We start from the raw sequence: 57,671 nt of genomic DNA, 5'->3' as shown, positions 1-57,671 counted from the left end.
CGCGCGCCACGGGCCTCAAGGGCGAGCTGTTCTTCTCCGGCAGCACGGACAGGACGCTCACGGGGGACAACGAGAACGTGGTCATCGTGCTGGCGCCGGTGAGCGACGGCGAGACCATCACCCTGCCGCGCATCAAGAAGATCACCATCCCGGCCGAGTTCCCTCCGGGCAAGCGCGGCAACATCGACTTCCTGGTGGAGGCCAGCACGGGGGAGTCGCTCCGCTACGTCATCACCGCCGGGAGCGGTGGTGGCTCCTTCTCCCCGGTGCAGGGCAACCTCCAGCTCCTGGGCACCACCGGCACCTTCGTCAGCCAGTACGTGCCGCCCCCGGTGAAGACAGTGACCGAGTTCACCCATGACGTGCTCGTCACCAACGCGGCCGGCCACTCCGTCAAGACGACCTTCAAGACGAAGGTGCTGCCGGTGGACCCGTCGTCCGACGCCATCGACACGCGCGTGCATGTGCTCTTCAACCCGGTCATCCAAGCCCTCAAGGCCACGCGGCGCGCGGGCACCGGGGACGTCCTCTGGGAGGCGGCCGTCGCGGATGACAGCGCGGCCTCGACGCTGACCTACGTGTGGAGCTTCAACCCCCAGGGCTCGTTCGACCCCGCGCCCGCCTTCGCCAGCCAGTCCAATCCCACCACGATGAGCGGCTACTCCCCGGCGGTGCAGGGCGAGCTGGTGCTCCAGGTGACGGACGTGGACGGCGGGCAGACGACGCTGAAGTACGTGCTGGCGCCCGGGCAGTTCCCGGACAACCCCTATGACGTGGGCAACCTCAACGGGCTCATCTCCATCCAGGCCGGAGAGCGCCACACGTGCGTGCTCTTCGACAACGCCAACGTCCGGTGCTGGGGCCTCAATGCCTCCGGGCAGCTTGGCTATGAGCACACGCTGGACATCGGCGACAACGAGCACCCCTACACCGCCGGCAACGTCAACCTCGTGGGCAACGCGACCCAGGTGGTGACGGGGCGCGGCCACACCTGTGCCCTGCTCGAGGGCGGCTTCGTGCGCTGCTGGGGCGGCAACACCCATGGCCAGCTCGGCTATGGCCACACCGCCAACATCGGCGACGGGGAGCCGGTCGCCAGCGAGGGCTACGTGGGCCTGGGGGGCCGCGCGGTGAAGCTCGCCGCCGGCGCGGAGCACACCTGCGCGGTCCTCAACACGGGCAAGGTGCGCTGCTGGGGCGCCAACAGCCAGGGCCAGCTCGGCTACGGCCACACCCAGGACGTGGGGGACAACGAGTGGGTCTGGAGCGCGGGGGACGTGGACGTAGGGGGCCCGGTGCAGGACCTCACCGCGGGGGCGTCCCACACCTGCGCGTTGCTCACCACGGGCAAGGTGCGCTGCTGGGGCCAGGGCGAGTTCGGCCAGCTCGGTTACGGGAACGCCGCGACGATTGGCGACAACGAGACGCCGGCCACCGCGGGCGACGTGGACGTGGGCGGGCCGGTCCTCCAGCTCAGCGCGGGCAAGGCCCACACCTGTGCCTTGTTGAGCACCGGCCGGGTGGTCTGCTGGGGCTACAACAACAACGGGCAGCTCGGTTATCCGGGCTACTACTCCGCGCCCTACTCCCCCTACTTCATCAACGTGGGTGACAACGAGACGCCCGCGTCGGTCGGCTCCGTCGAGCTGTATGGCACGGCACTCCAGGTCGCCGCTGGCGCGGACCACACCTGCGCGTTGATGAGCTTCGGCGCCGTCAAGTGCTGGGGGTATGGCGCGTATGGCCAGCTCGGCTACGGCAAGAGCAGCACGCTCCCCACGCCGACCGCCGAGATCGTCAACCTGGGCGGGTCGTCGGCGTACGCCGTGACGGCGGGGGGCGCGCACACCTGTGCCCTGCTGAGCACCGGCAAGGCGCGCTGCTGGGGCCTCAACGACCACGGCCAGCTTGGCTACGCCAACACGTTCAACCTGGGAGACGACGAGCTGCCCTCGGCCGCGGGGGACATCCAGGTGCTCGCGCCGCCCGTGGGGCCGTAGTCCATGCCCGCCGCCACCCAGGGCCGTGGATGGGTTTTCAAGACGTGGGGAGTCATTGACGTGAAACACAGCAATCGAAAGGGAGCGCGTATGAAAGGCATTCTTCGTGGGAAGTCGCTCGTGGGATTGGGGCTGGGCCTCGCGCTGGCGGGGTGCGGCCCGGAGACGGACGCGGAGCTGGCTCGGGAGCCTGGGACCGGCACGGTCGCGCAGCCGCTCACCGAGCTCGTCACCAATGGCGGCTTCGAGTCCTCGCCGCTCGGTTTCAGCAACTGGGTGTCGCTCTTCGCGGGCAACACCCAGCTCACCGGGTGGACCATCCTGGGCTCGGGCATCGACGTGATGGCCAGCAGCTACAGGTCCGCCAACGCCGGCAGCGCGTCCATCGACCTCAATGCATATGACGCGGGCGGTGTCTCCCAGACACTCACCACGGCGTCGGGGACCGGCTACACGGTGCGCTTCGCGCTGGCCGGTTGCGTGGGCACGTATGTCAAGGTCACAGCGGGAAGCGTCGCGTACAACTTCCGGGTGAACTACGCGGGGTGGGTGTCCAACAACTTCGTGTTCAACGCCACCAGCTCCAGCACCGAGCTGAAGTTCGAGAGCCTGTCGACGGGCGTTTCGTGCGGTCCACAGCTCGACAGCGTCTCCGTGACGGGGCCCTGATACGAGAGGCGGGGCGCGCCGACTACAGCTCGGAGTATGGGATGGCTTGACGTGCAAACGTGAAGCCAGAGGGGCTCGCGGAACCCGATTTTTTCGACCGCGCAGCCCCATTCCCCTTCACGGAGCAGGTATTCCCACGAGAAGAGCGAATTTAAAGACTCAGTTGCCTTGTCCGGGGCTCTCTCGAACATGCGTGATTTCTCCGCCTCGAAGCCCCCGATGCTGTCCTTCTCCCGCTCGTCCTGGGTGCTCTTCGTCGCCTGGGGCCTGCTGCTCTGCGCGGCGCCAGGCTGCCGCGACGCGTCCAAGCCCACGTCCGACGCAGGCATCCCCGAGGATTCGGGCACGCCCGACGCGGGGCCGCCCGACTCCGGGACGTTGCCCTGGGATGGCACGTACACCGTGCTGGAGGAGCTGGGAGACGGCACGGGGGACCCCGGCGTGCTCTCTGCCTGCGCGCTCTTGCCGCGCGTAGGCGAGAGCCCCGCCGGAGGCTGTCTCAATCCGGCCATGTTCGACCAGTCCGCCTGTGACTCCTCCACGCTCGCCAACATCCCGAAGGACGGCATCTTCCATGTGCGGCTGCGGGATGAGACGGCGCTGGCGGACGGCGGAGTGGAGGGCTCGTACTACACCGTGACGATGCACCTCATCGGCGACGGCGGCTCCAACTCGTTCTATTACTCGCCGGTCACTCACGAGGAGCGCGACGCGAACAGCTTCCGCCTCGGCATCCAGACCCCGACCCGGGACGGAGGCACCGTCACCACCGTGCTGGCGGGCTGTGAGGCGCCCAGCAACCGCTACTTCACGGGCTGCTTCGCCCGGTGCCTCAACGGCCGGGTGTTGGAGCGGGCCACCGCCGATGCCCACCGCATGCTGTGGCGCGAGGGTGAGGAGGAGTCCGCGGGCGGCCTGAAGCTCGTGTCGGAGACGTACGTCGACCAGGGCACTCCGTTGGACATCTACGTGGCGAAGAACCACGCCTACGTCGTCTCCGGCAAGACCTACCTTCGCCCGGGCAAGCCGGGCGGCATCTCCGTCTTCGACGTGACGGACCGGCGCAACCCCGTGCTGAGGACGGTCATCAGCCTCCCCAATGATCAGCTCTGGAACAGCGTGTGGACCAAGGGGGACGCGCTGTACGTCGCCAGCCAGGACACCGGCATCGTGATCTTTGACATCTCCAACCCGGCGGCCCCGCAGTTCGTGCGCCGCGTGCCCAACAGCGCGCCCCTCGCCGTGCACACCGTGCTGGTGAACGGGGACCGGCTCTACGGCATGGGGCTCTGGCCCTCGAGCAACACGCTCGTGTTCGACGTGTCCCAGCCGCTGGAGCCCGTGCTGCTCCAGCGGCTCGCGTTTCCCCTGGTGGGCCCCTACGACGGGGCCCATGACGCCTTCGCCTACCAGGGCAAGCTCTACATCAGCCACTTCGAGGGCGGCCTCAAGGTCGTCGACGTCGAGAACCCGAACGACATGAAGCTGCTGGGGACCTACACGTACCCGAACACCACCGCCCACCACAACGCGGTGGGCACCTTCGCCGGGCGCACCATCGTCTTCGAGGGCGGCGAGAACCATGGCGCGCACCTGCGCGTGCTGGACGCCAGCGACCCGGCGCACATCGTGAAGATTGGTGAGTTCAAGCTCCGGCCCACGACCTCCATCCACAACATCCTCCTGGTGGGCACGCGCCTGTACGTCGCGTGGTACCAGGAGGGCGTGCGCGTGCTGGACGTGTCCAACCCCACGCAGCCCCGGCAGCTGGCCTACTACAATACGCACCGCGAGACGGACCCCGGGCGCACCGACGACGTCTTCGAGGGCGCCATCGGCATCCGCGTCCCCGGCGACGGCTACGTGTACATCGTCGACACCGCACGCGGCCTGCTCATCATGAACGAGCCCTAGCCCGGCATCCGGGGCGGCACGGCCAGGGGAGGCCGTGCCGTCCTGACCCGCCCCGCGGGGTCACCCGTTCGCGGACACGCGGTCCCCGGCTGACGTGCCTGGGTGAACAGCCGCGGCGCCGCCCACCGTGAAGTCGATGATCCGATCCCACAGCGCCCGGAACCGCGGCTCCTGGTAGTGGGAGCCCGACTTCAACCAGCTGATGTGAGCCGGGGGCTGATCGAAGTGGCCGGTGACGTCCAGGTGGTCCGCGACCGTGACGTGGACCACCTGTCCCCAGACCTGGGAGCGGCTCGGGACGATGCCGTCGCTCCGGGACTCGAAGTTCCGGCCAAGGACCGCCTGGAGGGCCTGGGATTGGGCCCCCGTGAGTTCGGGCGTCTGGAGCTCCGGGGACAGGGGCGCGCTCTTCTCATACAGGAAGGAGAAGAGCCCATGGAGGAGCGAGTCCGCGGTCGGCAGCAGGTGGAGGGTGGGCTTCGGCGGCGGCGCGCCGGTGACGACGCAGCCGTAGCGCACGTCCTCCCGGTCCGCGGTGTTCGCGTTGAAGGCCCGCACGCTGTCCGGCATGAGATCATGGATCAGCGCCTGGCTCTCACCCACCTGGCTGAAGAACCGGAGGAGCTCTTCGCGCTCGTTATCGGAGAGGTCCGCCGTCAGCCGGAAGACCTGGTTGAAGAGGTTGGGCGGAAGCTTCGCCTGTTCGCTCCGCAGGGTGAGCCAGTAGCACGCCTGGAGCACGGCGGTCCGCAAGGGCATGACCTTGCGGTGCAGGGTGAAGAAGGTGAAGAGCCACAGATAGCGCAGCAGCGTCTTCCCCACGTGGCCCTGGTGGAAGTAGGTGGCCAGCGGGGTGCCGTAGTGGGGCGTGGCGAGGCTCACGACGGAGCGTACGCGCCTCACGAAAGCCGGGGCCTCCCGGGCCAGGCGCGGTGAGACGACGCTCCGTGCATCCAGCCCGCCCGTGGAGTGCCCCACGAGGTGGAGCTGCGCGTTGTCCTCGTTCGCGGTCCGTGCCATCTCCCGGAACACGTCGCGGGCCCGCACCGCCAGCCCGGAGGTGGGGGCGGAGGGCACGGTATGCACCTGCGCATCGATGCCACGCTCCTGGAACCGCTGCTGGAGCAACTCCGGGACGTTCTGGAAGTAGGCGATGCGCTCCGTTTCCTGGTCACCCATCTGCGTAAAGCCAAAGAAGCCGGGGATGAGATAGATGCGGTGACTGGCCATGCAGGAAAGCCTAACGTGAGGAGAGCCCCTGGCGGCGGAGCGCGGGCCCAACGTGAAGTCCCGAACCCTTGTCCCGGACGGCGGGGCGCTTCACCCGAAACGGAAGTTCGTCTCGGCGAGGAGCCGGGTCGGGGGCCATCACTGCATCAAGCAGGAAAGACTGCCAACGGGCGACTGCGGAATCACCCATGCCGTCCCAGTTGAGTTGGCCTCCATCGCCACGCCCCGGCGCGTTCCCGGTTGACTCTCGCAGTGACCATCGTGGAGCCCACCGGATTGCTTTTGCCGCCCCCAGGACGCAGTCCGGCATCCGGGGCGGCACGGCCAGGGGAGGCCGTGCCGTCCTGACCCGCCGTGGATCAGGACAGGAGTTCGACGTACCCGTCCGTCCCATGTACGCGGATCCGCTGCCCGTCCCGGATCCGCCGGGTGGCATGCTCCACCCCCACGACGGCTGGCAAACCGTACTCCCGTGCGATCACCGCGCCATGGGTCATCAGGCCTCCCACCTCCGTCACCAGTCCCTTGATCGTGACGAACAGGGGCGTCCAGCTGGGGTCCGTGTAGGGGGTGACCAGGATGTCGTCCGGTTCGAGCTCGGCCCCCGCCATGTCCAGCAGGACGCGGGCCCGTCCCTCGATGGTCCCGGCGGAGACCGGCAAGCCGACCAGCGCGCCGGCCGGGAGGTCGTCGCGCCGGTACGACCCGTTGATGACCTCGCCATCCGATGTGAGCACCCGGGGCGGCGTGAGCGCTTGATACGACCTGAACGCGTCCTTGCGCTGGCGGATCAGCGACTCATCCACCTGTCTCGTGCGCGCGACGTCGTGGAGCTCCTGGAACGTGAGGTAGAAGATGTCTTCCTTCTCACGGAGCACCTGGGCTTGTACGAGGCGCTCGGCTTCCTCCAACAGGGCCTGCTTGTAGACGAAGTAGCGGCTGATGATTCCGTACTTCGGATACTCCCGGTACCCGATGAAGGTCCGGACCCGGTCGATCATCCGCTTGGCCTCTGCGGCCTTCTCTTCTCCTCCCGGCAAGGTCCGCAGGCGCGCCAGCAGCTCCTGCTCCTTCTTCCAGGCCTCCTGTCGCCCCTGCTCGAAGCGCCGCTTGCCGGCGCCCGGCTCGAAGTTCTTGATGTTGCCGAGGAGGATGGGCACGAGCGTGGTGGGGCGCTCGCCCCAACGTGGCTTCGTGATGTCGATCTCACCGACGCAGCGCATGCCGTACTTGTCGAGGTAGGCCTGGATGGCGTCTCGCGCCTCCTGACCGCCCGAGAGGCTGGCCAGTTCATCCAGGAAGTCCTCACCCTCGACGTGCTGCAGATAGGCCACCACGTTCGGATGCGGGCGGATCACGTCCGCGACGTCCAGGAGCGCCAGCCCCATCTCCGACGTGACGTTATGGGGGACGGACTGCGTGAGCGTGTCCGCCGCGCTCTTCTCGCCCAGCCACGCCTGCATGTGCTCGTTGAGCCACCAGGTGGCCTCCATCGCCGACATGATCACCTGAACGCTTCGCGGATCGCTCAAGAGCCGCTTCAGCTCCTGGATGTCCGACACGATGAAGTCGAACAGCGCCGCTCCGGACCGGGTCTGGATGTCGCGCTTCAAGGCCGCGAGGGAGGTTTGAGTGCGCCCGACCAGCTCGTCGACGATGGCCGGATGGGGCTCGAGCGGGGCGGGCGCGCCGCCAGCCGGCGGCCTGCCGGGGCCGGCGTCCGGGAGCGACCGGATGAAGTCGCCGCGTCCAAGGACCGTCTGGAGCGCGTCCCTGAACAGCGGCTCGGATTTCCCCATGAGCTCCAGCAGGGCCGCGCGGCTCGCTGGCGACGCCAGGACCCGGGTGACGTCGACGAACAGTCTCCCGCCGGCTTCGTGCATCGGCCGCAGGGCTGTCAGCTGGAACAGCGAGAGCCCCAGGGGCTTCATGGCGTCGGTCATCATCTGCTGATGACCGACGGAGAGGTAGACGTGGTTCTCCGGGTCGCCGGCCGCGGGGATGGGGAACAGCGTGGTGATGGGCCGGCTCTGGACGAACTGGAAGTCATCGTCGACCAGGCACCATTCGATGTCCTGGGGACGGCCGAAGTGCGCTTCGATCCGCCGGCCCAACCGCGCGAGTCGCACGACCTGCGCGTCCGTCAGCGCCGGCTGTTGCCGCAGCGCGGGCTCGAGCTCCTGGTGCTGGGTCCCGCCTGTCGGCGAGGCGTGGATGGCGAGCTGCTTGGCGCCGACCGTCCTGGCGATGACCTCTCCGTCCCGCACCTTGTAGCTGTCCGCGTTCACCAGGCCGGAGACCAGGGCCTCGCCGAGGCCAAAGCTGGCCTCCGCGGAGGCGACCTTCCGGTTGGAGGTGATGGGGTCGGCCGTGAACAGGATGCCGGCCGCCTGCGGGAAGACCATCCGCTGCACGACCACCGCCATGCGGACCTTCCGGTGGTCGAAGCCGTTCCGCACGCGGTAGGTCACGGCCCGCTCGGTGAAGAGCGAGGCCCAGCACCGGCTGACGTGCTGGAGGATCGCCGCCGTCCCCACGACGTTCAGGTACGTGTCCTGCTGGCCCGCGAAGGAGGCCGTCGGCAAGTCCTCCGCCGTCGCGCTCGAACGGACGGCGCAGGCGACATGCTCGCCGAGCCGAGCGAGCGAGCGGGTGAGCTCCGCCGCGAGGTCATCAGGGATGGCGGTCCCCTCGAGGGTCTCGCGGAGCTCGGCGCTGAGCGCACGGAGCTGTTCCCGGTCGTCCAGCTTCAGGAGCGACAGCCGCTCGAGCCGTTCGTCGACCGACGGCGCTTCCGACAGGATCCGCTGGAAGGCGTCCGTCGTGACGCAAAAGCCAGCCGGCACGCGGATGCCGTCGATCCGCGAAAGCTCTCCCAGATGCGCGCCCTTGCCGCCAACGACCGGGACCTGCGTCAGGTCGAGCTCATGGAAGCCCAACACGTAGTCGCCCATCCGTTCACCTCACTGTCAGGATGGGGCGGCACTTTACTCCTGACCGCGGAGTGAAGTGCACCGACGCTCGTGGGGGCCGCTTGTCAACCCATCAAGCGGCCCGGCGAAGGCGGGCGTCACGCGCTGCTGCTGCGATAGCCCACCCTTCTCAGCCGCGCGTGGCTGTTGACCACGAGCAAGCCCGTGAGCACGAGCGCCGCACCCGCGAGGAACGAGGGGGCGAGGTGTTCGTCCAGCAGGAGGGCCCCCATCGCCACGCCGAAGAGCGGGGTCATGAACGAGAGCGCACCGAGCTGCGCGGCTTGATAGCGCGTCAACATCCAGAACCAGACCAGGTAGCTGATGAAGGACACGATGATGGCTTGGTAGCCCAGGCTCGCCCAGCCGAGCGCCGTGCCGTGAAAGTGGAGCTGGCCGGTCACGGCCGCGAGCGGCAACAGCACGAGGAACGCGCCAAGGAGTTGGTAGAACAAGGTCTGCGCCGCCGGCGCCTCGCTCAAGCGGCTGACGCGGATGGCGACGGTCGTCAGCCCCCACGCGGCTCCGCCGCAGACGCCCATCAGGTCGCCGACGAGCTGACCCCGTGACGCGGACGCGCCGGCGTTCATCGGACCGAAGAACGTGACGACGATCCCCGCGAACGCGAGCCCGATGCCCATCCACTGAGTTCGCGTCAAGCGCTCCTCCGGAATCCGGAGGTGGAGCCCCAGCGCCGCGAACATCGGCGCCGTGTAGAGGAACATGACCATGTGAGACGCCGTGGTCCAGCGCAGCCCCTCGGCGATGAGCAGGAACTCGACGCAGAAGAGGGCTCCGACGACGAGCCCAGGTCCACGCGCGACGCCTGACAGCCACTTGTCCTGAGCGACGAAGCGGCTGAACAGCCACACCAGCACGGCCGCGACACCGGAGCGCAGCGCCGCTTGCAGGATGGGGGAGACGTCGTTGGCGACGGCCTTGATCGCGACCTGCTGCAACCCCCAGAAGAGGCAGATGACAACCATGGCCGCCGAGGCAGGCGCGTCTACCGGCCTTCTCATGGGGAACCGCCAGTGAGCAACATGCGCCTGTCGTAGCCCATGGGTTGATTCGAAGTATATAGCGCGGAACCGCCATTCGATATCGCTGGGCCGCCAACGCCATGAAACACGTTAGAGCAGCAACTCCCCGGCATCTGAGACTTCCGCCCTTCACCGACGCGTTGCCGGCGCCGGTGTTCTTCCGGATGGAGCGGATGCCCTCGAACGCGACGTATCCGTCGATGACGCACCGCTGGGGTGAGTTCGTCTACTCCTTCAGTGGAGTCACGGAAGTCACCGCGGGCGAGCAGCATGTGCTGGCGCCGCCGCACCTGGGCCTGTGGATACCGGCTGGCACCGAGCACATCGGCTTCAACGACGAAGAGGCGGTGCACTGCTCCATCTACATCCGTCGGAACTTGTGCACGCACATGCCCAAGCAGCTCTGCGCGGTCATCGTGTCCCCGCTCGTGCGCGCCATCCTCGAGCACTTGCGCGACCATTCGCCAGGAGCCGAGGAGGCGCCCGTGCGTGCGAGGCTCCTGCGAGCGCTGGTCGACCAGCTCTCCACTTGCGCCACCACGGGGAGCTACGTCCCGCACACCGCGGACGCGGAGCTCGACGCCGTGCTCTCCGCGCTCAAGAGCAACCCCTCCGACAGTCGCTCGCTCGGCGAGCTGGCCAAGGCGTTTCACATGAGCGAACGCACGCTGATGCGCCGGTGCGAGCGCGAGCTGGGCATGTCGCTGACCGAATGGCGTCAGCGACTCCGGCTGGTGAATGCGTTGCCGCTGTTGCGCGCGGGACGGAGCGTCGAATCGATCGCCGTGGAACTCGGCTACGCCACCTCGTCGTCATTCATCGCGATGTTTCGCCGACTGATCGGCACGAGTCCGAGGCGGTTCGTCACGCAGGCTCCGCCGCATCCCAAGGAGAAGGCGCCGGCGCGCGTTCGAAGCAGTCGGCGGTGAGCGTGCCGCCCCCCCGGCGAAGGCGACGGCCTTCAGTCATGGCGGAGCGCGACGAGCGGATCCACGCGGGACGCTCTCCACGCGGGCAGCGCGATGGCGGCCAGGGACACCCCCAGGAGCAGCGCGGGCGCCGCGACGAAGGAGAGCGGATCCAGCGCGCTCACTCCGTGCACCAGGCTGGACACCACCTCGGTGAGGCCCAGGGCCCCGCACAGGCCCACGGTGGCGCCCACGACCACCGGCAGCAGGCCCTGGCGCAGGACGAGCCGCACCACGCGTCCTCGCGTGGCTCCCAGTGCCAGCCGCACCCCCAGCTCGCGCGTCCGCTGGCCCACCAGGTAGGACAGCACGCCGTAGATGCCCACGGCGGCCAACACCAGCGCCAGCGCCGCCATCGCCCCCAACAGCACCATGTTGAAGCGCTCCGAGCCCAGTGAGCGCGCCAGGTGGTCCTCCAGCAGCAGGGTCTCCGTCAGCGGCTGCTGCGCGTCCACCGACCCCAGCTCGCGCCGCGCCGCCGCCACGATGGCCGCGTGCCCACCCGGCGCGCGCACCAGGAGCTGCTGCGGCAACATGCTCACGATCATCCGCGTGAACGTCGCGGACAGCTGGGACGGGGGCACATAGACGATGTTCGGCGCCTCGGCGTCCAGCCCGTTCTCCCGCACGTCGCGCACCACGCCCACCACGCGCCGGGGCACCTGATCCCCGAAGGGGACGGAGTGTCCCACCCGGATGTGTTGCCCGATGGGCTCCTCGCCTGGCCAATACCTGCGCGCCGCCGTTTCGTTGATGACAGCCACGGGCTCGGAGCCCACGCCGTCCGACACCGCCAGGAGCCGGCCCTTCATCAAGCCAACGCCCAGCACACCGAAGTAGTCCGCGGTCACGGGCCGCAGCTGCGCGCCGCCTGTCCCCGGGCCGTCGTCGCGCCCCTCGTACTTGCCTTCGATGATGAAGCCCAGGCTCGGGCCCTGCTCCATGGGCAGGGTGGTGGCGAACGCCGCGGCCCGCACCCCCGGCAACGCCTCCACCCGCTCCACCATCTGCCGGTGGAAGCGCTCCAGCGCGGCGGGGTCCGCGTAGCGCCCCTCCGGGAGGGACATGCGCAGCACGTGCACGTCCCGAGGCTCGAAGCCGGGGCTCGTTCGGCTCAGCGACGCGAAGCCCCGGATGAGCAGCGCGGCCCCCACCAGCAACACCACCGCGAGCGCCACCTGCCCCGCCACCAGCCACGCTCGTGCCCGCCCGCTCGCGGGCCCCCCCGTGGTTCGCCGCGCCCCCTCTCGCAGGGCCCCGGACAGGTTGGGCCGGGAGGCCTGGAGTGCCGGCAGCACGCCGAAGAGCAGGCCCGTGACCAGCGCCGCTCCCGCCGTGAAGGCCAGCACCGCGCCGTTGATGCCCACGCCCTGCGGCGCCGGCAGCCCGGCGGGCGCGAGGGACAGGAGCGCCGGCAGGCCCACCGCCGCCAGCAGCAGCCCCAGCCCCGCGCCCAGCAGGGACACGAGCACGCTCTCCGTCAGCATCTGCTGGATCAGCCGCGAGGGCGCCGCGCCCAGGGCCGCGCGCACCACCAGCTCCCCCTGACGGGCGGCGGCCCGCGCGAGCTGCAGGTTGGCCAGGTTCACGCAGGCGATGAGCAGCACCAGCGCGACCGCGCCCAGCAGCACCCACAACGCACCGCGCAGGTCGCCCACGAGGTAGGTGTGCAGATCCTCCGCGACGAAACTCCGCTTCGCGTCCACCAGCGCGGGCGAGTCCGCGCGCATCCGAAGCGACAGCGCCTCCATGGCCGCGTCCACCTGGGGCCGCGAGAGCCCCGGCTTCGTCCGCGCGGTGATGAACATGGAGTTGGAGTCATCCCGGTTGGTGAGGTCCAACTGGAGCGGCGTCCAGAGCTGGACGCCTTCGGGATAGCGGAAGGTCGCGGGGGCCACGCCCACCACGGTGTAGAGTTCGTCGTTCAGCGTCAGCGTCCGGCCCACCACGTCCGCCGCGCCCTCGAACTGGCGCTGCCACAAGCCGTGGCTGAGGATCGCCACCCGCCCGGCACCCGGCACGTCTTCCTCGGGGAGGAAGTCCCGCCCTCGCTCCATCCGCACGCCGAAGGTGTCGAAGAAGGTCCGCGTCACCCGCATGCCCGACAGCCGCTGGGGCACCCCATCTCCGATGAGGTTGAAGCCACTGGGGAAGCAGTCGTAGGCCGTCACGTGCGACAGCACCGACGCCGCCTGCGCGGACCACCACGCATAGCGCCCGATGGAATGCATCGGGGTGTTGCCCCCCGGCCCCTTGCGCACCAACTGGACGAGCTGCTCCGGCTCCCGGTAGGGCAGGGGGCGCAGCAAGACGCCGTGCACCACGCTGAAGATGGCGGTGTTGGCGCCAATCGCCAGCGCCAGCGTCAGCACGGCCACGAGCGTGAAGCCCCGGCTCTTGAGCAACATCCGGACGGCGTAACGCAGGTCATCAAGCACGGTGGACATGGCGCGGCACCTCTCCCAGGTGCGCTGCCCTACGGCCCGGACTCACCGCGATTGCCACGGCCCGGGCCAGGGCGTGCCGCCACGCGTGTCTCCAATCCCTGACACCCCGTGCTTCAGGTCTTGAGCTTCCGGGGGACGCATTCCAGATTGGCGGCTTTCCTTGACGGGAGCCTGCGATGAAGAAGCGTTTCGGGAACCTCTGCGGTGCCTTGCTCTTCCTTTTGCCCACCCTCGCTGTCGCGGAGACGACGTGGGTGTTGGAGGCGGGCGTGCCCGTGGTGGGGACGGGCGGTGGCTACGTCTTCCGCCAGTTCCAGTTGACCACGGGCGTCTGGCCGGTCGCGCCAGGGCACTCGGTCGGCGTCGTCTACACCTGGGACCACTGGCAGACGACGCAGTGGGGCACGCTCACCTGGCGGAACAACACCCCCAATGCCTCCGGGAGCCAGGACGAGGTGTGGGCGGGCCGCTTCAATGTTCCTCCGACCGTCTCCTTCACGGCCATTGAGTACGCCATCTACGTGGACGACGCGTCCGGCCACCGCACCTGGAACAACAACAACGGCCAGAACTTCGTTGTTCAGTGAGGTCGCCACTCCCCCTTCCCGGTGAGAGGCCCGGCAATCCAGAGCGGATTGCCGGGCATGGACCTTGGCTGGGCGGGGGGCTGATGCCCTCGCTCAGGGCACCCGCACCGAGTTCTGTTCCAGCGAGGGCGCCAACACCGCGCGCCACGCCGGGAACTGGCCTTCGGTGAGCAGGCCGGTGGCGGTGAACACGCCACTCGCCCCCTCATAGCGGTTGCGGTCCATGACCAGGCTGGGGCGGTACTGCGCGCGGCCCAGCCGGACGAACAGCCGCATGTCGCGGAGGATGTTGTCGGTCACCACGAGCCCGGTGACGACGAGCGGTTCGTCCGCGGCGAGCCGCAGCCCGGCGTCCGCCGTCCTCGCCACGGTGTTGCTCAGCACCCGCACCCCGTTGGCCTGCACGACGCGGATCCCCTGACCGTTCCCCCGGTTCGCGTAGTTCACGATGTCGGTGATGGTGTTGCCCCGGAGCAGGATGTCGATGGGGTGCTCCACCGTCGAGGTGCCCCCCACGGAGATGCCGCGGCCGGCCTCGGAGATGGTGTTCCCGACGATCTGTACGTTCGTGGCGCCGTCATGGATGACGACGGCCTCCGCCGCGGAGGAGTTCGCCTGCCAGGGGTAGCGCGCCAGATTGGGGAACCGGGAGATGGTGTTTCCCCGCACGTAGACGTAGTCGCATCCCTTGATGTCGACGCCGTTCTCGCCAGCGTCGTGCAGCTCGTTGTGCTCGATGTACATGCTCGTGGGCCGGTTGCCCTCCGTCTGGCATTGCACGGAGTCACCCGACGTGTCGTGGATGGTGTTTCCTTCGATGAAGATCTCCCGCGCGGCGTTCTTCAACACCACCCCATGGGAGTCCGTCCCCGACTTGGAGAAGTCGTAGATCTCATTGTTGTCGACGAGGGCGTTCTGGGCCTCGTTGATGACGACCCCGCCGCCAGCGGTGCCTCCGTGTAGCTTCGAGTCGCGCAGCTGTGTGCAGTACGTGTTCCGGTCGAACTGGGCGCCGAAGGAGGCCTGTCCATTGACGTTCACCTCCAGCGACTGGAGGATCCAATAGGGCTGGCTCAGCGCCACCAGGCTGCCGACCACGCGCGCCGGCGATGGGACGATGACCGGGGGGGCGGCCGGGTCGCCCCTCAGGACGATGGGCGCGGTGGCCGTGCCCGCCTGGGAGGTCGTGGGGCTGATGATGACGGACTCGGGATAGGTGCCCGAGCTCACCTGGATGATGTTGCCCGGGCGCGCGGCCTTCACGCCGGCGGCGATGGTCGCGTACGGGTTGTCGATGGAGCCCAGCGGCTTCGAGGGGTTTCTCGGCCCCGAGTTCGCGACGTACAGCGTGCCGGCCTGGGCCGCGTCCGCCGTGGGACAACGGCTCAGGAAGACCTGCCGCCCGTCAGGGGGCTCATCCAGCTCGGCCCGGGCGGATGCTGGGAGCAGGGCCTCCGCCTTGGGTGCGTCCTCCGCCGCCCATGCCCCTTGCGTCAGCGCCAGAACGGAGAGGAGTGCCGCGCACGCGGACACGGTGGTGATTCCACTTCGATGTTTGATCATGATCTTTGACCCCGGTCAGGAACGAGAGGCGACCAAATTCGCCACCTGCGTGGGTTTGCTCAACTGCCCTGGGCGCCGGAGGGAAGTGCCCTCCAGGGCAGCGGTCCGCCAGCGCACTCAGTCCTCGGCGCTGGAGCGGGTTCTCGGTCCCCCGCCTCGTTCGCGGAAGGGCGCAGGACGACCGTGCCGCGTCGTGACACACGGGGGACAACGGAATGCCGGAGGTGAAGGACCGGCGGCTGCTTCGACGTCAACGGCGGGATGGCTCGTCGGCGGAGCCGGGACGTGACTTCGCCGCGTTCATCGACCGCCACCCCCAGGTCCTTCGCAGGGAACGCCTGGACGACCGCGACTCACGAGCCGTCCTCTTCGGCGACGAAGCGCGGGCTCGCTTCGTCGAACCCGACCCGGGGCTCATCCTCCACGGGCACCCGCTCCGCCGCGCAGCAGCAGCGCCGCGCGTTTGATCGCGGCGCGGATGCGGACATAGGTGCCGCAACGGCAGACATTCTCGCTCATCGCCGAGTCGATGTCCGCGTCGGAGGGGGCCGGGTTCTTTCGCAGCAACGCCACCGCGGACATGATCTGCCCCGGCTGGCAGAAGCCGCACTGGGCCACGTCCTCGGCGATCCACGCCTGCTGCACGGGATGCAGTCCCTCGCCGCCCAGCCCCTCGATGGTCATCACCTCGCGGCCCGCCACGCCGCCCACGGGTTGGAGACAGGGCCGGAAGGCCTCTCCGTCCAGGTGGCTGGTGCACGCGCCGCACACGCCGACTCCGCAGCCATACTTGGGCCCCGTGACGCCCAGCACATCGCGGAGCACCCAGAGCAGGGGCAGGTCCTCGGGCGCCTCCACCGATACCGTCTGACCATTGAGGATGAAGTGATGGGCCGGCATGGGTCAGGCTCCCTCGTCCAGGATGGGGAAGCGGGTGGGCATGGTGCCCTTCGCCCGGGCAATGGCGTTGGCCAGCGCCGCCGCGGCGCTGGGATAGCCCAGCTCTCCCACGCCGCCCACGCGGTCATCCGACCGGACCAGGTGCACCTGGAGGGTGGAGGGGACGTGCTTCATCCGCAGCCAGCGGTAGTCCGCGAAGCTGCCCTCGCGCACCGCTCCCGCGTCGATGTGGATTCCCGCGCTCAGGGTCGTGGACATGGCATCCACGGCGGCGCCCTGGAGCTGCGCCTCGATGCCCTTGGGGTTGATGGGCAGGCCTACGTCCGCGGCGATGACGACGCGCAACACGCGAGGCACCTCTCCCGTGACGTCGACCTCGACCAGGTGCGCGATGGCGCTGTCCCACTCCTCGAGGACCGCGACCCCCTGGGCCACGCCGGGCGGAAGGGACCGGCCCCAGGGGCCCTCCGCCACCACCTTGTTGAGGACCGCCCTGAGCCGTTGAGACTTGAGCCGCGAACGCCGGAGGTCGACGGGATCCACGTGGAGCTCCCGGGCCAGCTGGTCGACGAAGATCTCGTTGGCCACGCCCACCTGGCTGGTGAACACCGAACGGAAGGACGCGGTGGGAATGGGAATCGGTACCTCGGTCAGGCCCTGGCTCACGAAGCCGAACTGATAGGGGACCTGCTGCGTCAGCGTGAAGAACGTCGCGCTGGTCACTTCGGGCAGGACCTCTCCGACGAGCGCGGTGACGACATCTCCGAAGCCATGGGGAAACTCCACGGTGGGGATGACGGCGCGGTGATTCCAGCCCAGCACCGCCCCACCCAGGCCCAGGGAGGCGAGGATGCGATGGTGGCTGGCGGGCCGGTAGTGCCCGTGGCGCATGTCGTCGTTGCGGCTCCACATCAGCTTCACCGGCCGCCCCACGGCCCGTGAGACGAGCGCGGCCTCCACCGCGGCTTCGGGGAAGAACCTGCGGCCGAACCCGCCGCCCGCGCGGACCGCGTGCACCGTCACCCGCTGTGGGGTGAGCTCCCAGCCCAGGGCCCTGGCGACCTCCCGCCGCGCGAACTTCGGATCCTGCGCCCCCAGCCAGACCTCCGCGTGCGCGCCCTGCACGTGGGCCACGCAGCTCTGGGTCTCCATGGGCGCGTGCGCGAGGTAGGGGAAGTCGAAGCGCCCTTCCAGGGTCCGGATCGTGAGCAGCGGGGGCAGGGGCCGGGGACCCACCGCATCCCGCAAGCGGGCCCGGATGTCGACGTCGGACAGCGCCGCCGCCGGTCCCGGCGCCCAGGCGATCCGCAGGGCGTCCCGCGCCGCGAACGCCTGCGCGAAGGTCTGGGCCACCACCGCCACGCCTGACGGAATGGGCACCACACCCACCACGCCTGGCATCGCCCGGGCCCCGGTGGCGTCGAAGGATTGGATGGAGCCGCGCAGCGTGGGGGGCCGCGCCACCACCGCGGGCAGCGCCCCAGGAACGTCGAGGTCCAGGGCGTAGCGCGCCGCCCCGGTGACGATGTCCCGAGCATCGATGCGCCCCGTGGGCCGACCGACGAGCGTGTACTGGCTCGGAGGCTTCGGCACCGGGAGGACCTCTGGCAGCAGCACGCACGCGGCGGCTTCCACCAGCTCGCCATAGCCGGACCGGCGGCCGTCCGGCGCGCGCACCTCGCCGTTGGCGGTGGTGAGGGTGAGGGCCAGCACCCGCCAGCGGTGCGCGGCGGCGGTGATCAACCGGGACCGGGCATCCGCCGCCGCGGCGCGAAGTGGGCCCGCAAGGTAGCGCATCGTGGTGGACAGGCCGGTGAGCTGGATGAGCCAGCGGTCATCCGCGTCGGCGCTGCGCACCTCCACCGAGTCAAGCGGCAGGTCGAGCTCTTCCGCGACCAGCATGGCCACGGCCGTGGTGATGCCCTGGCCCAGCTCCGTGCGGGGCAGGGTGGCGACGGCACGGCCATCCGTCCCGAGGGCGATGTAGAGATTGAAGGGCGCCGCCGCATCCGGCGCGGGTGCCTCCGCCGCCGCGGCGGGAGGGACGTCCAGCCCCAACCGGGCCGCGATCATCAGCGCGGGGGAGGCCACGACCCAGGTCAGGAACCGGCGGCGGTCGACGCCTCCCGGCGCGGCTGCTTCCGATGGGGGCGAATCCGTCATGGCAAGACCATCGCACATCCCACCGACGCGCCAGCGCGGACCCGGCCTGGGGCGTTCAGTGGGCTGACGGAGCCGCTGTCCGGGTGAAGACATCGGCCGCGTCGCATCAGTGGGTCGAAAACACCCAGGGGTGAGATGTCCGCGACATCCATGCGTGACATGGACGCACCGCGGCTGTCTCACCGCGAAATGACACTGGACGGAGGGGTCGCTAACTTTCGCGCCGAAGTCCTGTCAACACGCTGTCAACCCACCTTGAGAGGTTTGGATGATCCGCTCCGTGAAGAAGGCTGGACAGTTGCTGCTCGCCGTTGCGATGGGTGCCGCCGTGTCGTTTGGCTCCACGGTGGCGCTCGCCAGGCCAGCGGAGCCGCTCTCGTTCTGCGCCGGCAACTGTGTGAACGAGTGCATCGACCAAGGGTTCGACTACGGGCGGTGCAGCGGCGACGTGTGTGTCTGTTTCCTCAAGTACTGAGGCACCTGCTCAAGTCCGATGACGTGAAGACGCCCAGCCACCCATCGCGGGTCGCTGGGCGTCTTGTCCGCCAGGGACGGAGGGAGGCGAACGGCTAGAACGCGCGCAGGCCGATGGCGTAGCCGGAGATGGACGACGGCGAGGAGTCGATGTGGTCCTTGGACGCCACCGAGCAGCCGGAGTTGACCGGCTTGATGCGCCAGAGCAGGTTGCCCGCGCCGCTCCAGTTCACGAACGCGCCGCAGCCGCTGAGCGCGTAGCCCGCGCTCAGGCCCGCCGTGTAGCTCGGGTGGGCGACGACCGTGGACGTCCCGCTGTTGATGACGTTGCCAACGGTCCCGACGCCCGGGATCGAGCTGTTGATGCCAATGGCATACGCCTGCGCCGAGCCGGGCGAGGACTCACGGTGGTCCTTCGAGCGCACGCGCCAGGCGGTGGTGCTGGAGGGCGCGGAGGCCGTGGCCAGATTGCCCTTGCCGGTCCAGCTCACCTTGATGCCGCCGCCCACCAGCACGTAGCCCGCGGGCAGCGTGGCGGTGACGTCGGGGTGGGCGACCGTGGCGCTCGTCGCCGTGCTGACGGTCAGGTAGGAGCGCACCTGCGCCGGCGTCAGGCCCGCGACCTTCAGGCCAATGGCCCACGCGCGCACCTGCGCCGGGTCGGAGTCGATGTGGTCCTTGGCGGAGACCAGCCATGAGGTGAGCCCGGTGTCCGGGTACGAGGCGGTCAGCAGGTTGCCCGCCGGGCTCTCCTTGCCCTCGCCGCCACCGCCAATCACCACGAAGTCGCTGGGCACCGTCACCGAGAAGTTGGTGGTCTGGCTGGCGCTCGCCGTCGCGTAGCGCTCGAACACGGCGATGGTCAGCTTGCCGCTGGTGTCCGTCTGCCGGAACAGCTCCACCGCGCCGTCGCAGCTGACGCCCACCGAGGCGAAGGCCGAGGAGACGTCGGCGACGCTGTAGCCGTAGTCCTGCGCCGCGGTCTGCACGCCGCACGCACCCTGGTTGAAGTTGGTGCTGGGGGTCCAGTACAGGTCGTTGGCGCGGGCGAAGACCTGGAACGCCCTCGGCGTGTTCCAGCCCGGCTTGGTGGCCAGCAGGTAGAAGGCCTTGTTGTAGACGCCGGAGGAATAGTGGACGTCCATGCCTTCGTAATAGTTGGAGGCGTGGCCAATGGAGATGCCGTCCTGCGGCGGGTTGGCCATGTAGCGCAGCGCGCCGCTGCTCTTGAAGATCTCCGCGCCGACCAGGAAGTCATTGGTGCCGCGCATGTAGAACTCGGCGGCCTCCCCGGCGATGTCGGAGAAGGCCTCGTTGATGCCGCCCGACTGGCCGGAATAGATCAACCCGGAGTTCTGCTCCGTGTAGCCGTGGGAGACCTCATGCGCGCCGACGTCCAGGCTGACGAGCGGATAGAACGTCGTGTACCCGTCGCCGAACGTCATCGCCGACCCATTCCAGAAGGCGTTCTCGTAGTTGGTGGCGTAGTGCACCCGCATCGTCAGCTGGAAGGTCAGCGGCGCCTGCCCGATGTACGCCTGATACATGTTGAAGATGACGCCGCCAAAGAAGTGCGCGTCATTGAGCGGCGAGTACGCACCGTTGATGTTCTTCACGGTGTTGCGCGGGCAGACGTAGGCGTACGCGGTGGAGCCGGACGTGCCGCCGTTGAGGTTGACGGTCTTGACGTTGGCGTTGTTCATCGTGCACGTGGTGCCTGACTGCTCCACGTCCATGTAGCCGTAGTTCGTGCCGTACTCGTACTGGCCCGTCTTGACGTTGCCGCCGGGGCCCGTGCCAATCAGCACGTGCTGCAGGTTCTCCCACTGCTTGAGCACGCGGCCCGTGTCCGCGTCCACGATGACCACCGGCCGCGACGGTGAACCGCCACCGAAGGCGTCGGAGAAGTAGCTGACGACATAGGCCTTGTGGGCGCGGCCGTCGTCGTCGATGAAGATCATCAGCGGGGACTTCTCATCCGAGAAGACCATGGCGCCCACGCGGCTGCCCAGGCTGGCGCCCTTGGCGATCTCCAGGGCCTGCGCGGCGGACAGCCGGGCGGAGGCGTCCGGGATGTCCCGCTCCAGGCCCGTGACCTTGCGGCCGAACAGCGCGCGGAGCTCGCCCTGGGCGCTCTCGTTGACGATGACGTGCTCGCCAAAGATGGGGAGGCCCCGGTAGGTCTGCTGGTAGCGGTGGTTGAGCACCCCGTGGTCGCTGACCCGTTCGATCAGCGACAGGCGCGAGTCCGCGTCCAGGCCCAGCGCCTGGGCGTGGCGGACGGGCTCCAGGGCCGCGCCGCCCGTGCTGGCGATGGCGGCGCGCTGCAGCCGGAGCGCACCGACATCCTGAAGGTGCAGGTCGACGCGGTTCGCCGCCGCGGCGCTGCCGGCCGCGAGGAAGAGGGTGGTGGCGACGGCAAGGGACGAGGGACGGCGTGGAGGCGTGGGGTTCACGTCTTTGGCTCCAGGGCGTGACAGGGATGGCCGCAGGGCTCGGACGGAGCCGCGGCGGGACCCAGAAACAGTAAATAAAGAAAGTCAAGAAAGTCAAGTGTGACTAATACTGTAAGTGTGGGTCCGTGAAGGGACGTCTCCGGGGTGTCCACGGGCGGACTCAATTCCTCTCTGGTTCCAAGGATGCATCCTGACGCGACGTGCCTGGCCCTGACACGTCAATGGCTGGTGTTGATGCGTCAGAAGGAGGCGTTCCATGGCGTTCCGCAATGGTTTGCGGGTGTGAGCCATTGGCCTGGGGGATGCAATGCCGGCCCTGCATCCGCGCGGGACTTCCGTTCGTGGATGTCACTCCCTTTTGAAATGGAATGCCAATGGCCACGATGTATGACGATCTGTTCTTCCGCTCCAACTTGTCGGACAAGGGAGAGCTCCCCTCTCCCCCGCTGGCCTACGAGTCGCCGGACATCATTCCCTCCGGCATCTATCCCACCAACAACCCGCAGGCCTTCTTCTCCGGCAACTACTCCCAGGACGTGGGGCAGAACCTGGTGATCGGCGCCCCCAACTACATCTACCTGCGCACCCGGAACCTCGCGCCGGGCGCGGAGAATGGAAAGATGTCGCTGTACTACACGCCCGCGAGCCTGGTGCTGTATCCCAACAAGTGGAAGGACAACGAGCTCAAGACGAGCGATCAGCAGCCCGAGGTCTTCGTCCAGGCCGGCAATCATGACGACGTCGTGGTGACGGCCAACCCGTTCGTCTGGGAGCCGGCCTCCATCAGCGGGGACCACTACTGCCTCATCTCCCGCGTCTCCACCCCCCGGCACGACAACCCCATCCCCCAGGTGGGCAGCTACTCGGACATGACGGAGTTCATCCTCAACAACCCGGGCTTCGGCTGGCGCAACGTCAGCCTCACGAGCGTGAACAGCCCCACCTTCGACACGCCCGTGGACTACAGCCAGGGGTCCGATGCCGGGCGCATCACGTTCCAGCTCGAGTGCACCAACGTCCCTGGCGGGGCCAGCGTCGCGTTCTCCGCCGGGACGCCGGGGCCGAACCCGCTCATCGTCCTGGAGAAGACGACCGTGCCGCCGAACAACGGCAGCTGGAACACGTCCGTCACCTGTGATGTGCCCGCCAACTACCAGACGACCATCATCTACTCGTACTGGGCCAATGACACCAAGCCCCCGCCGGGCTTCCAGATCCGCCTCAAGGCGCTGTCCTATGTCGACCAGAGCAGCCGGTTCTTCCACCAGCTGCGCACGCCCCAGGAGCTCGGCGCGTCGCCGGAGCTGGCGCGTCTCATGAGCGCCCAGCGCGGCATCGTGCTCGGCTCGCACACCACCGTCGGTCGCTGAGCCGCTTCCTCCTTCGCGGAAAACCCCTGAGCGCTCACCGGGGCGGGCGTGATGCCCGCTCCCGATGGCCGCTCAGCGGGCCCCTCCGGTCCGTCGTCCATCCGGAATGACATACGGCCTCGTGACACTTCGACCGCATGGGGCGCGCGCGAATGGACGGCTGACGCGTCATCCCGTCGCTGGGAGCGCACGCTGACGTGTCAACCGCTCGCCGTGAGCCGAAGGCGCGCGGGCCTTCCCTTGATGAGGCATGGCATGTCACTTGCTGTTCATGTGTGTCGCATGAAAAGGAGGGCGCGTTGCGCTTCGTGAGTGGAGTGGTTGTCGTGGTCGGCCTGCTGGGATGTGGTGGCCCGGAGTTGGAGAGGGAGGAAGCCGAGGCGACGGGCCGCGTGGACCAGCCGATTGTGGGAGGGGTCGAGGCACGCCCTGGGAGCCACCCGTGGATTGTCAGCCTCCAGCAATACGGAAGCCACTTCTGCGGTGGCACGCTCATCCGGGTCGGCAACCGGGAGGAGAGCGATATCGTGCTCACGGCAGCCCATTGCGTCTACGACGGCACGTCCAGATTGACCGTCACCGCTGGGGCTCATGATTTCGCCTCCCCCTCGTCCTCGCAGCAGGTCGTGTCCGCGACAAGGACTGTCTACCATCCGGCGTACAACTCGCGGACGACGGTGAACGATATCGCTGTCGTCGTGCTCGACAAGCCCATCAAGTTCACCGCCACGGTACAGCCGGTATGTCTCCCGGAGGTGTCATCCTCGGCGAGCCAGTCGTCGTGCGGCCTGAGCAGTGTTCCCATGCGCCCCTCCCTCGGCGCTCAGTCCTCGTTGGCTGAACCTCCGCTCGACTCCGTGGGGCTCTCGTCGGCGGGGGCTTCGGTCCCGGATGGCACGATGATGGTGGCCGCGGGATGGGGCCTGACCCGGGAGGGGGGAAATACATCCAACCGCTTGATGCAGGTGGGGGTTCCCACCGTGAGCTCCGCGTCCCTGATAAAGGCATACAAGGCAGAGAACATCGCCATTGATCCAGAGGCGATGCTGGGGGCTGGGTACTCGTCAGGCGGTAGGGATAGCTGCCAGGGGGACAGCGGAGGGCCGCTGGTCGCGCCGGCCGGTGGCCGATACGTGCTCCACGGAATCACGAGCTTCGGTGTGGGCTGCGCGAGGCCGGGTCTGCCTGGGGTCTACACTCGAGTCTCCAGCTACCGTTCCTGGATCGACACGCAGGTTCTCATCTACAGCCGCGCGCGGCAGTGACGCGGCGACCGAGTCTTGGGGGAGGCGCAGGCGTCGAGGGGCGCCAGCCCGACCTTGGGAGCGCCATCTCGCGTTCGCGTGTCCCCACCACGAGCAGGTCCAGAGCTCCTTTGCCCGGTCGAACTTGGCGTGGCGTGTGACAGATGCCGGACGGCTCTCGCCCATGGGTGATGACTATCCATCCATTGACGCCACGGGACTCACGGTGGCCGGAAGCGAGGTCTATAAGTGGACCCATCGTGGCCGGGTCGCGCATCCACTGGCACGAGCACGAGGGGTGAATCCATGACGACACAATCACAGAAGGCAGAGAACGTTCACGTGGGCCTGCTGGTCCGCCTGGAGGCGAAGGCAGGCAAGGAGGCCGACGTGCAGCGGTTCCTGGAGGGTGGCCTGCCCGTGGTCCAGGCAGAGCCGGCGACAGCGCAGTGGTTCGCGCTGCGCTTCGGTCCGACCTCCTTTGGCATCTTCGATACGTTCGCGGACGATGCGGGCCGCAAGGCGCACCTCGGCGGGAGGGTGGCCGCGGCCCTGATGGCACAGGCGCCGGAGCTGCTGTCACAGCCACCGTCCATCGAGATGGTGGATGTGCTCGCGGTGAAGCGCTGAGCGTCCTCCGGCCGTGGGCTGGGACCCATGGCAGCGCTCCGCCGCGCGCGTGAAGCCGTGGGGCTCCGACACCGCCAGGAAGTACCGGACCTGGTGCATCTTCATGGGGGCAGGCCCGCCCCTCACTCGCGGGCAGGCAGCCCGATGCGCCAGTCGGGCCCCCGCGCATCCGCGCCCGCCGGGCCGTGCGGTCCCGCCGACGGCGGAGCTCAGTACATCTTCAGGTCGTACTTCGGAGTGGGCGACCAGTCGCTCCCGGCGGGCAGGCCGCGCAGGTCCGTCACCTTGACCGCGTAGACGTTGTTCGCCTGGGCGTTGGCCGTGGCCCGATAGACGTTGCACAGCGGGTTGGAGCCGCCGCAGATATAGCTCTGGGTGCTGCCCAGCAGCGCCCCCACCGTGCGGTTGGCGTAGTTATAGGCATAGATGTCAATCCGCATCTTCGGGCCGTTGCGCAGATTGTAGGTCTCCACGGTCAACAACTGAGTGGCGGGAACGAAGACGATGACCCAGTCAACGTCACCCTGGCGGTGGAACGAGTGATTGAGCTGGGGCGAGCCGGGGTAGGACGAGGCGGTGAGGTGGGTGTTGTCGCTCTCGTACGCATCCGCTGGAGCCAGCAAGCAGTTGGCGGGGGGGCCGAACCCGTCGTTGACGCAGACGTTGCCCACGCAGTTGCAGCCGGAGGTGCAGTCCGCTCCGGTACTACACGCGCGCACGGGCGCCTGGTTACAGTGCTCCTGCGAGGCAGGGGGGCCGAAGTCGTCCGGCACACAGTAGCCCGTCAGGCACTGGCATTCGGATGTGCATCCCAGGTCGTTGACGCACGTGCGGGTCGCGAGTCCGGCCTCCTGGCTCGTCAACTCCGCGGAGGCCATCCCTTCATCCAGATTCACGTTCCCGCAGCCCACGGTGAGCAACACCAGCGCTGCCACACTCCAATGCATGTTCATTGCCAGGCATCCTCTGGGTGGCCCCCTTGTGGCGCCTGATTGCGCGACTGGGAACTCAGTTCACCCGCAACGAATAGTGCATTGGGTAGGAGCAGGCTGGCAAAGAGGAATGCTGGTATTGATTGAAAGTCCTGGGTTCTTGGAATTCAATCATGTCGTGATTGGGATTCCTTGCTCGAACGGGCGGGTTGGTATGTCGTGCGTGGGGTGGGGCCCCAGCGCTGTCTTCCACGGCGCGCGCCTCACGTGCCCCAGTAGTAGCTCCACTTGATCATCACCGCGTCGTTGGCCGGGCCGTCCAGCAGCCGTCGGGGCCGCAGCGTCGCGAAGGGCCGCTCCTCCTCGGGCGTCGGGAGTCCCTCCTGGGCGCGCGAGTAGACGAAGAAGAGCGTGGAGCCCAGCCGGTACTCCCAGCGCAGCACCAGGTTCACGTTCAGCGCCGTCGAGTAGAAGCTGCTGCCGTCCGTGTGGTTGACGGGCACGAGCGACGACAGCCGCACCCGCGTCCGCTGCGCGTCGGACGTGGCCGTGAAGAAGGGCCCGTACAGGCCATACGCGGTGAAGAGCTGCGCGTACCCCTGCACGGTGAAGCGGGGAGACACCACCCACTCCTGCCGCAGCGTGAGCGTCATGTAGCGGGCGTCCAGTGCGCCCAGGAGGAAGCGGCCGTCGTCCAGCGTCTCCACGAAGCGCGGCCCGTGGTCCGTCTTGTCGGCGCCCAGCTCCAGCTGGGTCACCAGCGTCGGGTGGGGGCGGAGCGACACGCTGACCTCGTAGCCCCAGCCCCACGCGGCGGGGCTCGGCCCGCCCGGGCTGCGATGGCCCACCGCGCCGGATGCCTCCACCGACACGAGGCGGTTGCGGTTCGACTCGATGAAGGCGCTGATGAAGCTGCGAGTCGGTCGCTGCACCGGCACGCCCGTCCCCACCATCTCCCGCACGTCATAGCCATTCAGGTCCGCGCCTGTCTCCACGCCCACCGTGTCGAAGCTGGGCAGCGTCGCGCTGGCGTAGAGGTTGAGCCAGGTGACCCGGTGCACGTGCCGCTCATCCGCCGACCACCGCGCGCCCACATGGGCGTTGGCGAAGAACGCCTTGAAGGGCCCCAGTCCATTGGGCCTCGCGAAGCGCAGCGTCGCCCGGGGCGCCACCTCGTTCTGCGAGCGCTGGAACCCCGCGGCGAACAACGACAGCTTGGGCGTGGCCACGTCCAAGCCGAACTCCGGACGAAGGCCCTCGCCGCCGAAGCGGCCCGCGCGCACGTAGCCGCCCACGCCCGAGTCGCCTTGCGCCAGCCGCGTGCCGTCCGCCAGCACCCGCTCCGGGGGGCCGCCCTCCGTGCGTGAGGCCACCAGCATTCCGTACACGCCCCACGTGCTGTCCGCCGTCTTCAGGTCGAAGTCGAGCGCGCCAGCCAGCCCACCCCGGGCCCGGCACGCGGCCTTCCGCTGGGCGCCTTCCTGCTCCGCGTCCTCCGGGGTGCAGGTGCCCGACAGCGGGTTGGCCATCGTCACCGCGCCTCCCACACGCGAGCCTTCGCCCACCTTTCCTCGCGCCACCGCCACGAGGTAGTGCGTCGTCGCGGAGGGGGTGTCCGGGAGCTGCACGCCCGGGCCCACGTGCATGGGCCGCCGCCAGTCCAGATGCAGCCCCCGGTCCGGTTGTTCCTCGTCGCGCGCCTGCCAGGGGCCGGTGACGAGCGCGTCCAGGACGCCCACCTGCACGCCGCCCACCGCGCCCGTCACCTTCGCCGCGCCCAGGATGGGCGTGTCCAGGCCGATGCGCCGCGAGTAGAACAGCGCCAGGGGCGCGTCACCCACGTTCATGCCCACCGGCTGGAACAGCTCCATGCCCTGGGTGAAGAAGGGCCGGCGCTCGGGGTAGTACGCCTCGAAGGTGCTGAGGTTGAGCAGCATCTCGTCCGACTCCACCTCACCGAAGTCGGGGTTGAAGGTGGCCGCCAGCGCCAGGCTGCTGCTCAGCGTCGCGCGCACGTCCAGCCCCACGTCCAGCGACGGGCTCAGGAGCCGTGGCGAGGGGCGCGCCCCGCTGGAGTACTGCGGGTGCATCAGCCCGCGCCCCGCGAGGTACGGCATCAGCTCCCAGCGGCCGCGGGGACGCACGTCCTCGAGTCCCGTCAGGTGGCCCAGCCGCGACACATTGGTGTTGTGCGTGCGCGGGTTCTCCACCGACTCCAGCTCCTCGTTCTTGCGCGCGATGTCCCGCCGCACGGAGAAGCCCCACGTCTGCACGGGGGCCTCCGGGAAGCGCAGCAGCGACAGGGGGATGGCGTACTCGGCCACCCAGCCGTCCTCCACGCTGCCCGCGACACCGTTCCAGATGCCGCTCCAGTCCGCCGTGTAGTAGCGGTCATCGTAGAACAGCCCGTCGCTCTGCACTCCTCCCGCGGTGAGGGCGAAGGCGTACGCCGTGCGGTGGTCATGCGCGGAGTCAATGAGCACCTGCACCGCGTCCGAGAACGGCGCACTGTCACGCCGCCCCAGTCGCCGGTCGATGAGCGCCGGCTGAGAGTCGCGCGCCACCACGCCGACATACAGGGTGTCCTCGTCGTAGAGGATGCGCAGCTCCGTCTTCTCCGACGGCACGCGCCCCGCTTGGGGGTAGCGCTCCACGAAGGCGTCGAACACCGGCGCGTTCGCCCAGGCGGCTTCGTCCAGCTTCCCATCCACCTGGATGGGCCCCACGGCCCTGACCGCGCGGAGGAGCTGCTGCCCCTCCGGACCCTCCACCGCCGCGCCCGCCGCGAGACTCCACAGCGACAACCCCAGCGCGATGGTCCCTTTGACGCCCAATGACATGACATCTCCCTGGCGCCTCGCGCAGCGAGGACGCCGGGCTCCCTCGAAGAGAACGTGCGTGAAAGGATGGATTTCCCGAATGGCCCTGAAGCGCTACTTGCCGCCCGTTCCGCCGTCCTTGCGGTGTGACATGGAACGCATGAACGTCCCGTCGATTTCATGGATGCGCAGGCGGATCAGCTCATCCGGGGTGATTTCAGTGTAGCCCGCCTCGCGCATTTGTTTCACGAACTCGGGCGTCACCTTGTGGATGCGGAAGGCCACCAGCTGGTCATGCGTGAGTTTCGGGAATCCCAGTGCTCGCATCTCCTTCACGAAGGTCGAGGTGACTTCGTGGATGCGCAGGGTGACGAAGTCGTCCTCGCCCAGGTCCTTGAAGCCCAGCTCGCGCATCTCCTTGACGAAGGCGGTGGAGACGCCGTGGATGCGCAGGGCGACGAGCTTGTCTGCCTTGAGGCTCTTGAAGCCCAGGCCGCGCATCTCCCTGGCGAACTCCGTGGAGATGCCGTGGATGCGGAAGGCGACGAGCTGGTCGGCGTCCGCGTCGGTGTAGCCCATGGCGCGCACCTCGCGGATGTACTCGGGGGTGACGCCGTGGATGGACATGGCGAGCAGGTCCTTCCACGCGAGCTTCGGGAAGCCGGCGTCGGCGAGCTCCTTCACGCGCCGCGGGCTGATGCCGTGGATGCGGCCCTGGACGAGCTCGTCCAGGGACAGCTTCGGGTAGCCGAGCCGCGCCAGCTCGCCGACGAACTCGCGCGTCACGTTGAAGATGCCCACCATGAGCAGCTTCTCCAGCGGGATGTCCTTGTGGCCGAGGGCCGCCAGGTCCTTCACCTGCTGGGTGGTGACGTTGGTGGTGGCGAGCTGGAACTGCTGGAGGGCGGTGAGCTTCGGGTAGCCGAGCGCGGCCATGGACTTCGCGTAGGCCTCGCTGGGGGTGAAGCGGTAGTGGCCCGCGCCCGCGCCGTCCTGGAGGGTGCCGGTGAAGGTAAGCGTGCCTGCCTCGCGGGACAGGGTGAAGGTGGCGGCGCCGTCCCCGGCGGGCAGGCCCTGGAAGGAGGCGCGGGGCTCGGTGAAGCCCATCTGGCCCCTGTCGCGCTCGTCGCCTTGATGGGGCTGGACGAGCTGGAGGTGGATCTTGTCGGGCGAGAGCTCCTCGGGCGAGGACGTCCAGGCGCCGCGCAGCTCGCTGGCGGCGGAGGCGGTGGCCACGAGCAACAGGGCCAGCAGGGACAAGGAGGACGACGGGCGGCGCATGGGGAGGCTCCTTCGGGCAGAGCCCTCCCGTCCGGCGCGCGTCGGGTGGACGCGTCCGCGAGGGAAGGGAGGATGGGATGGGAAGAAGGGGCCACGGGGTGGGGGCGCGGGCGGATGCCCCCCAAGACTCACCGTGGCGATGACAACGGCGTGCTGCCTACTTCGAGTCGCGCAGCCGCCGGATGAAGTCGGCGTCCACGCCGCCGGAGCGCAGGCGCACCAGCTCATCGACGGAGAGGTCCTTGAGGCCCGCGTCGTTCAGCTCGCGCAGGAACCGTGGCTGGATGCCCAGGGCGCGAAGCTCGGTGAGCTCCTCCGGGTCCGTCGTCTTCACTCCGGCCGAGCGCATCTGACCCAGCCACTCCGGCGTGACACCCGTGGCGCGCAGCTGCGTCAGGTCATCCACGTCGAGCTTCGACACCCCGTGCCTCGCGAGCGCCGCGATGTAGTCGGGGTTCACGCCCACCGCGCGCAGCTCGGAGAGCTCCTCCAGCGACATGCCCGAGTAGCCGGCGGCCTTGAGGCCCTGGACGTAGGCCGCGTCCACGCCGAGGGCGCGAGCTTGGATGATCTCCTCCGGGTCGTTCGTCTCGAAGCCCGCGCTCTGGAGGGCCGCGAGGTAGTCCGGGGTGACGCCCATGTGGCGCAGCTTCACCAGCGTGCCCGCGTCCAGCTTCTCGCCGAAGCGCTCGTTCATCTCCTTCGTGAACGCGGGGGTGACGCCGGCGTGGCTCATCTTCACCAGGTTTCCGACGGTGGGCTCGTAGCCCATCGACTCCATCTCCTTCACGCGCTCGGGTGTGACCCCCGCGACCTTCAGCGCCACGAGCTGGTCGACGGAGAGCGCCTGTCCGGCACCCACGCTGGTGCGCTCATCGGGGTCGTCCGCGTCGTCCGCGTCGTCCTCGTCCGGAGTGACGGGCTTCGGCGCGGCGACCGGCGCCGCGGCGGCGACGACCTGGGGGAGGGGGACCGCGAAGGCGGCCTTCGTGACAGGCGTCGCGGCGGCGGCGACCTGGGGGAGGGGGACCGCGAAGGCGGCCTTCGTGGTCGCGGAGACGAGGGCCGGGCGCTTCGGGGCCACGGTGAGGGCGAAGGCGACCTTCGGAGCCACGGCGACATCGAGGTCCACCTTGGGGCCCACGGCGAGCGCAGGGGGCGCTCCCGGGGCCGCGATGGTCGTGCTCGGCGGCGCGAGGGCGGCAGGTGAGGCGGGTGCGTTCGGCGCGACGGCCGTGGACTGCCGCAGCACGAGCGACGTGAGCGGCGCGGCCACCGCGAGGCTGCTGACCAGCGTCAGCACCGACGCCCCGGCGGCCCAGCGCGAGGAACAGTGCGTGGCGGGCGTGGTGATGATTCGACGCACGCGGTCCGGAAGCGAGCCGCCCAGCGCGGACATGGCGGGGCTCGGCGCCTCGGGCAGCACCCGCAGCGACTCCAGCGCGGTGAGGGCGCGGGCGTAGGAGACGGAGTTGCCGCTGGCGCTCACGGCGACATCGTCACAGCAGTTCTCGCGCTCCTCGCGGATGACGCCCGACACCCACCGGATGGCCGGATGGTAGAAGAAGAGCGTCTCCACCAGCACCTGCACCAGGTTCACCGCGAAGTCATGCCGGCGGATGTGCGCCAGCTCGTGCGCCAGCACCATCTCCAACTGCCGGGCGGGAAGCCCCGAGAGCGCGGACACCGGCAACAGCACCACCGGGGACAGGAAGCCCACCGCCGAGGGCACATCGACCTCCGTCGACTGGAGCAGCCGCACCGCGCGCGTCAGGCCCAGACGTTCAGAGAGCATGTCCAACCGCGCCTGCCACTCCGCGGGCGCCGCGACGGCACGCCGCGTGAGCTGACGCAGCCGCACCCACTCCGCTGTCAGGCGCCCGGAGCTCAGCCCCACGCCCGCGACCCAGAGGAACACCAGCCACCGCAGGTTCTCCGCCAGCGCCGTGCGCGCTCGCGCCACCCCCCAACCCGTCAGCTCCGTCCCGCGCTGCTCGAGCGTGGCGCCCCGGGCGCCCTCATGGCCCGCCCGTCGACCCATCGTCTCCATCGGGGCCGCGCGCGAGCCTCCGTCCTGGCGCGCCCCCCGTCGGGTCGCCAGGGATGGCGCCGTGGCTTCACCGCTCGACTTCGCGCCGCCAGTCCACTCGGAGCCAGCCCCGCGAGAGAGCCTTCGCTCCATGCGCGCCTCCGAGGCCTGTCGCCACCCCGTGACAGCCGGCAGCACGACGGCCAGCAGCAGCGCGCCACACGCCAGCGCATAGCGCGCGTTGGCTGCGCGGCGACCCACCGTCATCAGCGCCACCGCGAGCGCCGCCGCCACCAGCGTGCCCTGCCAGAGCGAGTGCAGCAGCGCCCAACCCAATGACTCCATCAGCAGGCCGCTCATTCGTCAGCTCCGTCCAAGGTATCGAGCAGCTTGCGCAGCTCCAACAGCTCCTCGGCGCTCGTCTTGCGCGAGGAGAGCGCCTGCATGGCCAGCCGCGCCGGAGAGCCACCGAAGGCGCGCTCCACGAGGTCCGTCACGAGCTGCCGCTGTGTGCGCTGCTCCGTCGCATGGGCCCGGTACACGTGCGCGCGCTGGGACTCGTCCCGCGCCACCAGTCCCTTGTCCGTCATGATTTGCATCAGCTTCAGCACCGTCGTGTAGCCCGTGCCCTCCGCCGACTCTCGCCGGGAGAGCGCCTCGTGGACTTCGCGCACCGTGCTGTCTCCGCGCTCCCAGAGCACCCGCAGGATGGCCAGCTCGCCATCCGTGGGGCGCGGCAGCTTCGACTCGCTCATGATTGCCTCGCCTGGACTCTCCACGCACGCATCATACGAATGGGTTCGTAGATGTCAACGAAGGCCTTCGTAGATGCTCCACGTGGGACGCCGGACTTCGTGGCCAAGGCGGCGATGGCTTCGCTCAGGGTCCGCTGCGCGAGTGGGTTGAGGCGCGGTGGCCTCCCCGCAGTCCTTCGGGGGACTGGCGATCGTCTGAAGACGACCAGGAAGACGCCACCGGGTTTTCCACCTGCCCTTCCGCAGGGCGGGCTTGGCTCAGGGGGACCGCCTCCAACAGCAGGTGTGCATGCGCGGCGAGCGTGAGGGTGAGCGTGTCGCCGTCCACCACCACGAGCGCGGGCTCCGCCCCGTCGCGCTCCACCGCCAGCACGTCGCGCAGGCCGAAGGGCCGGCCCAGGCGCCCGGCTCCGAGGGCGCCGCGCAGCTCCGCCCCTGACAGGGTCACCGTCTGCTCCGCGCCCGTGAGGTTGCAGAGCGCCCAGAGAGGAGTGTCCTGCCCCTCGCGGTCCACCTTGAGGGTGGAGAGCACGGCCGCGCCCGTGTGGCCCACCCGCGCCACGTCCCCGCGGCGCAAGCTGGCGCGCGTCTCCCACATCCGGTTGAGTGCACGCGTGGTGCGCAGCGGCAGGTAGCCCGCCTCGCGCGCGGCGGCCAGCTGGCCCGCGTACACGCTGCCGCGCCCGATGTCGCGCCGGTCCAGCGCCGCCGAGCCGTCCCCAGTGGGAAAGCCGAGCGCGGTGAGGATGGGCAGGCGGCGGGCATGCTCCTCGGCCATGTACCGCGGCTGGTTCACCGCGCCGACCTCGTCCCCGTAGTAGGTGACGGGCACGCCGCGCGGGGGCAGGGCGTTGAGGAAGAAGGCCTTGGCGATCTGCCGCGGGTCGCGCTGGAGGAAGTCCGCCATGCGGCCGCCCACCCCGCGTCCGGCGAACACCTGGGCGCCGCGGGAGAGGAGCACGGCCTCCACGCGCTCGCGCACGCCGACCGGCATCAGGTCCGTCCGCAGCTCGTCGTGGTGGCGGCCCATGTTGAACCAGAAGGTGTCCGCCCCGTGGGCGTCCATGTGCTCGGAGAAGCGCCAGAAGAGGCCCGCGTCCCCGTCGAGCAGCAGTGCCCAAAGGGTGGAGTTCCACTCGAAGCCGTACATGGCGTCGCCCTCGGTGTGGCAGGGCTCTCCGAGCAGGGTTGCCTTGCGGCCGAAGTAGCCCGTCGCCTCCTGCAGGCCCTCGCCCACCTCGGGCACGATGATGCCCTTGCCCACCACCACGTGGCGGACAAAGGACTTGAAGAGCTCCTGCAAGGCGTGGGTGCCCGCGAGGTTCTCGAAGTCCGTGCCCTCCTTCTTGAACCAGTGCGGGGCCGCGTCCATGCGCTTGCCCACCACGCCGAAGGACAGCTCCCAGCCGAGGATGGCGAAGAGCTCGCCGAGCACCTCGGGGTTGCGCAGGTTGAGGTCCACCTGGAACGGATAGAAGGAGTGGAAGACGTGGTGCTTCTTCCCGTTCACCTCGACATCGATGAGGTTGCGCTTGCTCGCGTGGGGGAAGATGGCCCAGGGGCGCGACACGGTGCCCGAGGCGCTCTGCAGCAGCACGCGCAGCTTGCCCTTGCGGTCCGTCTCGTTGCCTACGCACTCCACGGCGTCCATGGGGAGGAACCACGAAAGCTTCCGCTCGTCGCCGGCGAGCAGCGCCTGGAACCAGGGGTGGCGCACGGAGATGTGGTCGGGGATGAAGTCGGTGATGACGCGCATCCCCAGTCGCATCGCCTCGTCCATCAGCGCGCGGAAGCCCTCCTCGCCGCCGAGGGCCGGGTCCACCGTGAAGTCCGACACGTCGTAGCCACCGTCCCCGCCGCCGTGGCTCCAGTGCGGGAGCATCTGGATGTTGCGGTACCCGAGCTCGAGCAGGGAGGGCAGCTGGTGCGCCAGATCGAAGAGCGTGCCGCGCGCCTGTCCCTCGGGCACGCCGAGCGAGTGCGGGTAGGTGTAGTAGATGGAGCTGTCGGTGAACCAGTTTGCAGGCAGCGAGGCGAAGTAGCCGCGCACCCGCTCGCTCTGGGCCGCGCGCGCCACGCGCACCTGCTCGTAGAAGCGCACCACGAGCTCCTCCGCACGGAAGGCGTTGATGACGCGCGCGCTCGCCAGGAGGTGCAGCACGTCCGCCTGGGTGGTGAGGGCTGTCAGGTCCGACCCGTCGTTCTTCGCGCTGTCGAGCGCTGCGTAGAGCGCGCGAAGCTCGCGCTTCCAGTCACGCCCCGCGCTGCCCGCGTCGAGCAGCCAGGATGCCTCCACGGAGCCCACTGGCAAGCCGCTGCCCGGCAGGTGCAGCGAGGCGTCCTCGGTGTCGAAAAGGGCATGGGCCACCTCATCGCGCGCGAGCGCCTCGTGCGGCGCGCCCACGCCGGCCTCCGGCTGGGGCTGGTCGGCGGCGGACAGGACATTCAGTGCATGCTCGGGCGCCTGCCCGGCGCTCGCGGTGTCGTCGGCGGACGTGGAGGAGAGGGCGAGGTCCTGGGCGGGCTTCGTGGGCTTCATGGGGTGTTTTCTCGGTCCTGTTGCTGAGGCGGCGTGGACGCCGCGGGCCGAACCGAGGACGCCTCGCGGATCATTTTCTTCCTCGGGAATTCCTCCGCCTCAGCCGCCGCGCTACAGGGCGACCGCGCCAGCGGAGGCCCGCATGCGTGGAGATGAGACGGCGCTTCTCGTAACCGTGCCGCCGCGCGCCCGGCGCCTGCTGCTGGCAGAGAGGGCCCCATGCGAATGCGGCTGAAGCAGGGGGGAGCAGGAGGCCGACGTCCAGCGGGAGCTGACGGTAGAAGAAGCGTGATTTGCCCAGCCACCGCGACTGTCGCGAGCCTGCGCCGCATTCAACGTCTCGAATTCCGCGGTGACACATGGCTCAAGTGAAGTGGCTGACCAGGGAACTGAACTTCACCACGACGTAGGTGGAGAGATTGAACAAGAGCCGATTGCGGAGCGCGCCAGCTTGGTTCTGCGCGGAGTGGAGGCGCACGGGGCCTACCGGTGTCCAGACGCGCGTGCCGCGACTCCGGCGCTCGGGATGACGGCGGCGGGCGCGCTGGTGCACCTGATGTCTCGTGTCACCCGCTACCCGTGAGGGTGCGTGACTCGGTGCTTCGCCGAAGGCTCTGGAGCACCATGCTTCATCACCCAGTCGAGCACTCGGCGTGCCCGCGTGGAGAGCTGCCTTCGTGAAGGATACACCGCGAAGAGCTCTCGCGGTTCCAGGGTGCGCCCCTTCACGGTGAGCGGAACGAGCGCCTGGCCATGCGGGTCGACCAGCTCCCTGGGCGCGCTGACGACGCCCAGTCCCTCCTGAGCTGCCGCCACTGCCACCCGTGGGTCGTTCACCGTGACGCGAACATCCGCTGGTCGGACCTCTTCCACTCCGCCGTCACGGCGGCGCAGGCGCCAAACCCCGCGAGGCAGCGTAAGCACCGCCGGCACCTTCTTGAGCGCCTCCCGGGTCAGCTGAGTCTGTCCCTTCAAGGTGTCTTGCACGAAGCGTGGGGAGGCCGCGAACACCGACTCGATGCTCCACAGCCGCCGCGCCACCAGCTCGGTGTCCCGGATGGGACCCACCCGGAAGGCGAGGTCGAACCCTTCTTCCACCAGGTCCACCACGGAGTTGGTGAGCGTCAACTCCACGGCCACTCGCGGATGCTGGGCCGCGAAGGAGAACAGCAGGGGGGCGATGCGCTGGGCTCCAGACGTCACGGGTGCCGTAATCCGCAGCCTGCCGGCGGGTTCTTCCTCTCGATCCACGGACTGGTCGAGCACCTCGCCAAGTTGGTCCAGCAGCGGCCCTGCTCGCTCCAGCAGCCGCGTCCCTTCCAGCGTCAACCCCACGCGCCGCGAGGTGCGTTGGAGGAGCCGAGTCCCCAGCGTCTCCTCCAGGAGCGCTATCCGGCGGCTGACCGTGCTGGTGGGAAGCCCCAGGCGCTTCGCGGCCTCCACGAAGCTCAGCTGCCGAGCCACGGCCACGAAGAGGCCCAGGTTTTCGCTGACCATCATTCCATTCATGGGATGGAGCCTTTCACATCATCCCATGGTTGCAACCCTGGCCACGCGGTAGTCATGGCGCATGACCCTTGAACAACAACATGTCGTGGTGGTGGGAGGATCCTCGGGTATCGGATTCGGAGTGGCCAAGGCCGCGCTGGAGCAAGGCGCGTCCGTGACGCTCGTGAGCCGTTCCCCCGAGAAGCTGGCTCAAGCCGCTGCCCGGCTCGAAAGACCGGGCCGCGTGCGGACCTCCTCGGCGGATGTCACGCAAGAGGACGCGGTGCGCCAGCTCTTCGAGGCGCTTCCGCCCGTGAACCACGTGGTCGTCACGGCGGTGGAGGCTCGCTACCTCGGAATCCGTGAGATGGATTTCGCCGCCGCGCGCCGCATCTTCGACTCCAAGCTCATGGCGGCGTTCCATGTCGCCAGGCATGCCCGGCTCCAGCCCGGCGGCTCACTCGTCTTCACCACGGGGATCGCCTCCGTCCGCCCCATGCAGAACGGTTCGGTCATCGCGGCGGTGAATGGTGCCATCGAGTCCGCGGTGCGCGCCTGGGCCTTGGAGCTCGCGCCGGTGCGCGTGAACGCCCTGTCGCCGGGTTGGATTGACACCCCCGTCTGGGACGCCATCGCGGGGGATGCCAAGGGCCAGATGTTCGAGCAGCACGCGCGTCGGCTCCCCGTGGGACGTATCGGCACGACCACCGACCTGGGCCATGCCGCGCTGTTCCTCATGGGCAATGGGTTCACCACCGGCGAGGTGCTGCGGGTGGATGGTGGCCACCCCCTGATCTGAGCACGGGCAGCCCGCACGCCCCGCGTGACGTGCATGAGGCTCGTCATCGCGTCCACGTCCAGGGTCGTGTCGTCGGCGTACAGCGGCGGCAGCGGGGCGACCGACACCTGGTTCAGCTTCGTCGTGCGGAGCCGCGGCAGGACGGAACGTGTGGGCTTGGGGCAACAACGGCGACGGTCAGCTTGGGGACGGGAGGCTCATCCCGCGGCGGAGTCTGGTGCGTGTACTGGTTCCGCGGTCAGCGGACGTCTCGATCTCCGCCGGCGACACCTGTCTCAAGTGAAGTGGCTGACCAGGGAGCCGAAGTTCACCACGAAATAGATCAGCGGGACGATGTTCCCCAGGATCAGGGTTGGAAGCAGCCAGGCCGCCGCGACGAGCACCGACCCCTCGTTGAGGTAGATGACGAAGTTGAACAAGAAGAGGCCCAGGTAGAGGTCAAGCGTCACCTGGCGGCCCCACTTCAACGCGAGAACCGTTTTGAGAGACTTCCAAAAGGATTCTGTCCGGCTTGCATGGATCGTGTAGCCAGAAAATAGAATCAAAAGCACAAGCGCAACCCAACGAATGCCTTCCATGCGCGCCTTGTACTCCGGAGGCTCATGGGTGACCAGAAGCGGAGTCCCACCCGCTGACATCCGGCCCAGGTCCCCTTCCTCCGCGCCTCCAGCTCGCCGAGCCCTCTTGGCGTGCGACGACGCGTCGTGGACATCGGCTCGCTCACGCACCAGGATTGGGTGCACCGCCACGAAAGCTGGGGCGCCAGTCCGCGCCGGGGCCGGCTGCGCTCGAGAGGGAGTGCCCACATGGGAGACCACATCACCAATGAACGGGTCCCGGGAGCCCCTTACGTCCATGCCAGCAACGGGCTGCTGGCCACGTTCTTCGACGTCCTGACGCTCGCGGCGACCGCGCACGCGCGGACGCCTTGGGAGCTGCGGTTGGCGCTCTGGCTGGCGGAGAGCGACCAGTCCGTCATGGGGCTGGGCATGGTGGGCTTCGATGTCTCAGAGCTCGGGTGGACGGCGGAGGACTTCGATGCGCAGAAACGATTCCTCCTGGAGATCCTCGACGCGGCATCGGCGCGAGAGGGCTGGGAGCGGCTTCCCTTCGCGCTGGATGCGGCCTCTCCGGTCGTTGCGCTGCTCGGCAAGGTGCGCGAGATGGTCGAGCAGTTCCCCCGCGAAGCCATCCCGACGTCCAACGCCAAGCCGTGGCGCTGGCCTGAAGGACCCCCGAACCACGGGCTCTGTGAGTTGCATCACGTCTACCTGCACGCCGCCGGTTGCATCCTCTGTAACGAGGTGCCACTGGACGTAGCGATGCCTCACCGTTCGAAGCCTCTGAAGGGTCTTGAGTAGCCCACAGGCCTTCCAGCCCGGACGCGCGGCCTCGCGCCTCCTCAGGCCCGGAATATTCTCGGACTTCATGCCTTCTCCTCACCCCATGCGCGCGTTCTCGCTGAAGTCGTCTTGGCGGTGTCTCTCGCTTTGTCTGTCGTTGGCCTTCCCGGCAGGTGCCCTGGCCCAGCACAAGCCAGGGGAGGTGATCATCGAGCGCAGCGCCGTCGAACTCGAGCCCGGTACCCGTGTGTCGTACGAGCTGGGGACCCTCTATGTGCCCGAGAACCGGCGGAAGCCGGAGAGCCGTCTCATCGGAGTGGGGTTCGCTCGCATCAAGGCGCCGCGCCCCACGGGGGCTCCGCCTGTGTTCTGGCTCCCGGGAGGTCCGGGCCTGAGCGTGCTCGGCTCGCTCATCGACGATGACGCGGCGGGCAAGGGCCGACTGCGCTCGTGGCTGACCTTCGGTGCCGTGGGAGACCTGGTCGTCCTGGAGCAGCGAGGGTTCACCCGGCGGGGAGAGATGCTCGAAGCCTCGAGTGACGCCATGCTCCTGGACCGCCCCGGCTCGGCGCAGGTGGAGGCCCAGGCCATGCGCTCATTGGCGCGGAGGGCCATCGCGGAGAACCCGGGGAAGGACCTGTCTGGCTACGACATCACCGAGCTTGCCGCCGACGTGGACGCCCTTCGGCGCGCGCTCGGCTACCAGAAGGTGAGCCTGTTCGGTGGCAGCTTCGGGTCGCAGTGGAGCCTCGCGGTGATGCGGCTCCATCCGGGAATCGTCGCCCGCGCGGTGCTGTCGGGCGTGGAGCCCTTGAACAATGGCTATGACATGCCCTCGGACGTCTTCGCGGCGCTCCAGCGCATCGCCTACGACGCCGACCGCGACCCAGGGCTTGAGCCTTATCGTCCCGCGGGCGGGCTGATGGAGGCCGTGCGCACCCTCCACCGCCGCTTCGCGACGGGGCCGGTGCGAGTCCAGGTCCGCGACGACGCGGGAGGGGGCCAGACCGTGGTCCTGGGCGCGGAGGACCTGCAGCTCGCCCTGAACTCACACACCCAGGAGGGGGAGCAATGGCCAGCCTTCATCCTCTCGCTCTATCACGGGCACTACGAGGGCTGGGCGCGCGAAGTCATCGCTGACCGCGCGGCCGGCAAGACGAAGCTGATTGGCCCGTTGATTGACAGCAGCCTGGGAGTCACGGCCGAGCGTGAGCACCTGTTGCGGACCGACCCGGCCACCGAGCTGCTCGGGACCTGGAACTTCGAGGCGAACATCGCGTCGGCGCCGGACTGGCCCACCCGGGACGTGGGCGATGCGCTAAGGAAGCCTCTGCCGAGCGCGATACCGGTCGTGTTCGTGCACGGGGATTGGGATACCTCGACGCCCATCGAGAACACCCTCGGCCTGCTGCCGTACTTCCCGAACGGCCACGCCATCCTGGTCCATCGCGCCGGCCATGACGGCGCGTTCTATCTGCTCCGAGGCGAGCCCGCGGCGAAGGAGGCGGTCTACGAGTTCCTCAAGACGGGCAAGACGGCGGGGCTTCCCCACGAGGTGACATTGCCGGTGCCCCGCTTCGCCCTGCCTTCCTTCACGGCCCCCGCGGCCGGTGAGACATCCAGCGCGGGGGCCCCCTCACCCTGACCTGCCGCCTTGGCGGGTCAGTCCTTCGTCACCTGGGCTTCACTCAGCACCATGGACCAGTTGTCCATGAAGTCCACCTGCTGCGCGCCCTGGCCCCGTGGCTTGTAGGTCAGCGACGTCTTCGTGTTCAGGTGGCTGGTCATGTAGATGAGCCGCTGCACCGCGGGCCCTGACTGCGTGGGCCGCCCCTGGTCATCCAGCAGCGAGTCCCGGAAGCGCGCGTTCAGATAGTGCGGTGGGATGGTCTGGTAGTTCATCCGCACCCGGATGCTCTTCCACCCGCTCACCGCGGACAGCGGCACCTGGTAGGTGACGTGGTCCATGCCCGTCGCTGGCGACGTGGTGAAGTCCGGGTCGCTCGACACGCTCGTGTCATTCTTCCCCAGCACGTAGCTGTACGGCGCGGTGAGGCGCGCGAGCTGCTGGAGGTTCAGGCCGAGCAGCATCTCCTCCGGCTTGCGCTTGTCGGGGGCGATCCACCCCTGGGGCAGCAGGCGGTTGTCCTTCACGTCCCGGAACTGCTGGAGCTCCAGGCTGGTGAGGTGGTTGTAGTCGTCCACCGCGCGCAGTTCGTAGATCTGCACCTGGTCCTGCTGGGTGATGACCTGGCGGTTCGGCTGGATCTTGGACGGGTCGGTGGTGAACTCGCTGGCCAGCAGCGCGCTGTCATCCGGCTTGCAGACGCCGTTGCAGATGACGCCCAGCGCGTTGGGCTGCCCGGAGGCCCACAGCACCCTGTCGGCGGCGTCCCGCACCTCGAACTGGAGGAACGCCCGGCGGAAGCCCGCGCCGCTGGGGAACTTGTGGCCCACGTTGCTGGTGACGGTGACGGGCACGTTGAGCATGCCGCCGCTCTGCGTGGGCATGGCCACGGACACGAGGACCGCGGGCTGCTCGGGGTCGAATGCCCCCTGCGCGGTGTTCACCGCCAGGTCCAGGATGGACTGCTCGGCGTTGAGCAGGTTCTTCGCGAAGGTGTAGTCGCGCTTGCCGTCCACCAGCGGCGCCACCGAGCCGTCCGGGAACTTCAGCGCCAGGAACACGTCGTCCACGCTCATCGCGCGGCCCGGCTGGAAGGCCAGGCGCAGGGCGCTCGTCCCGGCGGGAATCGCGGTGGGGGTGGCCGCCTGGACGGCAATCCAGCGCTGCTGGCTGGCCGGCATGGGGAGGGAACCCGCCGTGGCCGCCCATGTCCCCTGGGAGCCCTTCTGCTGCAGCGCCAGCGTGCCGCAGGGCACGACGCCGTCGCAGTAGACCGTGGCGCCCCACAGGACCGTCGCCGCGCCCGCGGCCTTGTCGATGAGCGCCTGGTACGCGGACACGTCGACGGTGAGCGAAGCGCCGCCGCCCAGCTGGAAGAACTGCGCGCCATGGCTGGGCTGGATGGTCTGCTTGGACAACCCCTGGAGCTGCGCCACCACCGTGACGGACGTGCCGGGGTCCGGCACCCAGCCGTCGACCGTCAGGTCCGCCTTGGGGCCGTCCTCCGCGCCCGGGTTGGTGACGAGGTTGGGCGTGCGCGCGAGGATCTCCGGGCTCTGGAGGAACGGCGGCACGCGCGAGTCCGGCCGCGCATAGAAGTCCAGGCCCAGCACGTCCGGGAACTGCTGGAACATCTCGTGGACGAACAGGTTGATGCCCAGCAGCGTGTGGCGGTTGTACTGGCGGGGCGGCAAGGTCTGGTTGTCGCGATAGAAGGCCGCCAGGGCGCTGTTCTGCTGCGCCACCTTCACGGGGCCGTCATAGGGCGAGTCGGGCGAGGTGATCTGCATGTGGCACGTCATGCAGGTGGACGTGGACTGGGCGTAGCCGCTGTTGAGCCATTCGAAGTAGGTGGTCTGCTCATAGGCCAGCTCCACGCAGGGGTCGGTCAGGAAGTCGGCGCTGGGGCTGAAGGTCGTCTGGCCCTTGGGGCAGCTCGTGGGCCGCACATAGGCGCCGTGGCCCTCCGCCTCCGCGATGGGCATCGACGCGCGGTAGTTCGTGGGCACCTTGGGCAGGACGACGGTGTGGCAGGCGCCGCAGACCATGGAGTCGCGCAGGTAGCTGTGTCCCCCCACCGTGGCGGCCGTCTCCAGGCTGAGGCCCGCGGCGGCCATGGGCTGCTTGTTCAGCTTCGTGTCCGGACCCACGATGGCGCCCGGGCGCAGGTTCATGGACGACGTGAAGGGGAAGGGGGGCGGCAGGACGTCGTCCCCCGGCTCCGTGAGGCGGGCCGACACGTTGTCGCCGAAGATCGTCTGGCGGGTGGCGCCGTAGAAGGCCGTGTAGTCCGTGCCGTTCCAGGGCTGCCCGCTGTCGGGCGCCAGGGAGTGACACGCGCTGCACGACACCCCGTCGCGCCCCAGGGCGCCCAACACCGCGCGCTCGGGGTCCTGCTGGGAGTTGTCCGGCGTGGAGTAGAGCAGGTCGTGCGTGAAGAGCCGGTGGGCGCTCTGCGCCTGGCGCTGGGCCAGCGGCGAATGGCAGCGCAGGCAGAGGTTGTCCACCGTGTCGGGCTGATGGGGCGACAGCTTCCGCGTCGTCTCCACCTGCGCGAGGAAGATGGGATCGCGGCCGGCCAGGGCCTTCACGGACGCGCTCCAGTCGCCGAAGGGCGACCAGTTGGCGGCGAGCGGCGGGGGCGCGGTGGGGTCCAGGTAGGACGGCGGGGTCTTGTCGCTCCAGCGCCGGTCCACGCCGGGCATCTGCCAGAAGGCCATGGTGGGCAGGGCCTTGTAGGTGGAGGGGGAGCCCGCGGGCGGGGTGAGGTCGCTGTTGGCCAGCCAGTCCGTGTCATGGCAGGACTGACACACCAGCGAGGAGTTGAACTTCTGACTCCCCAGGTTCAAGCCGTTGTGCGCGATGTCCAGGGTCCTGTTGGGCAAAGCCTTGAGCCCGCCCTTGGTCAGCGACGGGAAGCTCACGCCGCCCTGCCTGGCGTAGAAGGCCAGGAACCGCTGTGCCTGCGCGTCGTTCTCGTCCAGCGGCTGGGTCAGCGTGTCGCCGTGGGGAAAGACGGGGTAGGGCGGCGGCACGGTCCCCGGGGTGGGCGCCGAGGTGACCTGCACCTGTGCGCCGGAGCCCGTGGCCTCGCTCGTGGGCGGCGGCGAGGGGACTCCCGAGGTTGCTCGGTACCCGACCAGCGCCACCGCGGCGGTCAGGGCGCTCACGCCTCCCAGCGTGAGCAGGAGATTTCGACGTCGTGTCTGCATGGATCCATCCCGGTTGGGGTGAAGGAGGGGCGGCCGTCACGCGGCCAGGGCGGCGGAGGCCAGGGACTCGCGCCGGTTGCGCCAGAAGGGGGCGTCGGGCCACCGCCGCTCCTCGCGGTAGTAGTGGTCCCGCGTCCGCAGGTGCTCCACGAAGCCCCGCCGCACCTGGGCCTCGTAGGCCGCGAGCGCGTTCGGGCGGCCGCGCAGGTGCTGATCCAGGGCCTCGGCCGCCGGCAGCGCGGCGTCGAGCGCCTTCGTGATGCCCTGGGAGGACAGCGGATCATACGTGCACGCCGCGTCCCCCACCGCCAGCCAGTGCGCCGCATGGACAGGGGTCAGGACTCCCACGGGGGCGGGCACCGCCCGTGGCGGTTCGCCGGTGAACTCACACGCCTCCAGCCGCTCGCGGGTGGCGGTGGTGCGCGCCAGCAATGACAGCCAGGGGGCCGGGTCGCGCGGGCGCACGCCGCGCAGCGACTCCCCGTCCCCCACCAGCGCGACGACGACGTGCCCGCCGGGCAGCAGCGCGGAGTACCACCACCCCTCCGGGCACGCCTCCACCAGCGCCTGTGTGCTGAAGGCCGCGCCGGCCCTCAGGTGGAAGTCTCCGTACAGGGCGAAGCAGCGGTCCACCACCCGTCGCCGCGCGCCCTGGGCCGTGGCGAAGGCCGCCTTCCAGCCCGTCGCGTCCACGACGAAGCGCGCCTCCAGCGTGGAGGGGCCCTCCACCGGGTGGGACAGGTGCAGCCGGTAGCCCCACGCGCCCAAGGCCTCGCATCCCGACAGGCTGGTGCCGGTGCGCACGCCGCCGCCGCGCTCCGCGACCTGGGCGCGCAGGCCCGCGTCGAAGCGGGCGCGGTCCAGGTGCCAGGCGGGCCCCAGGGGCGACATCAGCGTGTCGTGGTAGCCCACGGTGGCGGAGCCCCAGCAGGACGCCGTGCCGCGTGAGGGCAGGTGTCCGTCCCGGACGAAGGACTCCCACGCCCCCAGCTTCACCAGGGGCCGCCTCGCGTGCGGAGGCAGGGTCTCCCCCACGCGAGCCGTGTCGTGGGCCGCGCGCTCCACCAGCGTGACGGACAGCGGCGTCCGGGCACACAGGGCGAGCGCCAGTCCCGCGCCAGCCGGCCCTCCCCCGAGGACGGCGACGTCGCAGTGGGCGCCGCTCACGACATTCCACCGTCCGGCAGCTTGCGCTCCACCTCGATGAACAGCGGCGCGGGATCCGCCGCGCTGGAGGGGCCCTGGTCCGCGGGCTGCGCGTTCGCTCGCGCGAGGATGAAGCCCAGGCCCTTCCACTTGGCCACCATCTCCTCGTCCTTGTCGAAGTTGATGTCGGACGGGCGCGTCCAGTAGCCCTGCTGCCATTCGCCGCCGCGGTCCAGGTAGTTGACCTCGTAGGGCCGCTGCGAGGGCCACCACCAGAGGGACGTGCTCTGCACGACCTGGTTGGAGCACTCGTTGAAGTCCGCCTGCCAGGGCAGCGCCATGTACTTGGTGGCGTCTCCCGGCTCCAGGCCCTGGCCATCATGGGGGTTGGTGTTCCATCGCAGGCCGGGGCCCGTCACCTCGCGGTGCTTGAAGCGGAACGGCTCCATGAAGAAGTTCGCGTCGCGGGCGATCCAGGTCATCTCGATGCCCGGGCAGAAGGGCCCGCCCACGCAGTTCTCCAACACCCCCCGGTCCAGCAGCTGGCCCGGGGTCGGCGTGGCGGTGCTCGGGGTGTTGTCGAAGTGGCCCTTGCTGAACTGGCTGAGGAAGAAGTACTGCGTCCGCGTGAGGGTGAGGAAGTTCCGCGGGGTGGCGTCCGTGATGGGGTTGTCGCCCGCCATCTTCGGCATGCGGCCCGGGTAGTCATTGAAGGACTGGGGGTCGCGCACGTACTTCATGAAGTTGTGGTTGCTCGCGTCCGGGCTCGGCAGGGCGCCATGCGCGTCGATGCCTTGATCGTTGATGCGCGCGACCCAGCGGTAGTCGGACGGACGCTGGAGGATGGGCAGGATGTCCGCCTGGAAGTTCGGCTTGTAGGCGTCGTTGAACGTGCCGCCCTTGCACAGCTCCGGCTCCAGGTCGCGCTGGGTGACGAAGGTGTCGTAGAGCGTGTCGTACAGCGTGATCATGTTGAGCAGCTGCGGCGCATAGGCCGGAGGCGCCACCACCATCCACGCCGGGAACTCCACGTTCACCCGCGTGCCCCCCGTCAGGATGACCGTCGCGGTGACGGGCCCGTCGGAGACGTCGTCCCACCAGAAGTTGTTGTTCGCGTAGGTGTCCAGCCGCGGCTGCATGTAGGCCAGCGCCTGCATGGAATCGGCGGTCTGCTGGATGTCCGCGGGGCTGTTGGACGTGTCCTTGGCCAGCTCCGCCACCATGGCCGCCCGGAGCGCGGCCTGGGTCGGGTAGCACTGGTCCGCCATGGGCCGCAGCTCGTTGATGCGCTTGCGCTGCGGGTCGGTGAGCGTCGCGTCGTTCTTCAGGGTGCCGTCAATCAACCCCGTGGACAGGTCCCACACCGACGTCGTGCCGGAGCGGCCGTGGCCTCCCAGCGTGTAGAGGTAGCCCTGGTCGTCCGCGATGGCGCTCCCCAGCGTGGTGATGTCGTTGTTGTCCGGGAGGAGGCCCGGCGCGGGGAAGGTCTGGGGATAGCCCTTGCCCTGGGGATCGCTCGGGGCGAAGTCCGCGTGCAGCGGGTGCTGGTTGCTGCCCCGGCACGCCACGGTGCGCGGCCCGGGGTCGATGATGAGCGCCTTGCGCCCGGCCTCATCCTTCGTGCGTGGATTGCGCAGCGGGTGCGCGGCGTCGTAGGTGCCGTCCGCGCCCTGCTGCTGCTGGAATTCGTACCAGGCCGCCTTCTTGTTCGCGACGTGGACCGTCCACTCGATGTCCACCACGCCATCCACGCCCGGCTGGACCCGCTTGCCCGGCGCGGTGGGGTTGCTGGGGTCGAAGGTGTGGATCTGGAACCGGGCCGCCTGCCGGCGGATGCCGCCCTGGGCGTCCCGGAAGCGGGTCACGTTCCCGCCCGTTCGCTCCTGCGGCAGGCCCTTCGCCGTCTCGGGCCCCAGGTAGTAGTCGTCGCTGTCCCCGACACGGGCCACCCCGACCGCCGGGTGGATCTTGTAGCTCGTCCCCATTGCAGCGCTCCTCCGGTATTGGTTGGGAGTCCTGCAATTCAGGTGCCTTTCGGGGGAGGACAGGGATTGAGGAAGTCCGCGAGCTTGAGCGGCGCTCGCTCCATCCCTGACACGTCTGGCTTTGGGCTGACATGTCAGGGGGCTTGGCCTGACGTGTCAGCCTTTGGGGCGCGGCCTGCTAGCGCGTCGCGATGAAGAAGAGCCGGGGGAAGGGCAACAGCACGGTGCCGTCAGGCAGGGCGGGGTGGGCCCGGGCGACCTCGGTCTGGTAGCGGGCGAGGAAGGCCGTCTTCTCCTCGGCGTCGAGCGGTTCGAGGAAGGGCCGGAGCCCGGAGCCCTTGAACCACTCCACCACCGCGGCGGCGCCTCCCTCCAGCGGGTGGAAGTAGGTCGTGCGCCAGACGTCCACCGTGGCGCCGGCCTCGCGCAACGTCTGGAAATACCTGTCGGCGCCCAGCCGCGCCGTTCGCGCGGCCGAGGCATTGGAAAGCCTGTCCGCCCAGGGGCCCGCGCTGGCGGTCTCCCGCATCAGCCGGTGCGCTGGCTCCTCCAGGTTGTCGGGCATCTGCACGGCGAGGCTTCCTCCCGCCGCCAGCTTGCCGAGGAGCGCTGGCAGCAGGGTGGAGTGGTCTGGGACCCATTGAAGCACCGCGTTGGCCAGGATGACGTCGTAGGGGCCGGGGTCTGGCCAGGTGGCGATATCGCCGACGTCGAACCGGACGTCCGGCAGGCGCTTGCGCGCCGCCGCGATCATGTCCGTGGAGCTGTCCATGCCCGTGATGGCGGCCTGGGGGAAGCGGGCGCGAAGCAGCTCCGTGGAGTTGCCGGGGCCGCAGCCGATGTCCGCCGCGCGCTCCACGTTCGCCGTGGGAATTCGCGCGAGCAGGTCGCGGATGGGGCGGTTGCGCTCCTCTTCGAATCGGGTGTACTGCGCCGCGGACCAGTCCATGGGCTCTCCTTGGGGGCGATTCTACCGCACCCGGCCCAGGTCCCTCCGGGACCGCGGAGGCAGGGCGCCCCCCTCGCTGGCGGGAGAGAGGCTTTCTTCGCGTAGAGTGCGTGCGTCGTCCGCCCCTCCGATGCAAGGAGCCCCCGTGATTCTCTTGAAAGCCTCGCTCATCCTGGCCCTGGCCTCGGCTGCTCCCGCGAGCAATGCCAACTGCGCCACCACCAACATCGAGACCGCGCTCCGCCACGTGTTCGAGCGCTACAAGGAAGGGGGCGTGCTGGAGCTGCGGCGGGAGTCCGGTGACCCCATCACCCCGCAGTTCATCTCCGAGTCCCTGAAGATTCGCGACGTGCCGAATGGCTATGCGACCCTGGAGAGCTCCGAGTTCTTCGAGACCTACGAGGCCGCCTTGTTCAAGAACCCGACGGGCTACCACCTGGTGGTGGTGGGTTCAGGCGCGTCCGTGGACCACATCGCTGTCTTCAAGTGTGATGCGGAGGGCCTGCGGGCCGACAACATGGCCTTGCCGCTCGGCCTCGAGGAGGCCGTCCAGCTCTACCGGGATGCGGGCCTCATCGCCCCGAAGGGCAAGAAGGGCCTGACGGAGAAGACCGTCAGGGATTGGGCGGGGTCCGTCCTGGCCCTGCAACTGCCGCGCAAGGGCCGGGTCATCACCATCACGGCCAGCGTCGAGGAGCCGGAGAGCGTCTACGGGAAGAAGCTGGGGACGATTGAGTACGTCGACTCCAAGTTCGTCGTCCACTCGCTCGCCAAGGCGAAGGCTCGCTGAGGGCGCGAGCCTCCCGTGCGTCGCCGTGCCCCTGACGGGCTCAGGGGCAGCCGGAGCTGACCTCGAGCGCGTCGTAGGCCATCCACCCGTTGCGGCGGGTGCTGGTGGCGGCGATGACGTAGCCGTAGATGAACTTCATCGTTCCCGACTGCTGGCGGTAGCGCCCCGCGCTGTCCAGCACCCAGAGCGGAATGTCGATGGAGGGCGCGCCGGAGTTCGTCGGCACGTCCAGCCGCTGGAACTTCGTGCCCGCGGGGAAGTGATCCACCGCCACGCCGCCCAGGCCGAAGCCCGGCACGTTGAAGGTGAGGTTGGCCGAGCGCAAGCCATTGGCCCTCACGAGCGGGAGGTAGTCGCCCGCCCGCTCGTTGGACGACGTGGTGTCGTAGACCACCTTCTTGGCTTCGAGCGTCGTGTCGTGCGAGTTCCGCACGGCGTAGCACGCCATCTTCGCCAGCCCCGAGCTCAGCGCGGAGACGTGCCCGACCTTCTCCTCGAAGGACGTGAGGCCCTGGATGGCCGACATGGGGAGCCAGCCCGCGCTCGAGTTGGACGTCGACGTCGCGAAGGCATGCAACTCCCCGGCGAAGGTGCGCGTCTGGCCGTAATTGAAGAGGGAGCGGGTCCGGGTGGACGTGCCCACCACCGTGCCGTTGCCGTCGCGGATGGGCGCTCCCGTCTGGATGCCCCAGGAGTCGTCGTCATCCGGATCGTTGGTCTGCACGCGGTTGCCACCGGAGGGCCGCAGCTTGCAGTTGTACGGGCTCTCCTCGCACACCGTGCCGTTCACGCCGGAGAACGCCGCCTGCCGGGTGGAGCCGACGTCGCTCCCCGGGGCGCTGTCCGCGTCGGACACCTCTCCACCACAGGCGACGGTGGCCATCAGCATCAGGCCGAGCCTTGTCTTCGTGATTTTCATTTTAAAATTGAAATACTGATTTGACCTGGGTTGTCAACGCGGGTGCCCGGCCGTGCGTGGAGGGCTCAGGGGTTGCCGCGGATGGGGAGGGCCACGGACTGGAGGTGCTCCGGGAGCTGCTGGCGTTGCCAGGCCCGCTCCCGGGTGGTGGCTTCGGCGGCGCCGTGGGCTTCGCTCAGGCCGAGGGCCGCGGCGGTGGCCGCGTAGGTGGCGGCGTGGGGGGCGTGCGAGGCGACGTGGGCGGTGGCGGCGGCGTGGCCCGCGGCGCGCGCCGCGGCACACGCGGCGGCGTGGGCGCTGGCGTCGCGGGCGGCGGCATGCGCGGCGAAGGCGGCGGCGCGTGCTTCGCCCATCACCAGCTCCCCCCGCTCCCAGGCCCGAGCGGCCTCGATGGCCCTCCGCGGGCGGTGGTCCTCCGGGAACGTCCGCTCGAAGAGTGGGAGCACGTGCTCGGCGCAGTCAGCGGCCCAGCGGGCCAGGGCCCTGTGGTCGGCGGTGTCGGGCTTCATGTTCCTTCTTCGCCAGGGGGCTGGCTCGGACTCTTCGGACTCTAGCGGGCGCGCGGCACGAGGGCGGCGGGGCAGGTGGGGGTGGCCACCATCATCGCCTCGTTCATGCCCAGGATGAGCCACGGGGCCGAGAAGGCCAGCGAGCGGACAGGGCTGGGCGTCGGGTAGCGCCCGAGCTCGGAGAGGTCATCCGCGCGCAGCGCGAGCACCCCGGCCGGGACCGTGGAGATGGCCAGGTAGGCCACCGCCCCGTCGAAGGCGAGGATGCGGGAGACATCCACGGGCGCCGCCCGCTCCGCGAGGCTGACGTGGGCCCGGGTCACGATGCGGGTGCCGTCGCGCTCGAGCACGTAGACCTCCCGGCCGTTCTCGATGACCAGCGCCCGGCCCGCCGCGAGCGCCATGGCCGTGAATTGATCCGTGCTCCCGGACAGCTCGCCGGTGGCGGCCCCGGCGCCGTCCGCCCAGGAGCGCCAGAGCAGCGGGATGCGGGAGGGCTTGTCCGGCGAGACATAGTGCATCTCTCCGAGCAGCAGCTCCGCGCGGGCCTCATCCACCGCGAGCGCGTAGCCCTTGCGCGTCTGCGACGAGGCTGGCTCCACCGTGACGACCTGCTCGGAGGCTGGCGCGAGGACCTGCCCCGCGCAGGCCAGGTCCAGCGAGAAGCGCCGCAGCGTGAAGCCTCCCCCGGTGATGGGCGCGGCCTGGAAGAGCTGCCCCTTCGCGGAGGTCAGCACGGCCGGCCCTCCGGCGACGCGCACCTGGCCGTCCGGCTCCAGGAGCCCGTCCGCGGAGGTCCGCAGGCAGCTCACCACCGCGGTGCCTGCCTCCTGGTGCACGTTGGCGCCCGCCGCGGGCAGGGTGATCAGCTCCCGGACGTGGGCGCCCGGCCGCGCGGGCGCCACCCGCAGCCGCTGGGTGTCGGCCGGAAGCATGGTGCCCCCAGCGAGGAGCGCGGGACCGTCCGGGGCGCGTGGGTCCACGCGGTGCGAACCAAAGGGCCCCACCGCCAGGACGGAGCCATCCGGAGCCGCCTGCACGCGCTCGAAGGAGCCGTGATGGAGGCCCGTCCGGAAGCCCAGCGCGTCCGCGCCCTCCAGCGCCACCACGCGCCGCCAGGGCTGGAGCACGGCGTGCTGTCCCCGGCCCGCGAGCAGGAACGGCGAGATGTTCAGCCCCACCTCCTCGCTCTCGCGAAGGGCCAGGGTGGCCACCGGGGACGACACGCCTCCGGCGCTCAACGCGTGCCGCTCCACGACGTAGGAGCGGGTGGCGCCGTTGAGCCGGACCCACTCCACCAGCAGGTCGTTCTGGATCAGGACGAAGCCCACGGGACGCTCCCAGCGGGTCATCTCCTCCACGGGCAGGAAGGACTTCACCGGCGTGGGGGTCGTGGTGCCGGTCAGGTCCGCCAGCCGGTACACCAGCATGCGGCCCATCTGCCCGTAGCGGAGCAGCTCGTGCGCCACGACGTACGTGCTGTCGCCCCGTGCATTGAACAGGGACAGCGTCCCGAGCAGGGTGGGCCTGAGCGCGGGCTCCCCGGGCCTGGACACGTCCACCGGCACCAACCCCCGCGTCGTCCCGACCCACAGCGTGCCGCCATCCGGCGACAGGGACATCGAGTTGCAGGTGCCGGGCAGTTGCAGGTTGTGCGAGTCGTCCGGCGCCAGCACGTTGCCGGGGTCGATGCGGAAGGCCGTCACCGTGGCGCCGTTGCACAGCCAGAAGTGGTCGCCCTTGCCAGCGCCCGCCAGGAGGCTGTTGCTGCTCGGGTGCAGCGGCAGCTGGGCCAGCGTCGTGAGGCGGTCGCCTTCCAGCCCCAGCAGCTCCAGCCGTTGCCGGGTCCCGACGACGAGGACGCGGTCCGGCCCCAGGGGCACGAAGAAGGTGAGCAGCCGGTCGGACCAGTCGGACGCGCCGAAGAAGCGGTCGACGCGGATGTCCAGGGCCCGTTGGTCCAGCCGCCGCAGGCCGTCCGGCGTCACGCGCACCAGCGACACCGACAGGCCGCTGCCGCCCAGCCGGTCGCCGAAGAGGATGAGGTCGTCCGCCACGAACTCGGCCAGGCCCTCCAGGGGCGTGGTGGAGCGCTCCGCCGGGGCCGGCCCATGGCTCCACGCCGTGCCGTGGGTCGCCGGGGTGCTCGTGGTGGGGGTGCCCCCGCACACGCCGCCGAGGCATTGGTCCTGCGTGGTGCAGATGTCGTGGTCGTCGCAGGCCGTCCCATCCGGCGCGGGGGGGAACACGCACTGGCCGGTCGGGTCGCGGTGCTCCGCGGTGCAAGGGTCGTCGTCGACGCACGTGCCCGCGTCTTCCCCGGGGCCGCCATCAGGGGGCGGCGTGCCGCCATCGTCGGTGCCGGCGTCCCCGACGCTTGCGTCCGGGAGCCCCGCGTCTGGAGGCGCCTCTGGAGAGGTCCCGTCCGAGCACGCTGTGAGCAGCACCGCCAGCAAGAAGACCCGGAGACTCGACCCCGCGGACGCCACCATGCACGCACCCTCCGGGCGTTGGCCCTGCTCCCGTCCCGATGAGGCCATGCCGTCCGGGCGGGAGCTCCGGTCCCGGGATGGGACCTTCCGCGGGCGGCAGGTGAAGACGCGTGAACCGCCGGGCGCGCAAAGGGGCGTCCGCGCCCGGCGTCACGGTGCGAACGACCGCTACTCGCGCAGCGTGGTGCAGCCGCGGCCGAAGTTGTTCAGCACGGTCTGGTAGTCGCCGGTGTCGACGACGCCGTTGCGGTTGAAGTCAGAGCCCGTGCCCGCCGGGTTGACCTTCTGGCCGTACTCGGACAGCACCTTCGTGCGGTCCGCCACGTTCACGCAGCCGTCCAGGTTCGCGTCACCGGGGAGCGGCGTGGCCTGGGAGGAAGGCGTCGCCTGGGTGATGCTCTGGTAGCGACCATGGGTGGCCGTGGCCAGTCCGTTGAAGAAGGACACCTCGCTCACGGCGCTGGCGGCGGCGCGGTAGGGGACCGCCACGGTCTTCTGCGCGTCATCCAGCTCGCGCCCCTCGTAGTCGCCCTGGAACGGGATGTTGTCCGTGAAGAGGAAGTCGATGTCGGCGATCAGCGTGAGGCCCGCCGGGTACGGAGGGGGGAAGACGCCGCAGGGGCCCGCGGAGCTGGCGCTGCCCGTGCACGCCTTGTTGCGGACCTTGGCCTGCCAGCTCCCGGAGTCCAGGGACGGCCAGACGCCGACGCTGTAGGGGCCGTAGCACTCGTTCAGGTTGGGCGTGGCGTTCTCATCGCCGTCCGTCACCAGGTAGATGCGCTTGGTGTGCAGCTGGTTGGGCAGGTAGTTGATGAGCGCGTCCACCGCCTGGCAGATGGAGCCCGCCAGCGGCGTGTTCCCGCCCAGCGTCACCGCGTTGACGGCCGCGCTGATCTGCGCCGGGGTCTTGTTGTCGGCGAAGTTGAAGACCTGCGTGGGCCCGGTGTTGTCGAAGGTCCAGAACGCATACTTCGTCGTCACGCTGGGGATGATCTGCAGATAGCCGTCGATGCGGGCCTTGGCGACCTCCAGGCGGGTGAGGCCGGGGACGGACGTCGCGCCCATGCTGCCCGTCCTGTCGAGCAGGATGAGGACGTGCTCGTCGGCGAGGGCGGCGCTGGAGCACAGCCCGCCCACACACGCGAGCGCCACGGCGGCCTGGGACAGGAAACGACGCTTCGATTCAATGCGCATGAGACAACCTCCTGGGAGTCAGGGGAATGAACAACCTTCAGCGGTACCGCGAAGACACTGCTGGGGACGCGCCCGGGGACTAGGGGCAGCCCTTGCCGTAGTTCTGGAGGATGATGTTGCGGTCGAAGATGTCGATGCGCCCGCTGCCGTCCAGGTCGTACGCGGGGTTGCCGGGGGGCACGGTCTGTCCGAAGGCGGCGGTGACGAGGTTCAGGTCCTCCTCGTTGATGCAGCCATTGCCGGAGACATCCCCCACGAGAATGACGCCGCCGTTCACCACCAGGCCGAAGTCCGCGTCCACCGCGGGCGTCTCCAGGTGGTTGTCCTGGATGACCTCGTCGCCCAGCACCTCCACCTTCCACAGGCCGGCCGCGGGGTTCTGGAGGAAGACGTTCTCCACGGTGTCGACCTTGTTGGACGTCCCGCCCGGCGTGGAGACATTGCCCGCGGTCAGGCCGTTGTTGCCCCAGTACACGGTGCCGTTGGGCGCGGTCACCCGCAGGGACAGGTCATTGATGCGCGCCTGGGCGGCGCCCACCGTGCCCATGGGGTCCGTGTAGGCCAGCGTGACGTTCAGCTCCGTCTGGCCGGTGGCGACCTTCACGCTGTAGCTCTTGACGCCCAGCGGGCCCACGACGTCCGTCTCGTCGATGATGCTGGTGACGGGGGCGCGGTCCAGCAGGCGCTTCACGTCGGAGGTGCCCCAGCCCTGCTTGAAGCGGTCGATGTCCCCGTTGGCGCCGCCCGCGAGCCAGTTGTAGCGCCAGGCGTGGTTGATCATCAGCGCCTTGGCGGTGGCCATCTGCGGGCGGCTGGTGAAGACATCCAGCTTGCCGCCGTGCCCGGCCCACACGCCCTGGTGCCACATCTGGAACAGCAGTCCGAAGTGGCCCGCGGTCTGCGGGGTGGCGGAGCTGGTGCCTCCAAACTCCGTGTAGCTGGCGTCGCCCGAGCCGTCCGCGGAGTGGATGGAGTCGTAGAAGAAAGACAGGTCCGGCTTGATGCGGCCGTCGGCCGCGGGCCCGATGCTGCCGCTGGACCCCCAGCGGTCATCCGCGCGCGACAGGGTGTTGAGGTGCTGGAAGGCGCCCACGGAGACGATGTTCTTCGCCCAGGCCTGCGGGCGGGACTGGCGGCTGCCCGCGTTGCTCTGGGATTGGGTGCTGAGGATGGGGGACTGGAAGAGGTAGTCGTCCACCTCCGCGGAGAGCGTCGTGTACGACGTCGTCAGCGCGCTGCCCACGCTGGAGGTCTGGAACACGGCGCGGTAGGGCCCGCCCGCGTTGGTGAGCTCCTGGTTGATGGTGTAGCGCGACTTCGTGCCGCCGAACTGGGTGGACTCGCTGTAGAGGAAGAAGATGCCCTGGCCGCTGGGGATCATCCCGCGCGCGGCCGGGTCCACGCCCCGGGCGAAGTTGTTGCTGTAGCAGCTGGTGCCGTGGAGCTGCCCGGACGACGTGCCGGTGCTGTGGATGATGGGCGTCGTGGGCCACTCCTGGTGGGTGGTGCGCAGCTCGGTGTCGAAGACCTCGCCGCGCACGCCCTGGCCCGTCCAGCCCTTGAGCGCCTGGAGGGCGTTGGCGCCGCCCAGCTCCCGGACGATGTCCATGTCCACCTCGCCGGGGCCGCCCCAGCGGTCGATGAACTGCACCTCGTTGGCGCGCACCACCCGCGCGAGCTGCTCCTGGGTGAGGGTCGCCTCGACGCGCAGGCCGCCCGGCTCCACCAGGTCCACCGTGCCGCCCAGGGCGCGCACGCGCCGCGCCAGTGCGTCCTGCCGCGCGGCGCCCCGCTCCCCGACCATCAGGGAGTAGCGCTGCGTCTCCGGCAGCCGCGCGGAGCGGCCCAGCAGCGCATCCCGCAGGGCGCGCTCCAGCCGGTACTCGGGATGGTAGGGGCCCACCCACCGCACGTACGGCAGCTCCGCCACGCGCTTGGACGTGTCACCCGCCATCTCCACGATGAAGGTGTGGTCGGTGAGGAAGCGCAACACCTTGCCGCCTTCGCGCTCGATGGCCTCGCGGAACGAGGGCAGCGGCGTGCCCAGGAACTGCACCAGGTGCAAGGTGTTGTCCGCGTCCGCGGCGAGCAGGTTGCCTGTCAGGGATTGTCCTCCCTGGAGCGGGTCGAACCGGGCGTCCTCCAGCCGCACCATGTATTCAGTGTCACGCACGCGCCCGAGCAGCTCCGTGCCGCCGCGCGTATAGGCCATGTAGTCGCGGCGCGTGCCATCCGGTTGCTGCTCCCGCCACACGTGGAGCTGGACGGCCGGGTCCGGCACGGCGACGGTGCGCAGCGAGGAGACGGGGCGCTCCGTGCGGTGGAAGGTAAAGCCAGACGCGGTGACCAGCGAGGACTGTCTGCCACCGGCCGCGAGGCCTGGCGCCTTCTCCACGACGAGCCGCGCGGGTGACAATCCTGAAACATTCACGTTCGCGGCGGGTGGGGTTCCCCGGGCTGGCGGGGCGGCCAGGGCGCTCCAGGGGAGCGCCAGGGCACAGCCCAGGGTGAAGGCAGACAAGGGGCGCGACGACGGCGCACGCCGGGACAAAGACTCTCGCATGATGGGTGTTCCTTCAGGATGGCTTAGTGCTCGCGCCCGCCCTCGACGCGCTCCCCCGCCGCACCACGACATCGGCTCCACCCACGAATCCTCTCAAGGACCGTGTGAGGCTCCGCGACCACCTGATGAAAGACGCTCGAATCGATGAAGGTCTGTAATATTTGTAAATCTCTTTTTCACTCCATGTCAATGTGCAGGCGCGTTTTCCATTGATGGCGGGAATTTTCGTCGCGGATGTCTGGTGTTGAAGGCCGGGCTAAGTGGAAACCACGAGGGCCTGGGTGCGCGGGTCCAACGCCGCTGCGTGAAGGGCCTCAGCGCTCCTGTTCGTCGTCCTCGCCCTGGAGTCCGTGCTTGCGCAGCTTGTCGTGCAGCGTGGCGCGGCCGATGCCCAGCGCGCGCGCGGCCTCCGTGCGCTGGCCCTTCGATGCCGCCAGCGCCGCGAGGATGAGCTCGCGCTCGTGCGCGTCCATCCGCTCCCGCAGGGTGGCGCCGCCGGACGCGGCCGGGACCGAGGGTGCGCGGAGGCCTCCGGGCAGCTGCTCCAGGTCCAGGGTTCCATCGGCGGACAGCACCACGGCGCTCTCCAGGGCGTTCTCCAGCTCCCGCACGTTGCCGGGCCACGGATGGGCGGTGAGTCGCTCCAGGACCGCGGGCGTCAGCGGCACGGGCGGCATGCGGAAGCGCTCGGTGTGACGCGCGAGGAAGTGGCTCGCGAGCGCGGCGATGTCCTCCGGCCGGCTTCGCAGGGGGGGCACCTGGAGCGTCACGACCTTGAGGCGGTAGTAGAGGTCCTCGCGGAAGCGGCCCTCCGCCACGCGTTGGGGCAGGTCCCGGTGGGTGGCGGCGAGGACGCGGACGTCGACTGGGAAGGCGCGGTCCTCGCCCACGGGCCGCACCTCGCCTTCCTGGAGGACGCGCAGCAGCTTCGCCTGGAGGGGCAGGGCCAGCTCGCCCACTTCGTCCAGCAGGAGGGTGCCTCCCGAGGCCTCGCGGAAGAGGCCTTGCCGGGAGCGCACGGCGCCGGTGAAGGCGCCTCTCGCGTGACCGAAGAGCTCCGCCTCCGCGAGCTCCGGCGTGAGGGCCGCGCAGTTGAAGCGCACGTAGGCCTTGTCCGCGCGCGGGGAGGCGCGCACCAGGGCCTCCGCGACGCGCTCCTTGCCGGTGCCGCTCTCTCCCGTGATGAGCACGGTGACGTCGCGGGGGCCCACGCGCTGGATGAGCAGGGACAGGCGCGCCATCGCGGGCGACACGAAGACCAGCGAGCGCAGCAGGTTCACTTCGCCGGACAGCCGCTCGTTCTCCGCTTCGAGCCGGACCTGCCCCAGCGCGCGGCGCACCACCGCCAGCACGTCGTCCACGTCGAAGGGTTTGCGGAAGTAGTCCAGCGCGCCCAGCTTCATCGCCTCCACGGCGTGGCGCTCGGAGCCGTGCGCGGTGATGAGGATGAGGCGAGGCGCATGGGGGCGCGCGCGGATGCGGCGCAGCAGCTCCAGGCCGTCCAGGCGCGGCATGCGCAGGTCGCTGAGCACCAGGTCCACGGGGGGCTCCGCGTCCAGGCGCGCGAGCGCGGCCTCTCCGTCCACGGCTTCCTCGACGGTGAGCCCGTCGTCCTCCAGCAGGCCACGCAGCGTGTAGCGCACGCCCGCGTCGTCATCCGCCACCAGCAC

General features: G+C 69.5%; 41 protein-coding genes (2 of these 41 running past the window's edge). 15 read left to right on the top strand and 26 right to left on the bottom strand.

Annotated elements, in window-relative coordinates; all coding sequences use genetic code 11:
* The 3 genes from GTY96_RS08290 to GTY96_RS08280 form a co-directional block, all read left to right on the top strand.
* Positions 1-2,000, top strand: the 3' portion of a protein-coding gene (locus GTY96_RS08290) for an RCC1 domain-containing protein (protein WP_161664404.1). It extends 367 nt beyond the left edge of the window; only the last 2,000 of its 2,367 coding nucleotides appear in the window; its start codon lies off the left edge, out of view; the stop codon is at positions 1,998-2,000.
* A 90-nt stretch (positions 2,001-2,090) separates the two neighbouring features.
* A complete protein-coding gene (locus tag GTY96_RS08285; protein WP_161664403.1) occupies positions 2,091-2,669 on the top strand; it encodes a DUF642 domain-containing protein in 579 nt (192 codons plus the stop codon).
* Between the two features lie 189 nt (positions 2,670-2,858).
* Positions 2,859-4,583, top strand: a complete 1,725-nt coding sequence (locus tag GTY96_RS08280; RefSeq protein WP_235685450.1) for an LVIVD repeat-containing protein — start codon at positions 2,859-2,861, stop codon at positions 4,581-4,583.
* Positions 4,584-4,643: 60 nt separating this feature from the next.
* On the opposite strand, the gene GTY96_RS08275 is transcribed toward GTY96_RS08280, so the two are convergent.
* From GTY96_RS08275 to GTY96_RS08265, 3 genes are all read right to left on the bottom strand, one after another.
* The gene (locus GTY96_RS08275) at positions 4,644-5,813 is read right to left on the bottom strand and encodes an esterase/lipase family protein (RefSeq protein WP_161664402.1); all 1,170 of its coding nucleotides are present in this window, start codon (positions 5,811-5,813) and stop codon (positions 4,644-4,646) included.
* Between the two features lie 359 nt (positions 5,814-6,172).
* Positions 6,173-8,767 (bottom strand): rifamycin-inactivating phosphotransferase, encoded by a 2,595-nt coding sequence (gene rph, locus GTY96_RS08270; protein WP_161664401.1) that lies wholly within the window; start codon positions 8,765-8,767, stop codon positions 6,173-6,175.
* A 116-nt stretch (positions 8,768-8,883) separates the two neighbouring features.
* Entirely contained in the window at positions 8,884-9,807 is a 924-nt protein-coding gene (locus GTY96_RS08265) for a DMT family transporter (protein ID WP_161664400.1), read from the bottom strand.
* A gap of 194 nt (positions 9,808-10,001) precedes the next feature.
* Here GTY96_RS08265 and GTY96_RS08260 point away from each other — a divergent pair, with 194 nt between their 5' ends.
* Positions 10,002-10,757 (top strand): AraC family transcriptional regulator, encoded by a 756-nt coding sequence (locus GTY96_RS08260; RefSeq protein ID WP_235685449.1) that lies wholly within the window; start codon positions 10,002-10,004, stop codon positions 10,755-10,757.
* Between the two features lie 32 nt (positions 10,758-10,789).
* On the opposite strand, the gene GTY96_RS08255 is transcribed toward GTY96_RS08260, so the two are convergent.
* The gene (locus GTY96_RS08255) at positions 10,790-13,243 is read right to left on the bottom strand and encodes an ABC transporter permease (RefSeq protein WP_161664399.1); all 2,454 of its coding nucleotides are present in this window, start codon (positions 13,241-13,243) and stop codon (positions 10,790-10,792) included.
* Between the two features lie 176 nt (positions 13,244-13,419).
* Between GTY96_RS08255 and GTY96_RS08250 the strand changes: the two genes are divergently transcribed.
* Positions 13,420-13,830 carry a carbohydrate-binding protein gene (locus GTY96_RS08250; protein WP_143899542.1) on the top strand — a complete coding sequence of 137 codons (411 nt, stop codon included), beginning with the start codon at positions 13,420-13,422 and terminating at the stop codon, positions 13,828-13,830.
* 93 nt (positions 13,831-13,923) lie between these two features.
* Here GTY96_RS08250 and GTY96_RS08245 read toward each other — a convergent pair whose 3' ends face one another.
* From GTY96_RS08245 to GTY96_RS08235, 3 genes are all read right to left on the bottom strand, one after another.
* Complete coding sequence (locus tag GTY96_RS08245) at positions 13,924-15,393, bottom strand: right-handed parallel beta-helix repeat-containing protein (RefSeq protein WP_143899541.1); 1,470 nt, start codon at positions 15,391-15,393, stop codon at positions 13,924-13,926.
* 414 nt (positions 15,394-15,807) lie between these two features.
* Entirely contained in the window at positions 15,808-16,293 is a 486-nt protein-coding gene (locus GTY96_RS08240) for a (2Fe-2S)-binding protein (protein ID WP_143899540.1), read from the bottom strand.
* A 3-nt stretch (positions 16,294-16,296) separates the two neighbouring features.
* Positions 16,297-18,456 carry a xanthine dehydrogenase family protein molybdopterin-binding subunit gene (locus GTY96_RS08235; protein ID WP_161664398.1) on the bottom strand — a complete coding sequence of 720 codons (2,160 nt, stop codon included), beginning with the start codon at positions 18,454-18,456 and terminating at the stop codon, positions 16,297-16,299.
* A 280-nt stretch (positions 18,457-18,736) separates the two neighbouring features.
* Between GTY96_RS08235 and GTY96_RS08230 the strand changes: the two genes are divergently transcribed.
* A complete protein-coding gene (locus GTY96_RS08230) occupies positions 18,737-18,931 on the top strand; it encodes a hypothetical protein (RefSeq protein WP_161664397.1) in 195 nt (64 codons plus the stop codon).
* A 94-nt stretch (positions 18,932-19,025) separates the two neighbouring features.
* Here the strand turns inward: GTY96_RS08230 and GTY96_RS08225 are convergent, their stop codons facing one another.
* Positions 19,026-21,386, bottom strand: a complete 2,361-nt coding sequence (locus GTY96_RS08225) for a M4 family metallopeptidase (protein WP_221938225.1) — start codon at positions 21,384-21,386, stop codon at positions 19,026-19,028.
* A 374-nt stretch (positions 21,387-21,760) separates the two neighbouring features.
* Here GTY96_RS08225 and GTY96_RS08220 point away from each other — a divergent pair, with 374 nt between their 5' ends.
* From GTY96_RS08220 to GTY96_RS08210, 3 genes are all read left to right on the top strand, one after another.
* Positions 21,761-22,756 (top strand): hypothetical protein, encoded by a 996-nt coding sequence (locus GTY96_RS08220; protein ID WP_143899538.1) that lies wholly within the window; start codon positions 21,761-21,763, stop codon positions 22,754-22,756.
* Between the two features lie 326 nt (positions 22,757-23,082).
* Positions 23,083-24,021: a serine protease gene (locus GTY96_RS08215; protein ID WP_328700805.1), complete on the top strand. Its 939-nt coding sequence runs from the start codon at positions 23,083-23,085 to the stop codon at positions 24,019-24,021.
* 285 nt (positions 24,022-24,306) lie between these two features.
* Positions 24,307-24,630 carry a putative quinol monooxygenase gene (locus GTY96_RS08210; RefSeq protein WP_143899536.1) on the top strand — a complete coding sequence of 108 codons (324 nt, stop codon included), beginning with the start codon at positions 24,307-24,309 and terminating at the stop codon, positions 24,628-24,630.
* A 209-nt stretch (positions 24,631-24,839) separates the two neighbouring features.
* On the opposite strand, the gene GTY96_RS08205 is transcribed toward GTY96_RS08210, so the two are convergent.
* From GTY96_RS08205 to GTY96_RS08180, 6 genes are all read right to left on the bottom strand, one after another.
* Entirely contained in the window at positions 24,840-25,577 is a 738-nt protein-coding gene (locus GTY96_RS08205) for a hypothetical protein (RefSeq protein ID WP_161664395.1), read from the bottom strand.
* A gap of 248 nt (positions 25,578-25,825) precedes the next feature.
* Positions 25,826-28,402, bottom strand: a complete 2,577-nt coding sequence (locus GTY96_RS08200; protein ID WP_143899534.1) for a carbohydrate binding family 9 domain-containing protein — start codon at positions 28,400-28,402, stop codon at positions 25,826-25,828.
* Positions 28,403-28,495: 93 nt separating this feature from the next.
* Positions 28,496-29,662 (bottom strand): 4-hydroxy-3-methylbut-2-enyl diphosphate reductase, encoded by a 1,167-nt coding sequence (locus tag GTY96_RS08195; RefSeq protein WP_161664394.1) that lies wholly within the window; start codon positions 29,660-29,662, stop codon positions 28,496-28,498.
* A 157-nt stretch (positions 29,663-29,819) separates the two neighbouring features.
* Complete coding sequence (locus tag GTY96_RS08190) at positions 29,820-32,051, bottom strand: M56 family metallopeptidase (protein ID WP_161664393.1); 2,232 nt, start codon at positions 32,049-32,051, stop codon at positions 29,820-29,822.
* Positions 32,048-32,446 (bottom strand): BlaI/MecI/CopY family transcriptional regulator, encoded by a 399-nt coding sequence (locus tag GTY96_RS08185; RefSeq protein WP_143899531.1) that lies wholly within the window; start codon positions 32,444-32,446, stop codon positions 32,048-32,050. Before GTY96_RS08185 ends, GTY96_RS08190 begins: the two co-directional genes overlap by 4 nt.
* Before the next feature lie 124 nt (positions 32,447-32,570).
* Complete coding sequence (locus GTY96_RS08180) at positions 32,571-34,985, bottom strand: alpha-amylase family glycosyl hydrolase (protein WP_161664392.1); 2,415 nt, start codon at positions 34,983-34,985, stop codon at positions 32,571-32,573.
* Between the two features lie 451 nt (positions 34,986-35,436).
* Between GTY96_RS08180 and GTY96_RS38200 the strand changes: the two genes are divergently transcribed.
* Positions 35,437-35,568, top strand: coding sequence for a hypothetical protein (locus GTY96_RS38200; RefSeq protein ID WP_268903924.1), 132 nt, complete (start codon positions 35,437-35,439; stop codon positions 35,566-35,568).
* Here the strand turns inward: GTY96_RS38200 and GTY96_RS08175 are convergent.
* The gene (locus tag GTY96_RS08175; protein ID WP_235685448.1) at positions 35,559-36,485 is read right to left on the bottom strand and encodes a LysR family transcriptional regulator; all 927 of its coding nucleotides are present in this window, start codon (positions 36,483-36,485) and stop codon (positions 35,559-35,561) included. The genes GTY96_RS38200 and GTY96_RS08175 overlap by 10 nt on opposite strands.
* Positions 36,486-36,555: 70 nt before the next feature.
* On the opposite strand from GTY96_RS08175, the gene GTY96_RS08170 reads away from it, so the two are divergent.
* On the top strand, positions 36,556-37,272 hold the full coding sequence (locus tag GTY96_RS08170; RefSeq protein WP_161664390.1) for an SDR family oxidoreductase: 717 nt from the start codon (positions 36,556-36,558) through the stop codon (positions 37,270-37,272).
* A gap of 148 nt (positions 37,273-37,420) precedes the next feature.
* Entirely contained in the window at positions 37,421-37,555 is a 135-nt protein-coding gene (locus tag GTY96_RS08165; protein WP_161664389.1) for an RCC1 domain-containing protein, read from the top strand.
* Here the strand turns inward: GTY96_RS08165 and GTY96_RS08160 are convergent.
* A complete protein-coding gene (locus GTY96_RS08160; protein WP_161664388.1) occupies positions 37,548-37,721 on the bottom strand; it encodes a hypothetical protein in 174 nt (57 codons plus the stop codon). The two genes, GTY96_RS08165 and GTY96_RS08160, sit on opposite strands and share 8 nt — an antisense overlap.
* Positions 37,722-38,078: 357 nt before the next feature.
* Between GTY96_RS08160 and GTY96_RS08155 the strand changes: the two genes are divergently transcribed.
* Positions 38,079-38,633, top strand: coding sequence for a hypothetical protein (locus tag GTY96_RS08155; RefSeq protein ID WP_161664387.1), 555 nt, complete (start codon positions 38,079-38,081; stop codon positions 38,631-38,633).
* Between the two features lie 67 nt (positions 38,634-38,700).
* On the top strand, positions 38,701-40,260 hold the full coding sequence (locus GTY96_RS08150; RefSeq protein WP_235685447.1) for an alpha/beta hydrolase: 1,560 nt from the start codon (positions 38,701-38,703) through the stop codon (positions 40,258-40,260).
* Positions 40,261-40,277: 17 nt separating this feature from the next.
* Here GTY96_RS08150 and GTY96_RS08145 read toward each other — a convergent pair whose 3' ends face one another.
* The 4 genes from GTY96_RS08145 to tam all read right to left on the bottom strand — a co-directional run bounded on the left by GTY96_RS08145 (position 40,278) and on the right by tam (position 47,534).
* Positions 40,278-43,454, bottom strand: coding sequence for a hypothetical protein (locus GTY96_RS08145; protein WP_161664386.1), 3,177 nt, complete (start codon positions 43,452-43,454; stop codon positions 40,278-40,280).
* Between the two features lie 36 nt (positions 43,455-43,490).
* Positions 43,491-44,621: a tryptophan 7-halogenase gene (locus tag GTY96_RS08140; protein ID WP_161664385.1), complete on the bottom strand. Its 1,131-nt coding sequence runs from the start codon at positions 44,619-44,621 to the stop codon at positions 43,491-43,493.
* Positions 44,618-46,585 (bottom strand): LodA/GoxA family CTQ-dependent oxidase, encoded by a 1,968-nt coding sequence (locus GTY96_RS08135; RefSeq protein WP_161664384.1) that lies wholly within the window; start codon positions 46,583-46,585, stop codon positions 44,618-44,620. Before GTY96_RS08135 ends, GTY96_RS08140 begins: the two co-directional genes overlap by 4 nt.
* A gap of 178 nt (positions 46,586-46,763) precedes the next feature.
* On the bottom strand, positions 46,764-47,534 hold the full coding sequence (tam, locus tag GTY96_RS08130; protein WP_161664383.1) for a trans-aconitate 2-methyltransferase: 771 nt from the start codon (positions 47,532-47,534) through the stop codon (positions 46,764-46,766).
* A gap of 145 nt (positions 47,535-47,679) precedes the next feature.
* Here tam and GTY96_RS08125 point away from each other — a divergent pair, with 145 nt between their 5' ends.
* Complete coding sequence (locus GTY96_RS08125) at positions 47,680-48,324, top strand: hypothetical protein (protein WP_143899524.1); 645 nt, start codon at positions 47,680-47,682, stop codon at positions 48,322-48,324.
* 40 nt (positions 48,325-48,364) lie between these two features.
* On the opposite strand, the gene GTY96_RS08120 is transcribed toward GTY96_RS08125, so the two are convergent.
* From GTY96_RS08120 to GTY96_RS08095, 6 genes are all read right to left on the bottom strand, one after another.
* Positions 48,365-49,243 (bottom strand): hypothetical protein, encoded by an 879-nt coding sequence (locus GTY96_RS08120; protein ID WP_161664382.1) that lies wholly within the window; start codon positions 49,241-49,243, stop codon positions 48,365-48,367.
* Positions 49,244-49,308: 65 nt separating this feature from the next.
* Positions 49,309-49,752 (bottom strand): putative immunity protein, encoded by a 444-nt coding sequence (locus GTY96_RS08115; RefSeq protein ID WP_161664381.1) that lies wholly within the window; start codon positions 49,750-49,752, stop codon positions 49,309-49,311.
* Between the two features lie 41 nt (positions 49,753-49,793).
* A complete protein-coding gene (locus GTY96_RS08110; RefSeq protein WP_161664380.1) occupies positions 49,794-52,244 on the bottom strand; it encodes a hypothetical protein in 2,451 nt (816 codons plus the stop codon).
* A 168-nt stretch (positions 52,245-52,412) separates the two neighbouring features.
* Positions 52,413-53,438 (bottom strand): VWA domain-containing protein, encoded by a 1,026-nt coding sequence (locus GTY96_RS08105; RefSeq protein ID WP_143899520.1) that lies wholly within the window; start codon positions 53,436-53,438, stop codon positions 52,413-52,415.
* Positions 53,439-53,517: 79 nt separating this feature from the next.
* On the bottom strand, positions 53,518-56,001 hold the full coding sequence (locus GTY96_RS08100; RefSeq protein ID WP_161664379.1) for a S8 family serine peptidase: 2,484 nt from the start codon (positions 55,999-56,001) through the stop codon (positions 53,518-53,520).
* 314 nt (positions 56,002-56,315) lie between these two features.
* On the bottom strand, positions 56,316-57,671 hold the 3' portion of the coding sequence (locus tag GTY96_RS08095) for a sigma-54-dependent transcriptional regulator (protein ID WP_143899518.1). Its footprint extends 12 nt past the window's final position; the window shows 1,356 of its 1,368 coding nt (coding positions 13-1,368); the start codon falls outside the window, past its right edge — the gene reads right to left on this strand; the stop codon is at positions 56,316-56,318.

Source organism: Corallococcus silvisoli (assembly GCF_009909145.1).
Lineage (GTDB): Bacteria > Myxococcota > Myxococcia > Myxococcales > Myxococcaceae > Corallococcus > Corallococcus silvisoli.
Note: the sequence above shows the minus strand (reverse complement) of the source record. Positions and strands in the feature narration are given on the sequence as shown.

Excerpts from the sequence above, each read along its gene's own strand:
- GTY96_RS08110 (WP_161664380.1), bottom strand. The coding sequence starts at position 52,244 with ATGGTGGCGTCCGCGGGGTCGAGTCTCCGGGTCTTCTTGCTGGCGGTG.
- GTY96_RS08145 (WP_161664386.1), bottom strand. The coding sequence starts at position 43,454 with ATGCAGACACGACGTCGAAATCTCCTGCTCACGCTGGGAGGCGTGAGC.
- GTY96_RS08175 (WP_235685448.1), bottom strand. The coding sequence starts at position 36,485 with ATGATGGTCAGCGAAAACCTGGGCCTCTTCGTGGCCGTGGCTCGGCAG.
- tam (WP_161664383.1), bottom strand. The coding sequence starts at position 47,534 with ATGGACTGGTCCGCGGCGCAGTACACCCGATTCGAAGAGGAGCGCAAC.
- GTY96_RS08200 (WP_143899534.1), bottom strand. The coding sequence starts at position 28,402 with ATGTCATTGGGCGTCAAAGGGACCATCGCGCTGGGGTTGTCGCTGTGG.
- GTY96_RS08205 (WP_161664395.1), bottom strand. The coding sequence starts at position 25,577 with ATGCATTGGAGTGTGGCAGCGCTGGTGTTGCTCACCGTGGGCTGCGGG.
- GTY96_RS08260 (WP_235685449.1), top strand. The coding sequence starts at position 10,002 with ATGCCCTCGAACGCGACGTATCCGTCGATGACGCACCGCTGGGGTGAG.
- GTY96_RS08275 (WP_161664402.1), bottom strand. The coding sequence starts at position 5,813 with ATGGCCAGTCACCGCATCTATCTCATCCCCGGCTTCTTTGGCTTTACG.
- GTY96_RS08105 (WP_143899520.1), bottom strand. The coding sequence starts at position 53,438 with ATGCGCATTGAATCGAAGCGTCGTTTCCTGTCCCAGGCCGCCGTGGCG.
- GTY96_RS08220 (WP_143899538.1), top strand. The coding sequence starts at position 21,761 with ATGGCCACGATGTATGACGATCTGTTCTTCCGCTCCAACTTGTCGGAC.
- GTY96_RS08235 (WP_161664398.1), bottom strand. The coding sequence starts at position 18,456 with ATGACGGATTCGCCCCCATCGGAAGCAGCCGCGCCGGGAGGCGTCGAC.
- GTY96_RS08245 (WP_143899541.1), bottom strand. The coding sequence starts at position 15,393 with ATGATCAAACATCGAAGTGGAATCACCACCGTGTCCGCGTGCGCGGCA.
- rph (WP_161664401.1), bottom strand. The coding sequence starts at position 8,767 with ATGGGCGACTACGTGTTGGGCTTCCATGAGCTCGACCTGACGCAGGTC.
- GTY96_RS08190 (WP_161664393.1), bottom strand. The coding sequence starts at position 32,051 with ATGAGCGGCCTGCTGATGGAGTCATTGGGTTGGGCGCTGCTGCACTCG.
- GTY96_RS08155 (WP_161664387.1), top strand. The coding sequence starts at position 38,079 with ATGGGAGACCACATCACCAATGAACGGGTCCCGGGAGCCCCTTACGTC.
- GTY96_RS08250 (WP_143899542.1), top strand. The coding sequence starts at position 13,420 with ATGAAGAAGCGTTTCGGGAACCTCTGCGGTGCCTTGCTCTTCCTTTTG.
- GTY96_RS08115 (WP_161664381.1), bottom strand. The coding sequence starts at position 49,752 with ATGAAGCCCGACACCGCCGACCACAGGGCCCTGGCCCGCTGGGCCGCT.
- GTY96_RS08180 (WP_161664392.1), bottom strand. The coding sequence starts at position 34,985 with ATGAAGCCCACGAAGCCCGCCCAGGACCTCGCCCTCTCCTCCACGTCC.
- GTY96_RS08170 (WP_161664390.1), top strand. The coding sequence starts at position 36,556 with ATGACCCTTGAACAACAACATGTCGTGGTGGTGGGAGGATCCTCGGGT.
- GTY96_RS08120 (WP_161664382.1), bottom strand. The coding sequence starts at position 49,243 with ATGAAAATCACGAAGACAAGGCTCGGCCTGATGCTGATGGCCACCGTC.
- GTY96_RS08135 (WP_161664384.1), bottom strand. The coding sequence starts at position 46,585 with ATGGGGACGAGCTACAAGATCCACCCGGCGGTCGGGGTGGCCCGTGTC.
- GTY96_RS08240 (WP_143899540.1), bottom strand. The coding sequence starts at position 16,293 with ATGCCGGCCCATCACTTCATCCTCAATGGTCAGACGGTATCGGTGGAG.
- GTY96_RS08280 (WP_235685450.1), top strand. The coding sequence starts at position 2,859 with ATGCGTGATTTCTCCGCCTCGAAGCCCCCGATGCTGTCCTTCTCCCGC.
- GTY96_RS08285 (WP_161664403.1), top strand. The coding sequence starts at position 2,091 with ATGAAAGGCATTCTTCGTGGGAAGTCGCTCGTGGGATTGGGGCTGGGC.
- GTY96_RS08100 (WP_161664379.1), bottom strand. The coding sequence starts at position 56,001 with ATGCGAGAGTCTTTGTCCCGGCGTGCGCCGTCGTCGCGCCCCTTGTCT.
- GTY96_RS08265 (WP_161664400.1), bottom strand. The coding sequence starts at position 9,807 with ATGAGAAGGCCGGTAGACGCGCCTGCCTCGGCGGCCATGGTTGTCATC.
- GTY96_RS08185 (WP_143899531.1), bottom strand. The coding sequence starts at position 32,446 with ATGAGCGAGTCGAAGCTGCCGCGCCCCACGGATGGCGAGCTGGCCATC.
- GTY96_RS08195 (WP_161664394.1), bottom strand. The coding sequence starts at position 29,662 with ATGCGCCGCCCGTCGTCCTCCTTGTCCCTGCTGGCCCTGTTGCTCGTG.
- GTY96_RS08150 (WP_235685447.1), top strand. The coding sequence starts at position 38,701 with ATGCCTTCTCCTCACCCCATGCGCGCGTTCTCGCTGAAGTCGTCTTGG.
- GTY96_RS08255 (WP_161664399.1), bottom strand. The coding sequence starts at position 13,243 with ATGTCCACCGTGCTTGATGACCTGCGTTACGCCGTCCGGATGTTGCTC.
- GTY96_RS08210 (WP_143899536.1), top strand. The coding sequence starts at position 24,307 with ATGACGACACAATCACAGAAGGCAGAGAACGTTCACGTGGGCCTGCTG.